We start from the raw sequence: 56334 nt of genomic DNA, 5'->3' as shown, positions 1-56334 counted from the left end.
TCCTCACGCACGTCGATCAGGCCGATCTCGCGCCGGGCCAGCAAAGTGCTGCGGATTTGCGACGGCGAAACGCTCATGCCCGGATCACTCCATTCCAGAGGTTGGGCAGGACCTCGTTGGCATAGCCCGAGATGAAGGGGCGCTCCTCGCCGTTGTCGCGGTAGGTCGCGCGTTCCACTGCGCCGATATTGGCACCGTAGACGTGGATCGAGATCGAGGTGCGGTCGGCAAAGGCATTGGCGACGCGGTGGATGTCCCCCGCCCGGGGATCGATCGGATCGACATCGCCCGGCCGCAGGTCTTCGGTCGCGCCTTGCTGCACGAGCGATCCGTCGCTGCGGCGGCGATAGCTCTGCACTTTCTCCGCCCCCCGCAACACACCGACAAGGCCCCAGACACGGTGATCGTGGATCGGCGTCGCCTGCCCCGGTCCCCAGACGAAGGAGACGACGCTGAAGCGTTCCGCACTGTCGCAGTGGAGCAGGTATTGCTGGTAGCGTTCGGGGTGCGGCTCGGCGAATTCATCGGGAAGCCAGTCGTCCTGCGAAACGAGCCGGGCCAGCAGATTGCTGCCGTGTTCGAGGATCGCGGGCTGCCCCGCGCCGCTGTCGAGGATCGCGGCAAATCCGGTCACGAAACGGCGCAGCGGCGTAACATCGAGCTTTGGAACGACAAGCGAAACCGGCGCGTTCATGCCAGCGCCCCGGCGTGAAGGGCGATGATTTCAGCGGCGGACGGTCCTTCCGAGACCTGCCCTCCGAGCGCCCCCAGCAGGCGGCTGCGCAAGACGCGCGCGACCTGACCGCGCTCGCCGCGCGGGGCCTCGATGCGCTCCTGCAGGACGATGCGGCCTTGATCGAGCAGGACCACACGGTCGGCCAGGGCAATGGCCTCGTCCACGTCGTGGGTGACCATCATCACTGCCGGGCGATGGCGGGTCCAGAGCGAAAGCACCAGTTCGTGCATGCGCAGACGGGTCAGCGCATCGAGGGCGGCGAAAGGCTCGTCCAGCAGCAGCAGGCTGGGTTCGCGCACCAATGCACGGGCAAGGGCCACGCGCTGCGCCTCGCCGCCGGAGAGCGTCAGAGGCCAGGCGTCGAGCCGGTGGCCGAGACCTACCTCGCGCAGGGCATCCTCCGCCCGCTGGCGTACGTCGCCCTGCCGGAGACCGAGCGCGACATTGCGCCAGACTTTCTTCCACGGCAGCAACCGCGCATCCTGGAACACGACGGCGCGGGAATCCGGCACGATCACGTCCTGCCCCGGCGTGGGATCAAGCCCGGCAAGCGTGCGCAAAAGCGTGGTCTTGCCCGATCCCGAGCGGCCGAGCAGGATCACGAACTCGCCAGGGGCGATGTCGAGATCGAGGCCGGAGATGATCGTGTTGTCACCGAAGTTGCGGGTGAAATCGCGCAGGCGAACGACAGGATCGAACTGCGGGCCGGTCACGCGGGAAAAGCCGGTCGGGCGAGCGTCCATGGCATTGTTCTCCGTTGAAAAGGCAACTGGGAAAGTCATTGGGCGACGATGCTGGGGCGCCAGACAAGCGCACGGTTCTCGATCGCCCGCACCAGCGCGTCGGCGGCCAAGCCCAATACGGCGTAGATCATCAGGCAAACGACGATGATGTCGGTGCGCATGAAGTCGCGGGCATTGTTGATGAGATAGCCGAGGCCGGCCGAGGCGTTGATCTGTTCGGCCACGACCAGCACGAGGATCGCCACCGACAGCGAATAACGCAGCCCGACCAGCAGCGACGGCAGTGCGCCGGGCAGGATCACATGGACGATCTGTTCCACGCGGCTGAGACCGAAGCTGCGCGCGCCTTCCAGCAGGCGCAGATCCACGCCGCGAATGCCGCTGTAGAGGTTGAGATAGACCGGAAAGATCGAGGCGAAGGCGATCAGCGCGATCTTCGGCGTCTCGCCGATGCCGAACCAGACGATGAACAGCGGCGTCAATGCCAGCGTCGGAATGGTTCGCTTGATCTGCATGAGTGGGTCCACCACCACTTCGCCCTGCCGCGAAAGTCCGGCGACCAGCGCCAGCACCACGCCGACACTCACGCCGATCGCCAGGCCGACGGCGATGCGCAAGAACGAGACCCAGAGGTTGTCCGCAAGCTCGCCCGAAACGGCCATGTCCAGCAGGGTCGACAGCACTTTGGAAGGCGCCGCGAGGGTGCGTTCGGGGATCAGCCCCGAGCGGGAACCGGCCTCCCAGGCAAACAGGAACAGCAACGGCGAAAGCCAGCGTGCGCTTCCCAGCGAGGCGGATATGCGGTGCGAAATGGCCATTGTCTTTCTCGTCCAGGATGGAACCGGACAAGACTACGCATTCTCAACCAATTCAATTGAGTTTTGCGACGACGACCTATCAGCATTGCTCATAGTGACGCAAAATCGTGCCTCGCGCCCGCCCAACCGTGGCGTGTTCGGGGTGAAAACCATCTCCTGGACGGCATGGGCCTATTGGAAACTCTCAAGTCATTTGCCGATCTTCTCGTTATCCAGACCCATCTCTTCATGGCTAGGCTCCGCGCCGTGACAAGCAGGAGCAAGACCATGGGCAAGACCCTCAAGGATCGTTTCAACGAACTTCAGGCGGAACGCGAACGCACCTGGAGTGCCGAACAACTGGCCCGCAATGCCGGGCAGCGCCGGTTGCTCGCCGAACGGCACGATCCCGCGAAACTGCCGCAAGTCGGCGACGAAATTCCGCCTTTCACGCTGATCGACGCAGAAGGCCGGGACCTTACGCGGGATGCGCTTGTCGCCCTAGGTCCGGCAGTGCTGGTCTTCTTCCGCTTCGGCGGCTGTCCAGCCTGCAATATCGCACTGCCCTACTACGATGAGACGCTCCGCCCCGAGCTGGAAGCACGCGGCATTCCCCTCGTCGCCGTGAGCGCGCAGACGCCGGTCGATCCGGCGCTCATCCGGCGTCACGATCTGGCCTTCCCGGTGGCAAGCGATCCCGGCTATGCTCTCGCCCGCAGCCTCGGGATCACCTTCTTCCCTGAGGATCAGCCCGAAGTCGCACCGGGCCAGGACTGGATCGGCGCGACGCTCGGCACGTTCAGCTACGAGATCGACCAGCCCGCCGTCCTCGTGCTCGGCCCGGACGGAAAGATTCTTTTGCTGGATGTCAGCCCGGACTGGCTCGACAGGACGGATAGCGAAACGATCCTGGCAGCGCTGACAGAAAAGGTTCCGACATCATCGACCCGCCGCGCAACCGCTTGAACAGAAGAGCTACCGCTTCCCCGCTCCGGGGGGCGGTCGCAGGCGCTTTCCATTTATCGTCACGCGATCGAACAGGATATCGTGCACGCCTTCCAGTTTCAGGCTGGCGTCGCCGACCTGCAAGTCGAAATCCCGCAGGAGCACATCGCCGATCTCGGTCTGGCCGGGATTGGGGCGTATCGTTCCCAGCGCTCCGAACCGCCCGCTGATACCCGAAAACGACAGTCCCCGCACCCGCGACATCGGCGGTTTCATGCCCTTAAGATCGGTATACTGGCTCCACGGCTCGACAGCCATGACCGTGCCTTCCCTGCTGTCGAGCGCGATGTTGCGGAAGCGGATGTTCTCGTAACTCTGCGGAGTGTCGGCCCGCAGTTTCAGCCGGGCCAGAACCATCGGACCTGTCACCCGGCAATCCTCCACGGTGACATCGCGCACCACCGTCGCCTCGCTGCCGCAGGCGAACGCATGGTGCCCGCGCCGGAAGTGGCAGCGGCGCACTGTCAGGCTTTCGACCGGGGGGCTATCCTGGTCCTCCAGCGCCAGCGGCCCCTTCGATCCCTTGGCGACGATGCAATCGTCGGTAACCGAGAAAAAGCAGTCCTCCACCGTGACGCGCCGACTGCTGTCCACGTCGATCCCATCGCTGCTCGGTGCCTGATGGTAGTCGTCCGGTACTTCGAAACGGGCATTACGGACCAGAACATCCTCGCATCTGTAGAGGTGCAGGTTCCAGAACTGCGAGTCCCTGAAGGTGACGCCGTCGATCACGACGCCTTTCGAATTCTCGATCAACGCCAGGCGGGCACGCGGCAGGCCGAGGTTGGGGAATTCGTTCGGATCGGGCGCCGCATTCCGCAGCTTCCAGAACATATCCCAGATCGGCCGTCCCGCCCCGTCGAGCGTACCGGCTCCGGTGATCCGCAATCCGTCGCAGCCGTCGGCATTGAGGAGCGCTGGGGTGAAGCTCGGCTCGAAATGGCCCTCGATCCGGGTTCGGCGGGGCGGGAAATGCTCCATCCGCGTCGTGCATCGCAGGACCGCACCGGTCGCGAGATGGAGATTCACACCCGGCTTCAGGAACAGCGCACCACTGGCGAAAATACCCGCCGGAATGACAACGGTCCCGCCGCCCCGGCCGGCCAGCCGATCTATCGCGGACTGTATCGCCTGCGTGTTGATCGTGGCCCCATCGGGAACCGCTCCGAACTCGGAAATCGACACGCTCTTGCCGGAAAGTTCTTCCGCGCCTCCGCTTGTGGCGCACAAGGGCAAAGTCAACAGGGGTAGCGCCAGCAGAGGCAGTGCGACCGCCCGGCGATCGCAGCGGAAGGGAGATGCTTGCGATGCAGATGTTTCGATCGCCGTTTTCCCAAGCCCCATTCGCCTCGTCCCATATTGTGCCCTTTGGGTTCATCTTACATGACGCGCAGGGTAAGGGAAGGTCGAGAAATGGCTCGCTACTTGTCCTGCTGCTCGGGAGCCTGCGTGCGGAGATAGGCGATCAGGTCGGCCCGATCGAGCGCGTCCGGCACGCCGCCGAACTGCATCGTCGTGCCCGGCACCACCGAAGCGGGCGCGGCGATCCAGGCATTCAGCGTTCGCTCGTCCCAGGTGCCGCCCGCACGGGTGAGCGCCGCCGTATAGCCGTAGCGCGAACTGTTGGTTCCGAACCTCTTGCCGAAGACGCCGAAGAGGTTCGGCCCGCCCCGGTCCATCGCGCCCTCAAGCATGCTGTGACAGGCTGCACATTGGCGGAACTTGCGCTTGCCCGCTTTCGCACTGGCCACTTTCATCAGCGCCTCCAGCGAAGGATTCGGGCCGGCGGCCGTCAGCCGCTCTTCCCGGCGGTCGTCGCCGCAGCCGCCGAGCACAAGCACGCTTCCCGAAAGCAGCACCAAAAGGGTTTGCCGGATACCTGCCATGAACTTCCTGCCCGTCAACGGCAACACAACCACCTTCGATCCGGGACGACAACGCGCGCCTTTGCTATCGGGGGAGATCCCTATTCACGGCTTTCCCGGAAGGCAATGCCAGCAAAGTGCACGAAGCGGTGCTAAGGGTAGACGGATGCGCGCCATCCATCACATCGCCATCATCGGTTCGGACTACGACCGCTCCCGCCGCTTCTATCACGAAGTGCTCGAACTGCCGATCATCCGCGAGATCTACCGCGAAGAACGCGATTCGTGGAAATGCGATCTCGATGCCGGGAATGCCCAGATCGAGTTGTTCTCCTTTCCCGCGCCGCCGCCACGCCCCTCGCACCCCGAAGCCTGCGGACTGCGCCACCTTTCCTTCGCCGTCGACGACCTCGACGCGGAAGTGGCCCGGCTCGGTGCGATCGGGGTCGAATGCGAACCGGTCCGCGTCGATCCCTACACGGACAGGCGGTTCACCTTCTTCGCCGATCCCGACGGGTTGCCGCTGGAACTTTACGAAAGCGCCTGAGCAGGCAAAAGCGCGCCATTCCAGATGTATAAGGCATTCCGGTCTTGCTGCCCGGCGCACACGGGTTAAGAAAGGGGCGGCTCCATTACAGGGAAGATCGGATGCGCCTCGCTATCGGACTGTCGCTCTGCCTGACCGCGACTCTTTTTGGAACTCCGGCTTCGGCGGCGGATAAAGTGATCCGGACCATGGACCTCTCGGCGCCGTTCCATACGCGCTCGCCCTGGCAATTCATCGCGACGCAGGGTGCCGAGGAGGAAGACCCGAGCGGCGACACGGCACCCGGAGCCATCACCCCCTGTATCACCCGTGACAAGGGCGCGAACTGCAACCCTGCCGCGACCGAAGCCTTGCGCCTGCCGGGGGCGGATGACGTGTTTTCCGTCCCGCATTTCATCAGCCGGTTGGAAGTGGTCCATCCTCAGGCCGCTCGCCCGCTTCTGCTGCTGCAACTCGCCAGTTTCCAGGCCGGTAACGGAGACCGGCGCGTGGCGCTGCAACTCTACGCCTACGACCGCGCAAAGGACGATTTCACCGCCGTCTTCACCCACCGCACCGGACGCAACAACAACCAGGAACTGCGCTATGTCGAAAATGGACCGCTGCGCGGCGACGTGATCACGGCGGAACCGACAGCCGAAGCGCCCTATGGCTACTGGATCACCGTCCACAGGCCCTCGGCCTCGGGACAATACGCGCAGGCCCTGCGCTTCCGCAGTGCCACGGCCTATGGCGACGGCAACCCACTGGCCGTGATCGATTCGGAAATGCCGAATATTCTCAAGAGACTGGGCCTGTGGCGCGCAGGAATGCCGCTGCCCTTGCCTGCCGGTGAATGCCCCCGTCCGCATCTGGTGGGCATGGCGCTCTGGTGCCGCTGAAGCCAACGCGGATTTCCTTCTCCCCGGCTGGCATGACGCGCCGGTTTCTATATGGAGTGCGCCCATGCGCTACCTCACTCTTCCCGCTTTCGCTCTTGCCGCCACGCTCGGCGCCGCTTCCCCCGCCCAGGCCTGGGGACCGATCGGCCACCGCATCACCGGCGCCATCGCCGACGAAAACCTGAGTGGCGTCGCCCGCGCCCAGGTCCGCCTGCTGCTCGGCAACGAAGACCTCGCCGAAGCGGCGACCTGGCCTGACGACATGAAGTCTGACCCGGCCGAGTTCTGGCAGAAGCGGGCCAGCCCCTGGCACTACGTAACCGTGCGCGAGGGCGACGCCTACAAGCCCTCCGATGCACCGCCCGAAGGCGATGCGCTCAGCGCCCTGACCCGCTTCACCGCCACCTTGCGCGATCCCAAGGCCTCGATCGAGGACAAGCGCCTGGCGCTGCGCTTCATCGTCCACATCATCGGCGACCTGCACCAGCCGCTCCATGTCGGCGGCGGCAACGACCGTGGCGGCAACGACGTCAAGGTGACGTGGTTCGGCAAGGAGACCAACCTGCACTCGGTATGGGACTCCGGACTGATCGAGCAGCGTTCGCTGTCCTACTCGGAATATACCCGCTGGCTCCTGCGCAAGATCACGCCCGAAGACGTGGTAGCCTGGAACGTGCGCGATCCGCTCGTCTGGACTTCCGAGAGCATTGCCCTGCGCAAGACGATCTACCCGACGAACCCGAACATCTCATGGGACTATGCCTACCAGCATCGCGGCGAGATCGACGACCGGCTCGAACACGCCGGGGTTCGTATCGCCGCCTACCTCAACTGGATCTTCGATCAGGAAGCGCCCAAGACCAAAAGCGCCCGCCCATGAGCTTCTGCGACACGATCTGGGACGAGATCGCTCCCCTGCGCCGGGCGATCCTGGCGCAGCCTTTCCTGAGCGAACTGGCGGACGGTTCGCTGGCTCCGGAAAGCTTCCGACACTACATCGTGCAGGACAGCCTCTACCTCGCCGAATATGCCCGCGCGCTCGCTATTGCCGCCGCCCGCGCGCCGACCGCGGCGGGGCGGCTGGAGTTCTCCGACGGCGCCAAAGTGGCGGTGCAGGTCGAGGAAGCGCTGCATCAGGCCTTCTTCGCGCAGTTCGGCGTAACCGCGCAAATAGCGCAGGACAGCGAGGCCAGCCCGGCCTGCCTCGGCTATACCAGCTACCTCGCCAGCCTTGCCGCAACGCGCAGCTATGAGGAACTTATCGCCGGAATCCTGCCCTGCTTCTGGGTCTATTGGGAAGTCGGCTGCGCCATCAAGCCGCGCGCAGCCTCACCCAATCCTTACGCGGCCTGGATCGACACTTACGCCGCCCCCGCGTTCGGCGAGGCGACTGACCGCGTGCGCGCGCTCGTCGACGAAGCCGCCGCGAATGCGACCCCGGCGACCCGCGCCGCCATGACCACGGCCTTCCGCAACGCCGCGCGCTACGAGTGGATGTTCTGGGATTCCGCCTATCGCCGGGAGCAATGGCCGATCTGACCGGTCACTGAAACGCGGAGGATCAGACCTGATCCTCCGCGATCCACTCGCCGAGGTCCGCCGACTGCCCGATCAGCGCGAGACCATGGGCGATCGAGGTCAATTCGTTGCCGGTGGCGATCCGCTCCTCGCCGAATCGCTGCTCGAACAGGCCGCGCACGGCGGGGATCAGCGAGGAACCACCGGTCAGGAAGACGTGGTCGATCTCGTCGGCGCGCAGGCCCGACTGCGCCAGCGCGCCGTCCACGGTCTCGCCGATGCGCTGGAGATCGGGCGCGATCCATGTTTCGAAATCGGCGCGGCTGACTTCGGCTTCGATGGTCAGGGCATCGCTCTCGAAGCGGAAGGCGCCATGTTCGGTACCTGAAAGCGCGCGCTTCAATCCGCCCACCGCTTCGTAGAGTCCGAAGCCGAGTTCATGCTCCACGACCGCGATCATCCGGGCGATCGCCGCAGGATCGGTGGCACCATGCTTCAGCTTGGCAAGCTGTTCCAGAGTGCGGCGGTTGCGCATCATGGCAAGGCGCGACCAGTCGCCGAAGTCCGCGAAGTGCCCGGCGGGGATTTCCAGAACCTTGTCGAAGGAACGATAAGTGCCGCCCTTGCCCAGCAGCGGCAGCACCAGATTATCCATGATGCGGTAGTCGAAGCGGTCGCCCGCAATGCCGATACCCGCCGAACCGAGCGGCTCGCAGCGGCGCGCCGAACCGGGCGCGTTGACCCGCACGATCGAGAAGTCGCTGGTGCCGCCGCCGAAGTCGGCGACCAGCAGGGTCGCAGGCTCGGTCAGCCGGGAAGCGAAGCTGAAGGCCGCGCCAATCGGCTCGTAGACGTAGTGGACCGGACGGCCGAGCATCGCGAACATGGCATCATAACGGGTGCGCGCCAGTTCGACATCGGGACGCGATCCAACGTAGCGCACCGGCCTGCCGACGACGATACTCTCGGGAAGATCCGCCAGCGCCCCGCCGGTATGCTCCACCAGATGTTCGAGGAACACCTGCCCCAGTTCCTCGAAGCGCAGCCGCTTTTCGAACAGCGTCGCCTGCTCGAAAGCGGGATTGGCCGCGACCGACTTGAACGATTGCAGGAAGCGCGAACCCTGCGGGAATTCAAGGAATTCCGAAATCGCCCATGGCCCCGCCTCATGGGCGAGACCACCGCGCACGCCTTCTTCCTGCCAGAAGCACAGGGCCGAGCGGAACACCGAACTCGTCCCGCCGGGCGCGGCAAAATCGACCAGATCGGCATCGCCGCCCTGCCCCAAAGCAATGACGGAATTTGTCGTACCGAAGTCGATACCGACCGAGCGGGGTGAGACCATGCTGGTCGGCATGTCGGAAATCCTTGCGAGAATCGGGAAGCGAGGCGCCTATCGCAGCGCGCTTCCTCTCGCGCAACCCGCTGCGTGGACTACTTCGTCAGCGTACGCCGCACCGCATCGTGCCAGCCGTCGATGAGCTGCTTGCGGGTCTCGCCGTTCATCTTCGGCGTAAACAGGCTGCCTTGCGTCCAGGTGGCGGCGAGCGCGGCGAGATCGGGCCAGATTCCGGTCGCCAGACCGGCATGGAAGGCCGCCCCGAGCGCCGTCGTTTCGAGATGGACGGGCCGCTCCACCGGCGCTTCCAGCATGTCGGCAAGGAACTGGCAGAGCCAGTCGTTCGCCGCCATGCCACCATCGACGCGCAGCTTGGCCAATTCCTCGCCGCCGTCGGAAACCATCGCCCGGGCGAGGTCCATGGTCTGGTAGGACACCGCTTCCAGCGCCGCCCGCGCAAGGTGCGCCTGGGTGGCGCCCAGCGTCAGACCGAAGATCGCGCCGCGCGCCTCGGGGTCCCAGTGCGGCGCGCCGAGGCCGACGAAGGCCGGGACCATGTAGACGCCGTGGTTGTTCGGCACCTTCGTCGCCATGTCGTTGGTCTCGCGGGCATGGGTGATGACGCCGATGCCGTCGCGCAGCCACTTCACCGCCGCCCCCGCCACGAAGATCGAGCCCTCGAGCGCATACGTCATCTTGCCGCCGAGCCGGTAGGCCGGGGTCGTCAGCAGACGGTTTTCCGAAGCGATCGCTTCCGATCCGGTGTTGAGCAGCATGAAGCAGCCGGTGCCGTAGGTCGACTTGGCCATGCCGGCCTCGAAGCAGGCCTGCCCGAACAAAGCGGCCTGCTGGTCTCCGGCGACGCCCGCCAGCGGAATTTCCGCACCGAACAGGCTCTTGTCGGTCATGCCGAAGAGATGGGCATTGTCGTGGACTTCGGGCAGCATCTGCATCGGCACGCGGAACAGGCGACAGAGTTCCTCGTCCCAGCGCTGTTCGCGGATATTGTAGAGCAGCGTGCGCCCGGCATTGGTCACGTCCGTGGCGTGGACCTTGCCGCCGGTCAGGCGCCAGAGCAGGAAGCTGTCGATCGTGCCGAACGCCAGTTCGCCGCGCTCCGCCCTCGCGCGGGCATCGCCTACGTTGTCGAGAATCCAGGCGAGCTTGGTGGCTGAGAAATAGGGGTCGATAAGCAGGCCGGTGCGCGCGCGAACGTCCGGCTCGGCGCCCTCCGCCTTAAGATCGGCGCAGAGCCGTGCGGTGCGCCGGTCCTGCCAGACGATCGCCCGGTGGATCGGCCTACCGCTCTCGCGCTCCCAGACCACCACGGTCTCGCGCTGGTTGGTGATGCCGATACCGGCGATGCCTGCCGCGCCCAGCCCGCTCCCCTCGATCGCCTCGCGCGCCACTTTCACCGTGTCGCGCCAGATATCCTCCGCATCGTGCTCGACCCAGCCGAGGTCGGGATAGTGCTGCTCGAACTCGCACTGCGCGGTGGCGACAGGACGGGCGGCATCGTCGAAGACGATCGCGCGGGTCGAAGTGGTGCCCTGGTCGATGGCGAGAACGTGGCGGGGCTGGGTCATGAAACTCTCCGAGAATATCTTGTCGTCTTAGTCAAGCGCGGCGTCCGACTTCGGTTTGCGACCCGCGGGCAGGTAAGGCTTGATCGCGATCTGGTAGAGCCCGGCTCCCGCCACGCCGCCGAGCAGCGGCCCGGCGATCGGAACCCACCAGTAGTTGCCGGGACTCGGGAAAGCCGAGGCATCCCAACCGGCGAAATATGCAAAGAGGCGCGGCCCGAAATCGCGCGCGGGATTGATCGCCCAGGCCTCCAGATAGCCGCCCGAGGCGCCGATCATCGCCACCAACAGGCCGATCATAAGCGCACCGGAATTGGCGCGCGGGGCCACGTCGTTGAACTCGTCGGTAATCGCGAAGATGCCGAGGACCAGCATGCCGGTCAGGATCACCTGGTCCCAGAAGGCATGGATCGGGGTGATATGCGCGCCGGGGTGCGTGAAGAACACGCCAGCCGCGCCGCCGCTGGCGCGGGTGAAGCCGTGGGCGGCATTATAGGCGTCGATCACCGGATGGTAGAGTTGCAAAACCAGCGCCGCGCCGATCACTCCGCCGAGCACTTGCGCGCCCCAATAGGGCAGCACCTTGTGCTTGGGAAAGCCGCGAAACAGCATGAGCGCAAGAGTAACCGCGGGATTGGCATGGGTGCCCGAAACCGAGCCGGTCACGTAGATCGCCATGGTCACGGCAAGGCCCCAGGCAATGCAGACGCCCCAATAGGCCTGAGCATAAGGACTGGGATCGTAAAGCGTGATCATCGCCGCAGCCGAATCGCCTATCGTGATGATGATGGCCACTGCCAGCATTTCCGAAATCAGTTCGCCGCGCAGCGCCCGCAGGTTTTCCGTCACTTCCGATCCTCTCGCCATCAGACTTTCGCTTGACGCGAAAGCTTTCTGAACATGCGTTCGAACGAACGTCAATAGTTTCGTTTGCATTTTCGTTTTCGCGGATATATTTTCGAAGAACGAAAACCAAGCATCCATGAGAGAACCGACATGACGCCCCCCGCCCCCACCTCGCAGGACGAAACCTACGATCTCCTGATCGTCGGCGGCGGCGTGAACGGTGCGGGCATTGCCCGCGATGCCGCCGGGCGCGGTCTTTCGGTGCTGCTGGTAGAGCAGGACGATCTCGCCAGTCACACATCCTCGGCCTCGACCAAGCTGATCCACGGCGGCCTGCGCTATCTCGAATATTACGAGTTCCGCCTTGTCCGCGAAGCCCTGATCGAGCGCGAGCGGCTACTGGGCATGGCGCCGCACATTATCTGGCCGCTGCGCTTCGTCCTGCCGCAATCGCTTTCGCCGCGCCCCGCCTGGATGGTCCGCCTCGGCCTGTTCCTCTACGACCACCTCGGCGGCCGCAAGACGCTGCCGGGCACGGAGACGCTCGATCTCGACCGCAACCCGCGAGGGAACGGCCTGAAAACGCAAAATTCGAAAAAAAAAGGAAAGGCCTTCGCCTATTCCGACTGCTGGGTCGAGGACAGCCGCCTCGTCGTGCTCAATGCCATGGACGCCGCCGCGCGCGGCGCCCGGATCGAGACCCGCACCCGCCTGACCGATGCGGTCAGCGAGAACGGCGGCTGGGTCGCCACGATCGAGGGCGAACAGGGTACGCGCCAGGTCCGCGCCCGGATGCTGGTCAATGCCGCCGGTCCCTGGGTCGATGCCCTGCTGCGCCAGATCGGCCGCGCAAGGGACGATCGCGGGGTCCGGCTCGTCAAGGGCAGCCACATCGTCGTCCCGCGCCTCTATGAAGGCGAGCATGCCTTCATGCTCCAGAACCCCGACCGCCGCATCGTCTTCGCGATCCCCTACGAGCGCGAGTTCACGCTGATCGGCACGACCGACGAACCCTGGACCGAAGCGCCCGGCAAGGCGACGATCAGCCCGGGCGAGATCGACTACTTGTGCGAAACCGCCAATCGCTATTTCGAGCGGCAGGTCAGCCCGCAGGATATCGTCTGGAGCTATGCCGGTATTCGCCCGCTCTACGACGATCACGCCGCGAACGCCTCGGCGGTGACGCGCGACTATGTGCTCGATTTCGACAAGGGGGATGCGCGGCAGGCGCCGATGCTGTCGATCTTCGGCGGCAAGATCACGACCTTCCGCAAGCTCGCGGAACACGCGATGGAGCATATCGCGCAGCTCTTCCCGCAAGTCGCGATGCCCTGGACCGCCGGTGCAGCACTCCCCGGCGGCGACATCGCAGACGGAGACTTCGAGCGCTTCCTAACCGATCTGATCGCGCGCTATCCGCAAATGCCGCGCGATCTGCTGCGCCGCCTCGCCCGCGCCTACGGCACCCGCGCGCCGGAAATCCTCGGTCAGGCGCGTACCCCGGACGATCTCGGGCGAGACTTCGGCGGCGGCCTCCATGCCCGCGAGATCGACTACCTCGTCGAAGCCGAATGGGCGCGCACCGCCGAGGATATCCTGTTCCGCCGCAGCAAGCTCGGTCTACACGTTCCGCCCGGCGCTGCCGAAGCGATCGATGCCTGGCTAGGCCGCGCCGCCGAGGCGCGCTAAGGGTCTGCCCGGAAGGCGACGAGACGGGGAAACATGATCGAGACCACTGCGGACATCAACGGCGATATCGTGGCCCAGCGCCGCGCCCATATCCTGACCATCGCGCGCGGCGCGGGCAGCGTGAGCGTAGACGATCTAGCCGAGCGCCTTGGCGTGACCCCCCAGACGATCCGCAAGGACCTGAACGTGCTGGCGGGGCAATCGCTGCTCTCGCGCGTGCACGGCGGTGCGCTCATCACCTCGGGCGTGGACAATCTCGCCTACGACAAGCGCCGCGACGTCGCCTCGGACGCGAAAGCGCGGATCGGTGCCGCCGCCGCCGCGCTGATCCCGGACGGAGCCTCGCTCTTCGTCAATATCGGCACGACCACCGAGGCCGTCGCCGCCAATTTCACGCATCATCGCAACCTGATGGTGATCTCCAACAACCTCAACGTCATCGATACCCTGTCGAGCCACCCCTCGCTCGATCTCGTCAGCGTCGGCGGCAAAGTGCGCACCGGCGACCGCGCCGTGGTGGGGGCGCTCGCCATGCGCTTCATCGAGAACTTCCGCGTGGACTATGCGCTGATCGGCATTTCCGCACTCGACAGCGACGGCAGCCTGCTGGACTTCGCGATCGACGAAGTGGAAGTCTCGCAGACGATCATCCGCAATGCCCGCAAGGTGATCCTGGTAGCCGATTCCTCGAAAGTCGGCCGCTCGGCGCCGGTTCGGGTCTGCGGCATGGACGCCATCGACTTCTTCGTCTGCGACCGTCTAAGCGATCCCGACTTGCGCGGCGCTTGCGAGAGAAACGGCGTCAACCTGATCGAAACGCGGCACTACGACGACTGAGGCGCCCGATCGAGCGCCAGCAGGGCGAAAGTCGCCAACCAGTGCTCGCCCATGTAATCGCCCGCGAGGTGGGGCAACGCGGCTTCGAGGTGGCGCTCGGCGATCTCTTCCCCGGCGCGGCGGACGAAGTGCGCTTCCGGCAGGCGCGCCGCGATCTGGCGCCAGCACCAAGCGCGGCTGAGGTTGAGTCCGTCGAGATGGGCGATCTTGCCGTCGCTCCGGTCCGAGACGAAAGCCGGCACCAGCAGGGTCTCGGGACGTCCTTCGGCAATGTCGGGAAGGAAGGCGTCGAACCAGTTCGCGAACGCTAGGGGAGAGAGCACCCGGCTCATCGCCAGAGCTTCCGTCAGGGTGGGTGAGAGGAACTCGTCGCCGGACGGCTCCCAGGCTTGCGCGGCGCGGTCTCCGGCGAACCAGTCGCGCAGGCGGCTCTCGATCAGGGCGGCAAGGCTGCTGCGTCGATCCGTCGCCCATTCGTGCGCGAGCACGAGCGCGAAGGCCGAATTGCTGTGGATGCCGTGGCGGATCGGGTACGTCAGCTTGGGGAGGTGTTCCTCGAAGCGCTGCGCGAATATCTCCGCCAGCGGCGCGAGGGCCTCGGCCCAGTCCTGTCCCTCGTGGAGGGCGAGTTCGTGGTGGAGCGCCAGCAGCCAGCCCCAGCCGTAAGGGCGCTCGAAGCCCAGCGACAGCGGGCGAGCGAGATAGGCGATCTCCCCGGCGATCTTCTCCGGCACGAGTATGGCATCGGCGCGTGCCCGAATGGCCTCGGCTTCCGGGATACCGGGGAACAGGCGGAGCAGGCGCATGACCTGCCACCAGCCATGGACGCAGCTGTGCCAGTCGAAACTGCCGTAGAACACCGGATGGAGCGCGGAAGGCGTCTGCGCGTCGTCCGGACCATTCAGCATATGGTCGAGCTTGTTGGGATATTCGCGGCCTAGGTGGCCGAGAGTGAGCTGCGCGAAATGCGAGGCATGCGCCGCCGTCAGGATCGTGGTCATCGGGAGAACCCCAGGAAATAGAGGAGAAGGATATTGGCCGCCAGCATGGCGAGCGCCGTCGGCGCCTGGGCGCGAATGACGCCGTATGGATCGCGCAAGTTCAGCAAGGCCGCCGGGACCAGGTTGAAGTTGGCCGCCATCGGCGTGAGCAGCGTACCGCAGAAGCCCGCGAGCATCCCGATCGCCGCTACGGCCGCGGGGTCGCCATGCTGCACGGTCACGAGCAGCGGCGCACCCATCGCCGCGAACATCACGGGGAACGCGGCAAGGGCATTGCCCATCAGCACCGTCAGCAGCGCCATGCCCGTGCAATAAAGCGCCACTTGCGCGAAAAGACTGTCGCCGGTGTCGACATGGTCGAGCAGGCTGCCGACCGCCGTACCCATCCCGGCCGCCGCATAGATGATGCCGAGGCTGGCCAGAAGCTGGGGCATCAAGATCGCCCAGCCGAGACCGTCGGCCAGCCGCACGCCCTCGCGCAAGGGCGCCTCGGCGCTGGTGCGGAACCAAACCATGCAGATCACCGTCGAGGCCAGCGCGCCCAGCCCCAGCGAGACGAGCGTGGCGTCGGAAGCCTTGACGATCCCCGGCACCGACTTGAACAGCACCGTCCCGGCCAGCGCGATCGCCGGGATCGCCAGTGCGGGCAGGAACAGGCGATTTCCGTAGCGCGAGGCGGCTGCTTCCTGTCCGCCCTCACCCGAAGCCGGAGCCGGAGCCGCGCCGGTGCGGCCAGACGACGCGACCGCTACGATGACGATCGCCAGCACACCGTTGGCCATATCGCCGATATGATCCCCGAGCAGGAAACTCAGCGCGATCAGACCCCAGAGCAGCGCCGTGGCGCGGCCCTTGCGGTCCCTCCGGTGAAGCGCCGTGACCAGCGCGAAACCGAGGAACATCGCGCCCGCCAGCGCATAGACAAGCTCAAGCCCGATCACGCGGTTTCACCCAAGGAAGCCTTGCGCCTGCGGTCCAGCAGCAGGACGCGCCCGCCATGGATCAGCAGGGCAGCGATCGCGGTCGGCACCGCCCACATCGACAGCGTGAACGGCTCGGCCTTCATGCCGTAGCCCTCCATCACTCCTTTCATCAGCAGGATCGAGCCAATCGCCAGGAAGATGTCCTCGCCGAAGAACAGGCCGATATTGTCGGTCGCCGCTGCCAGCGCTTTGGCGCGGTCCGCATCGACCTGCGCACCGTCCTGCTCCGCCGCCGCTTCCGCCATTGGCCCGAGCATCGGCCGGACCATCGTGACCTGCCCGCCAAGCTGGGTGAGGCCCACGGCGGACGTCAGCTGGCGGGCCAGCAGATAGGCGAACAGCAGCCGCCCCAGCGTGATGGCGCGCAGCCCCCGCATCAACTGCCTGGCGCGTTCCTGCAAGCCGTGGCGTTCGAGCAGCCCGATCGTCGGAATGACGAGGAAGACCGCCGTGACGAACTTGTTGGCATTGAACGCCGCCCCGAACCGCGCGAGCAATTCGGGAAGCGGCAATCCCGCCGCCAGCCCGGCGGTCGCCGCCGAAGCCAGCACGACCGCCAGCGGATTGATCCGGGCCACCAGCCCGGCGACGAGAACGACGACGGCTAACAGAACCAGCATCTCGTGCTTCCCCCCATATCAGCTTCAGTCAGCGGTTTCGGCATCGGACGGTATGCCGAAGCCGCCACCGCCCGGCGTTTCTATGACGATGGCATCGCCGATGGCCAGAGGCACTTCCGCCGTGCCGCCCAGATCGACCCGCGATCCGCCCGCGCGCTCGACCCATTGCCGCCCGGCCTGTCCTGCCGCGCCGCCCTGAAGGCCGAACGGACCTTCGCTGCGCCGCGACGAGACGATGGTCGCGGTCAGCGGCTCCAGTGCCATGACCCGGCGCACCACGCCGTCGCCGCCGCGATGGTGCCCCGCGCCGCCCGATCCCTTGCGGATCGCGAAGCGTTCAAGCCGCACCGGATAGCGCATTTCCAGCACTTCGGGATCGGTGATGCGGGTGTTCGTCATGTGGGTATGGACCGCTGAGGCGCCGTCCGCCCGCGCGCTGGCCCCGGCGCCGCCGCAGATCGTCTCGTAATACTGGACGCGCTCATTGCCGAACAGGAAGTTGTTCATCGTCGCCTGTGCGCTCGCCGTAGCGCCGAGCGCGCCGAGCAGGGCATTGCAGACGGCCTGGCTGACTTCGGTATTGCCCGCCACAACCGCCGCACCGGGATGGGGCGAGAGGAACGTGCCTACCGGCACGACGATATCGAGCGGAACCAGGCACCCCTCATTGAGCGGCAGATCGGCATCGACCAGACAGCGGAAGGCATAGAGCACCGACGCCCGCGTGACCGCCGGAGGCGCGTTGAAATTGCCCGGACGCTGGGGGTCGGTGCCGGTGAAGTCGATCGTCGCGCTGCGGCGCGCGCGGTCCACGCTCACTTTGACCCGCAGCCGTGCACCATCGTCCATACGGTAGTCGAAAGCGCCGTCGCCGATGCGGTCGATCACCCGGCGCAGGCTCTCCTCGGCATTGGCCATCATGTGGCCGACGTAAGTGGAGACCATGGACCAGCCATAGCGGCGCAGCAGCGCCATGATCTCGCGAATGCCAGTCTCGTTGGCCGCGACCTGGGCCTTGAGATCGGCCACGTTCATGTCGGGATTGCGCGCCGGATAGCGCGCTGCGGCAAGCAGGTCGCGCAAGGGCTGTTCGCGGAACGCACCGCCTTCGAGCAGCAGGAAATCGTCGATGACGACGCCTTCCTGCTCAAGACTGGTCGAGACCGCCGGGGTCGAACCCGGCGCGATGCCGCCGATATCGGCATGATGGCCGCGATTGGCGACGAAGAAGCGGATCTGCTCTCCCGCCTCGTCGAAGACCGGGGCCACCACGGTCACGTCGGGCAAGTGCGTGCCGCCGCGATAGGGATCGTTGAGCGCGACCATGTCGCCCGGCTTGAGGCTGCCGCCGCGCGCCGCCAAGACCGCGCGCACGCTCTCACCCATGGCGCCGAGATGGACCGGCACATGCGGCGCGTTGGCGATCAGCTTGCCCTTGGCATCGAACAGCGCGCAAGAGAAATCGAGGCGTTCCTTGATGTTGACGCTGGTGGAGGTATGCCGCAGCACCGCGCCCATCTGTTCGGCCACGGCCATGAACATGTTGTTGAACAGTTCAAGCATCATCGGATCGGCGACTTCGCCTTCACGCCCCGTCAGCGCAGCCGAGGCACCTTCGTGTCGCAGGACCAGATTGCCCCAGTCGTCCATCGTTGCCGCCCAGCCCGGTTCGACCACGGTGGTCGCCAGCGGTTCGCGGATGAGCGCGGGGCCGATCACGCGGTCCCCGGCCAGCAATGCTGCACGGTCATAGACGGAAGCCTCGGTTTTCGCCCCTTCCGCCCAGAGCGCCATATGCGTGAGAACCGGCAACGCCTCGCCTTCCGGTCGCCGCGCCAGCCGGGGCATCGCGACGGCCTCGCCCGGCAGGATGACTTCGACCTCGATACTGTCGACTACCAGCGCACGGCCGGGCGTGGAGAACCCAAAGCGAGCGACATGGGCCTTGTCGAAGGCCTCGGCCATCGCCTCGGCGTGGTCCAGCGTCACCGCGATTCCGGTGTCGGTGCCCTGATAGCGCAAGTGCACGCGGACTTCGGTGCGCAGCGCAGCGTTTTCCCCGCCCGTCGCGATCGTTTCGGCCAATTGCGCCCCGATCCCCTCGGCATCCGCGCGCAGGTCCGCAACCGTTCCGGCATCGAGCGGCCGCTCTATCGCCACCCGGCGCACGTCGCTGCGATCGGCCAGCCCCATGCCATAAGCCGAAAGCACCCCGGCGAAGGGATGGATGAAGACGGTGGAAATGCCCAGTTCCGCAGCTACCATGCAGGCATGCTGCCCGCCTGCGCCGCCGAAGCACTGCAAGGTGAAATCGGCGGCATCGTGGCCGCGCTCGGTGGAGACTTCCTTGATCGCCCGCGCCATTGCGGCAACGGCTACGCGCACGAAGCTTTCGGCCACCTCGCGCGGATCGGTGGTGCGTCCGGTCGCCGTCTCCACCTCCTGCGCAAGCGCGGCGAAGCGCTGCGCGACCACGTCCCGGTCGAGCGGCAGGTCTCCGTCCGGCCCGAAGATCGCCGGGAAGAACGCAGGCGCGATCCGCCCCAGCATGACGTTCGCATCTGTCACCGTCAGCGGCCCACCCCGGCGGTAGCACGCGGGGCCGGGATCGGCCCCCGCGCTGTCCGGCCCGACGCGGTAGCGCGCGCCGTCGAAGTGCAGGATCGAGCCGCCGCCCGCCGCCACCGTATTGATCGCGATCATAGGCACGCGCACTTTCGCGCCCGCCACTTCGGCATCGACTACCCGCTCCAGCGCGCCTGCATAGAGCGCGACGTCGGTGGACGTGCCGCCCATGTCGAAGCCGATGATCCGCTGGAAGCCCGCCGCCTGCGCCGTCCGCGCCGCGCCGATGACGCCGCCCGCCGGGCCGGACAGGATCGCGTCCTTGCCCTGGAAGGTGGCGTGCTCGGTCAGCCCGCCGCTCGACTGCATGAAGTAGAGCGGCACATCGCCCAGCCGGTCGACGACGCGGCCGACATAATCGCTCAGAACCGGCGAGAGATAGGCATCGACGACCGTGGTCGAGGCGCGCGGCACCAAACCGAGCAGGGCGCTGGTGCCGTGGCTGGTCGAGACTTGCGTGAACCCTGCCTGCCGGGCCAGTTCCGCCAGCCGCCGCTCCACCTCGGGGTATTTCCAGCCGTGGACCAGGGCGATGGCGCAGGCCGCGATTCCTTCAGCGCGATGCCGCGCGAACATCCGCGCCGCGGCCTCCTCATCGAGCCGCGAAATCGGATTGCCGTCGACATCGCAGCGTCCGCCGACTTCCTCGACCGCGCTGTAGAGCTGCCGCGGCAGCCGGATATCGAGCGCGAAAAGATCGGGGCGGCTCTGGTCGCCGATTTCCAGAAGGTCGCCGAAACCCTCGTTCACCACCAGCAGCAGCGGCGCGCCCTGCCGTTCGAGCAGGGCATTGGTGGCGACCGTCGTTCCCATCTTCACCCCGGCCACGAGTCCGTTCGGCAGCGGCGCATCGAAGTGGAGGCCGAGCAGGCTGCGGATCCCGGCCGTGGCGGCATCGCGATAGCGCTGGGGGTTTTCGCTGAGCAATTTGGTCGAGACGAAAGTGCCGTCCGGGCGGCGGCCGACGATATCCGTGAAGGTGCCGCCACGATCGATCCAGAACTGCCAACCCGACGCCATCACACACCCCGACGATTTACCGATAAATTGTCAATGAACAGCGTCTCGCATTACCTGTCAAGCGCACAGGCATGCTCTGGCCGGAGCATTGACAAGCCTTCCCCCTCGATTTCATACGATCGCATGAGCGCCAATGAACCCGGTCCGATCATCTCTTCCGCGCATCTTGCCGACGGTGCTTCCCCTGCCCTGTCTGAGCTGGAATTCAGCCTGACCCTGGCCGCCAATGCCTATCAGAAATGGATCGTGCGCTGCGCCGCCGCTGCCGGGCAGCAACTCAGCCCGCTGGAAGTGCTGGTGCTTCACTCCGTCCGCCATCGCGACCGGCCCAAGCGCTTCATGGACCTCATGCTGGTGCTTCATGTCGAGGACGCGCATCTGGTCAACTACGCCGTCCGCAAGCTTTCGAACGCAGGGCTGGTCGAGACGAGCCGCGTCGGCAAGGAGAAGGTCATCGCCGTGACTCAGGCGGGAATCGCCTTCTGCGACGCCTACCGCGCCATTCGCGAGAAAGTGCTGGTAGGCGACGTCAAGGCGTCGCTTAGCGAGGACACGCTCTCGCAGACGGCGGAAAAGCTGCGGATGCTCTCGGGAGACTATAATCAAGCCGCCCGCGCCGCAGCCACTCTATGAGCACAGGGCGTCCGATTTTCCGGATCGCCCAGATCTCCCGACAGTCGGAAATTCTCAGCGGTTCTCGTGCGCGAGTAGGTTCAGGCGCTTGCCGGTCACCAGCGTCTGGATCACGAAGAGCGCCATCAGGATCACGCCTACCGTACCAACGAACAGGTCGAAGCCGGATACCACGCCGAACAGGCCGCGCCCGCTGCCCAGCACCATCATCATCGCGGTGAGGCCAATCAGCATGAAGCGCAGTTCGGTCGGTCCTGCCTGAAGGTAGGATAGCTTGAATTCGCCCAGCACGCGGGCAGCGAGATAGGCATGGATCGACAGCAGCAGATATCCGACCAGCGCCACCATCGCCACATCCATGGTGACGTAAGGGCTGGTGCCGATGCCCCAGACGATCAGCGCCGTCGTCAAACCGTCGCAGCTGTGGTCGATGAAATAGCCGTAGGACGGCCGCTCGATCTTGCGGAAGCGGGCGAGGCTGCCGTCCATGGAATCGCCGAACCACTGCACCACGTAACCGGCCATCGCCAGCCAGAGCCAGTCGGCGGAGAGATTGCTGGCCGCATAGCCGCCGAAGGTCATGAACGCGCCGACTAGGCCCGTAGCGGTCAGCAGGTCCGGCGTCACCCAGCGCGGCATCCGGGCGCAGAGCCATTGCAGGAGCTGTCGCTCGCGCCGCGCCAGCAGGTTTTCCTGGATGCGGGTGGGCGGGGCGGGATGGGCTTCGGTCTTGGCGGTCATGCTGGTCGTCCGGAATTTCTGGCGTTGAGGGGCGTGTCGATCAGGACAGGCCACGGCCAGCCGCTTCCCACGCGCGCGGCTCGCGGGAATTGAATCGAAAAGGATTTGCAGAGTTCCATCGTGGGCTCCTTTATGCGGGAGCGCGTTGGTCTCTCAGTCGCCGGCGCGCAAATTCTGTCGGCGATCCGGCCTCCATAGCGGACCATGTGCCGATTGGCCAGTTGGGCGGGTACAGCCGCCCCGCACCACGATCACTTCACCGATTTAAAGGCGCGAAAACAGCGGGATCGGAGAAAACATCAGCGAAACGAGACCGCCCAGGCTAAGCGCCACGAGAATGGCGCCGGTAAGTTCCATCAACCGGCGCGGCGATATGCGCCGCGTCAGCAGCGCCCCGAACGGCGCGGCGACCACGCCGCCCACCAGCAGTCCCGACGCCGCGATCGTGAAGGATTGCAGGCCCAGCTTTCCGATAAAGGCGGTCAGCACGGTGACGGTGACGAAGAACTCGGCGGCATTGGCCGTGCCGATCGCCATGCGCGGGGTCATGCCCTGCGCCATCAGGTTGCCCGTCACCATCGGCCCCCAGCCGCCGCCCGAAGCATCGAGGAAGCCCGCGATCAGCCCGAGCGGGCCGACCAGCTTCATGCGGCGATAGGATTGCGGGCGCCGCGGCCCCCGCCAGATGAGGTAGAGCCCGACGGCGGCGAGATAGACCAGCACTGCCGGGCGCAGGATCGCCATGTTCACGCTCGTCAGCAACCAGACGCCCAGCAACCCGCCGACAATGCCGGGCATGACCAGCCGGGCGAACAGCGGCCAGTCGACATTGCGCTGCAAGGCATGAGCAATGCCCGAGGCGCCGCTGGTGAAGCTCTCGACCCGGTGGGTCACCGCAGAGGCGGCACCGGGCGGCAAGCCCAGCAGCACCAGTAGTGAGTTGGAAAGCACGCCGAAGCCCATGCCGAGACCGCCGTCCACCAGCTGCGCGAGGAACCCGGCGAGAATGAAAGGTGCAAGGTCGGCCCAGGGAATGGCGGAAATGTCGATCATCCGACCACTTTCCGGCGCAGTGAGGAAGCCGAACGCCCGATCCGGCCCGCCGGGGCCGTCGTCATGAACACCAGCGGGAAACAGAGCGCGATCATCGAGAGCAATACGCCGGGCACCACTGCAACGCCCGCCAGCCAAGGCAGCACCGCCGCCCAGATCGCCGCGACGAGCACGATCATCAGCGTCCTCTCCTGCTCGTGATCGTTGAGCGCCGAAAGATCGGCGTTCACCCGGCCGTCGAACAGGGTTCTGAGGCCCCGGCCGACCCGGCTCTTGTGATCGGTCAGGACGGGGGGAAGCCCGGCATGGGCGAGGCAGCTCAGCCCGGCACCGATCATACGAACGCCGACCGCGCTGGCGAAGCGGCGATAATCGGGATTGCGGTCGCTGAGCGCTCTCAGCCCCGCACGCCCCCCGAAGGCCAGATCTGCCAGGGCGTTGCTTTCCGCCGCCGGAGCGACGACCGGCGCGGCCTCCTCCTGCGTCGAGACCACCCATTCGAGAATGGCCGAAGGCACGTCATAGCCGGTCGCCCGCTCCAGGCCCTGGAAACCGGGGGCCGAGTTCGCCTCGCAGATGCGGTAGCCGTCCTCGTCGAAGAGAATGTCGATGCCGGTCACGTCAAGTTCCAGCACATCGGCGGCCTGAACCGCCAGCTCCGCCATTTCCGGCGGCGGGTTATAGGCGATGCCCACCCCGCCGAGCGAGACGTTGGACTTGAATCCGCCGGTCAACGAACGTCGCTCCATCGCCGCGATCACGCGCCCGCCCACCACCAGCACGCGCACATCGCGGCCATGGCTGGCGCGCACATAGTGTTGAAGGATGAAATCGGCCTGAGCATCGGCGCTTTCGAGCAATCCGGCAAGATCCTCGAACTGGCTGCGATCCTCGCACTTGAGCACGCCCGCACCGCGCGTGCCCTTCAGCGTCTTGACGATGACGGGGAAGCCGAGTTCGCGCTCGACCAGATCCACGTCCATCGGGAAGGTGCCAAGGATCGTGCGCGGCACCGGCAGTCCGGCGCGGTTGAGGCTTTGCAGGGTGTGGAGCTTGTCAGCCACCTGTTCGATGGTTGCCGGGCCGTTGACCAGCCGCACGCCGCGCCGCTCCAGATGGCGCAACAGGGCGAGCGTGAAATAGTCCGTCTCCGCACCCGTGCGACAGATCACGAAGTCCGGGCGCTCCACCAGGCGGCCCTGATAGGTCGTGTTCCAGCCCTCCTCGGCGCCGACCACGAGATCGAACTTGTGCGGATGAAGCACCGAGAGTTCGATGCCCATGATGCTCGCCGCCTCCTGAAAACGGAGGACTTCCGGCACTTCGGAGTTCGCGGGATCGAGTTCGCGATGAAAGAGTATCCAGCCACGCAAGGCGTCAAGTCCCCCAGGGTAGACAGCAACGGACCATTCCGCCTTGCCGTGTGTGACATGTCAATTGATTAAAAACAAAGCACATTAAGCATCATAACGCGCGAGTGGGGCCTTGGTGCCATGTGTCGGTGTTTCCGCCAACGATCTTTGTGCGCCTGTCACACATCGTTGCGATTCCCGGTTCCCTCGCCCGTCCAAGGCTTTATGCACGGGCAAACGAAGCGCGCGTTACGGCGCGAGAAGGAGAGTAAGATGATCCGCCACCTGCCATGGCTTCTCACCGGCCTCGTCGGCGCCGTTTCGCTCGGGGTCGTCGCGGTCTCGCGCGGAGAAACCGTGAACGCGCTGTGGATCGTAGTGGCGGCAGTCTGCTGCTTCCTCGTCGCCTATCGCTATTATGCGCTGTTCATTGCCCGTCACGTCATGAAGCTGGACCCGTCGCGGCCCACTCCGGCCATCCGCCGCGCCGACGGGCTGGACTATGTGGCGACCGACCGCACCGTGCTGTTCGGCCATCACTTCGCGGCGATCGCCGGAGCCGGGCCGCTGGTGGGGCCGGTGCTCGCCGCGCAGATGGGCTATCTGCCGGGCACGCTCTGGATCATCGGCGGCGTCGTTCTGGCAGGCGCCGTGCAGGATTTCATGGTCCTATTCATCTCGATGCGGCGCGACGGGCGCTCGCTGGGCGAGCTGATCCGGATGGAGATGGGCCAGATGGCGGGGACCATCGCCCTGTTCGGCGCCTTCATGATCATGGTCATCATCCTGGCCGTACTGGCGCTGATCGTCGTGAAAGCGCTCGCGGAAAGTCCCTGGGGCATGTTCACCGTGGCGGCAACGGTGCCGCTGGCGATGGTCATGGGCGCCTATACCCGCTGGATCAGACCGGGACGGATCGGCGAAGTCTCGATCCTCGGACTGGTCGGCCTGCTCGCCGCCATCGTCTACGGACAGGCGGTGGCGCAGTCGCCGGTATGGGGACCGCTGTTCACGTTCACGCCGGTTCAGCTGTGCTGGATCCTGATCGGCTACGGCGCGGTCGCCTCGGTGCTGCCGGTCTGGCTCCTGCTGGCCCCGCGCGACTACCTTTCGACGTTCCTCAAGATCGGCGCCATTGCCGCGCTGGCCATCGGCATCGTCATCATGGCCCCGCCGCTGCGGATGCCCGCACTCACCGCATTTGCGAGCGGCGGCGGCCCGGTGTTCTCCGGCGGGCTGTTCCCCTTCCTGTTCATCACCATCGCTTGCGGTGCGGTCTCCGGCTTCCACGCGCTGATCGCCAGCGGCACCACGCCCAAGCTGATCGCCAGCGAGACCGACGCCCCGCTGATCGGCTACGGCGCGATGCTGATGGAAGCCTTCGTGGCGATCATGGCGCTGGTGGGCGCGGCGATCCTCGATCCCGGCATCTACTTCACGATGAACAGCCCTGCCGCGCTGATCGGCACCGACGCCGCCAGCGCCGCCCATGCAGTGAGCGCGATGGGCTTCGCGATCTCGCCCGAGACCATCGCCCAGACCGCGCGGGACGTGGGTGAGCATACCATCATCTCGCGTGCTGGCGGCGCTCCGACGCTGGCGGTGGCCATGGCGGAAATCTTCTCCCACGTCGTTGGCGGACCGGCGATGAAGGCGTTCTGGTATCACTTCGCGATCCTGTTCGAGGCGCTGTTCATTCTCACCGCCGTCGATGCGGGCACTCGCGCCGGGCGCTTCATGTTGCAGGACCTGATGGCGCTTGCCGTGCCGCGCCTGAACGAGAGCAAGAGCCAGATCCCCGGCTTCGTCGCCACCGCGCTCTGCGTCGCCGCCTGGGGCTTCTTCCTCCACCAGGGCGTCACCGACCCGCTCGGCGGGGTGAACACGCTCTGGCCGGTCTTCGGCATCTCCAACCAGATGCTCGCCGCCATCGCGTTGATGCTGGCCACCGCCGTGCTGTTCCGCATGAAGCGCGACCGTTACGCCTGGGTCACTCTGCTGCCGACGGCGTGGCTCCTGGTCTGCACGCTTTCGGCAGGCTGGCTCAAGCTGTTCTCCGCCGATCCCGCCGTCGGTTTCCTGGCGCATGGCGCGAAGTTCTCCGCCGCGCTGGAAAAGGGCGAGGTTCTCGCACCTGCCAAGTCGTTGGAGCAGATGGAGCGGATCGTCTTCAACGACCGGGTCGATGCCGCACTGGTGGCGGTTTTCCTGGCGGTGGTGGTCTCGCTGATGGTCTTCACCTTCCGCACCTGCATGGCCTCGCGCCGCAGCGCCGTGGCGACCGTGAACGAGCTTCCTGCGCATCCGGTGACGGCATGAGCCTGATCGCAACCTTGCGCCGCATGGCCCGGCTGATGGTCGGGGTGCCGGACTACGACGACTATGTCCGGCATATGGCCGCGCACCACCCGGAGCGCCCGGTCATGGACCGCAAGGCGTTCTTCCGGGACCGCCAGGAGGCGCGGTACGGCGGCAAGAACGGCGGGCGGTGCTGCTGATGAAACTCCCATGCGTCATCCCAGCGAAAGCTGGGATCGCTGTGACCATGATGTAAGGTTGCGTCAGGGCCGATAGCTGTCCCAGCTTTCGCTGGGATGACGGCTTTCAGCTTTCGGCCAACGGGTTTGCGGCCTAGTGCCGCCGAATCACCAGCTTGGTCTCGCCGCAGAGGCTGCACTCGTCCTTGCTGCGTACGAAGCCGTTCGTTCCCACCAGCTCGCGGGTCTGGACATCGGCGTGGTGAAGCACGCTGAGGCCCAGCCTCTGCGTGATGCAATCGTCGCAGACCGGCTCTGGCGCGAGCCGGGCGACGAGTTTCTCGATGTCTTGCAGGATAGTCATGTGCATTGCCCTCGCCTTGCCCGTGCCAGCTTGGCGCGTCCTCGGCAATGGCAATTACGATAGCCACGGTTTCGCTTCGGTAAACTCACAGTGAAGTCGGTCCGCCAGGCAGGCCCCGAAGGCAAGCGCTGCCGCGGATTTGCCGGGCGCGGCAGCGGGATCGCAAACGAATTGATAGGCGCCGTCGAACGGATGCTCGATTTCCGGCAGCCGCACCAGCCGTACGGCCGCCAGCGCCTCGCGCGCAATGACCTTGCGCACCAGGGCAACGCCGTGTCCCGCAGCCGTAGCTTCCAGCAGGGGACCTGCTTCGTCGTAAGGTAGCGAGTCGCTCGGCTCCGCCCGGACTGACATCCAGCCGGGGATCGAGCGCAATGGCGATATCGGGATGCGTTTCGTGAAATTCGGCCTGCCGCGACACCACCCAGTGCACGGCACCAGCGCCAATTATCCCGGTTGCCCATGCTTCATGTTAGCGCTATCTTCAGCGACAGAACGTTAAACCGACCGGGAGATAGATGTGTCGAGGCGAATTTACGCAGCCCTTGCGGCAACCGCTTTCTGCGGCCTGATGGCAGCCTGTAACGGAACCGGCGGAGCGCCGGAAGCCACCGCTTCGGCGGATGCCAAGTCGGAAGCGGCTTCGGACAAGAAGTACCTTTCGCAGCCGCTGGTCAGCGAAATCTACACCGCCGACCCTTCCGCCCATGTCTGGAACGGCAAGTTCTACATCTACCCCAGCCATGACATCGACGGCCCGACGCCCGAGGACGACCTCGGCAGCCACTTCGAGATGCGCGACTACCGCGTGCTGTCGATGGACAAAGTGGGCGGCAAGGTCACCATCGGCCCGGTCGCGCTCGACGTGAAGCAGGTGCCTTGGGCCGACAAGCAGATGTGGGCGCCGGACGCAGCCTTCAAGAACGGCACCTACTACCTCTACTTCCCGGCCAAGGACAAGCAAGGCGCCTTCCGCATCGGCGTGGCCACCTCGAAGGACCCGATGGGTCCGTTCAAGCCGCAGGCCGAGCCGATCAAGGGCAGCTACTCGATCGACCCCGCCGTCTTCACCGACGACGACGGCCAGAGCTACATGTACTTCGGCGGCATCTGGGGCGGCCAGCTCCAGCGCAACACGGGCGGCAAGTACGACCCGAACGGTTCGAAGACAGACCTCCAGGCCGACGACAAGCCCGCCCTGCTGCCGCGCGTGGCGCGCATGAGCGGCGACATGCTGGAATTCGCCGAGGCCCCGCGCGAAGTGAAGATCGTCGACGAGAAGGGCAAGCCCCTGCTCGGCGGCGACCATGACCGCCGCTTCTTCGAAGCCGCGTGGATGCACAAGTACAAGGGCAAGTATTACTTCAGCTACTCGACCGGCGATACGCACTACCTGGCCTATGGCATCGGCGATTCCCCCTACGGTCCCTTCACGTACAAGGGCCGCATCCTGGAGCCGGTGGAAGGCTGGACCACCCACCACTCGATCGTCGAGAAGGACGGCAAGTGGTGGCTGTTCTATGCCGACAGCCAGCTTTCCGGACAGACCCGCCTGCGCAACGTGAAAGTCACCGAACTGCACTATAACGAGGACGGCACGATCAGGACGATCAATCCCTTCGTTCGCTGAAAATGGAAGGGCGGTGAAACACCTTCGCTTGCTGGCGACAGCTCTGCTCGCCGCCCTTCCCCTCCCCGCCTTCGCGGCACCGGCTCCGCAGATCGCCTTGACGTTCGACGATCTGCCTTCGCACCCGCCCTATCCGGCGGGTGCGACACCGATGTCGGTCGTGGAGGCGATAGTGACCGCGCTGAAGCAGGCCCGCGCGCCTGCCTTCGGCTTCGCCAATGCGGGCAAGGGTCTGCCGGACGAGCGCGGCACTGTACTCGCCCATTGGCGCGCAGCCGGATTTGCTATCGGCAATCACGGCTACAACCATCTCAATCTCGACAAAGTCGGCGCTACCGAGTTCGTGGCGGAGATCGACCGCAACCGGATGGCGCTCGCATCCTACGGAATGAAGCCGCTGTTGCGCTATCCTTTCCTCGCCGAGGGCAAGGATCCCGCCGTCCGCGACGCAGTGCGCAAGGCGCTGGCGGAGCGGGGCTATCGCATAGCCGGGGTTAGTCTGTCCTTCGACGACTGGGCCTGGAACGCGCCTTATGCCCGCTGCGCCGCGCAAGGCAACGCGGCGGCGATAGCCGATCTGGAAACCCGCTATCTCCAAGCAGCCCGCACCGATGCCGAAGCGGCGCGGGCGGCATCGAAGGCGCGGTTCGGGCGCGATGTGCCTTACGTCCTGCTGCTCCACGTCGGCGCTTTCGACGCCCGGATGCTGCCGCGACTGCTGGCGCTCTACCGCGAGATGGGGTTCCGCTTCATCCCGCTGGAGCAGGCGCAGCGGGATAAGTTCTACGCTGCGACCGATCCGGCGAAACCGGGGCCGACGCCTGCCTTGCTCAGGACCACGCAGCTATCGCGGCCAGACGATGAGGTCTGCCCCGCACCACAACGCCCCTGACGTCGCCTCACCCACCCCGCTCATCCTGAGCGTGTCGAAGGATATGAGGCATAGCACAGCGCCCCGCCGCAGGGGGCTTCGACAAGCTCAGCCTGAGCGGGTTTGGACAGGTCGGGCTATCGCCTGAGCGAGCTGGTACTATCGCAGCAGCTCCAACGGAATCGCCTCACCCATCGCCTTGTACCCGGCCGGATTGGGATGCAGCGCATCGCCCACGTCGTAGGCCGGGTTCAGCCGGTCAGGCCGCGCGGGGTCGCGCATGACCTTGTCGAAGTCGATCACCCCGTCGAAGTTTCCGGGCTTGCGGATCCAGGCATTGACCGCCTGCCGGTCCGCTTCGTTGGCCGCATCGGGGTGATAATATTCGGTCCCCATGTCGGGCAGGATCGTCGCGCCATAGACCTTGATGCCGTGCGCGTGGGCGCGGGCGACGATCTGGGCATAGGCGCCGGTGATCTGCTCGACCATGGCCGCGTGTTCCTCAGCACTCACCGGCTTGAGACGCGTCAGGTTGCCGAGGTCGTTGATCCCTTCGAGCACGATCAGGTGCGTGACACCGGGCAGCGCCAGCACGTCGCGGTCGAGTCGGGCCAGGGCATTGGGGCCGAGGCCGTCCAGCAGCACCCGGTTGCCGCCGATCCCCTGATTGATGACGGCTCTCTTGCCACCGAGACGCCGCGCGAGAACGTCGGTCCAGCGGTCGTTGCCGTTGGTGGTGGTGCCGCGCCCGTCGGTTATGGAATCGCCCAGCGCCACGACGGCGCCGCCCCCACAGGCGCGCGCCTCGATCCCGGAAAGCATGTACCAGTGATCTACGGTGCTGGCCGAGGCCAGATCGCTGTCGGCAACGTGATCGCCCGCCAGCCAGTAGGACGTCGCGCGCGATCCGGGATGCGAGGTCTGGCGCTGCGGCACGGCCTGGAGATGGATCGAGACGGCAAGGTCCTCGAAAGCCTTCAACGGCAAATCGACGGGATCGGATAGCCAGTCGGCTCCGGGCGGGATTACCGCGCGGGCCTTGCCGGAAAAGCGCAAGGGCGTGATCGACGCAGCATTCACGGTAGCCTTGTCCGACTGCACCGCGCGCGCCAGCGTCGCCGCCTCGATCACCAGCGGCGTATCGCCGAAGGCATTGGAAAAGCGCACTCGCAGTCCACTGCCGCCGATCGAGGGCCGCACGATCTGCCGCAGTGTCACGTCGCGCAGGGCCTCGGCGGGCAGCGCGTTGTCGGCGCCCGGCTCCATTTGCGAGGAACCCCAGGCGGCCACCCATGGGCAGGCGGCCCAGGACGGCGCAGCCCATCCGCTCGCCAGCAGCGCGGCAGTCAGGGCAAAAGGACGAAATTTCGGCGACATCGCATGACCCTCAAAAGAAATGAGCCGACGACCGTGGGTCGCCGGCTCGCAGTTTTCAGGGAGGAGGAGTTCCCTGCAAGAACAATCAGAAGTTGGCGCGCAGGCCCACCAGCACCTGACGGCCCGGATAGTAGACCGAATAGGCCGCGTTCGAATATTCGAAGGTGGTGCGGAGCGGCTCATTGGTGATGTTCAGCACGTCGAGCGTCAGGCGCACGCCGTTGTCGAGGAACGGCAGCTGGTAACCGGCCGAAAGGTCGAGCTGGCCGCGGGCGTCGGAACGCAACGCCGCACCCGGGATATTGTTCTGCGGACCGTTCACCGCAATCGACTTGTCGTTCCAGACGTAGTTCAGGCTGACCGACAAACCGTGGTTCTCGTAGAAACCCTGAAGGTTGTACGAGTACTTCGAGACGCCGGTGGCGACGAGACCCGAAGACGACGACTGGTCCAGATAGGTGCCGTTGGCCGAGAAGCCGAGACCCTTGACGAGGAAGTCGAGCGGCTGGACCCAGGTCGCCTCGATGCCCTTGATCCTGAGGTCGGACAGGTTGACCGGACGGTTCACCGTGATCGGCAGGTCGCTGATCGCGAGGCCGGATGCCGCAGCGCGGTTGCGCAGGGCATCCTGCTGGGTCGAGAGCAGGCTGTCGAACGGAATGTTCAGCGAACCGAAGCTGGCGCTGGTCACCTGCGTTTCGGTGAAGCCCTGGATGTTCTTCACGAAGGCCGAGAGACCGACATAACCGATACCGCCGGTGTAGATTTCACCGCCAATATCGTAGTTGTCCGAGGTATAGGGCGTCAGGTCCGGGTTACCCGCAGTCGCCACTAGCGCCGAGGGGTCGGAGAAGGTGATGCCCGGCAGGATCTGGCCCGCATCCGGACGGGTCATGGTCCGCGATGCCGAAGCGCGCAGCTTGACGTTGTCCAGAAGGTCGTAGGTCAGGTTGATGGAGGGCAGGAAGTTGTCGTAGTTCGACTTGGCGGTGATGTCGACGATGGTGGAGCCGACCTGGCTCGGACCGATAACGACCTGACGGGTGTGGGCATAGCGCATGCCCGCATTCACATGGAGATCGCGGCCGAACAACTGGGTTACACCATTGAGTTCGAAGTAAGCGCCCCAGACCGTCTCGTCCATGTCACCGGTCGCACCGCCGGTCACCGCACCGCGTGCTTCCGGCGCACTGTCGCGGTAGCTGGCATAGTTGGTGGCGGCCTTCAGCGCGTCGAAGTCCGGCACCACGAAGGCGTTGTAGCCGACGCTACCGCTGGCGAGGTGGCCGAAGTTGTTGACCGGGAACTGCTTCAGGTACTGCGCGATGGCCGTCGTCGGAACCGAGCCGGTGGCGCCGGTGCAACCGGTGCCGCAGACCGACTGCTGGTAGGCGATGGAGTTGTCATAGGCACGGATCGAACGCTGGGCGCGGTCGTAGGCGCCACCGACCTTGATGCTGAACTGATCGTCACCGATCGTGGTATCGAGATGCGCGCCCTTGGTCTCGGTGCTGCGGCGCACGAGTTGGATGTTCTGGCGATACCACTGCCAGCCGAGGTTCGGATCGTTGAGATCGACGTTCGTGGTAATAAGTGGGCGGTTCGAAGCGCCAGTGTTGTCGTAATAGACATCGACGCCCGAGTTCGGCGCGGTCTGGAACGCAAACGTCGGCTGTTCGCGGAAGAACTTGCTCTTCGACCAGTTGGCGCTCGCCTCGACCTTCACGGTATCGGAAGGCTGCCAGGTCACGCTCGGGTTGATGTTCCAGAACTTGGTGGTCTGCTTGAACTGGCTCGCTTCGAGGAAGAACGAGGAGTTCGCGAACGTGCCGCTGGTGACGACGTTGTTTTCGTCCACGGTAAGACCGATCGGAACCATGCCGCCGGTCGCCTGAGCGCCGGTGCCCGGACCCGAGTTGCGGACCTGCCAGTTCATGTTGACCTTGTTGTAGTCACGCTTGGACTTGGCCCAGATGCCATCGAGAGCGAAGTGCAGCTCGTCGCTGGGGCGCCATTCGAGCGAGGCCAGCGCCGAGATGCGCGAGCGGTCGCCGCTGGTCAGGCTGTTGCGGCCGAGGCGCGGCAGCAGCGCCGTGCTGAGCTGGCTGCGCGTCAGGCCCGATGTGGCGACGACATCGACCGGCTGACCGGCGACGAGGCCGTGACCGGCATTCGCCGGAACCACCGAAGCCCAGTTCCAGTTGTTGTTGCCCGGATCGGTGCAGCCGGTGCCGCAGGACAGGTTGCCGTCGCCCCAGCCCACGGTCTCGAAGCCGTCGACGCGGGTCTTGGTCTTCACACCTGCGACGCCGACAAGGATGCCGAAAGTATCGGTCGTATGGCTGGCAACGAGCGCGCCGCGCGGGCTGACCTTGCCGTTGCTGTCGGTGTACTGGCCCTGCGCCACGGCAGTGACATGCGTGCCTTCCTTGTCGAAGGGACGCGCGTTACGCAGATTGACCGTGCCGGCGATGCCGCCTTCGAGAGTCGAAGGGGTCGGGCTCTTGGCGAGGTCGAGGCGGGTGAAGAGTTCCGAAGGGAAGAAGTCGAGATCGACTTCGCGGTTGGCGCTGCCGCCGTTGGTGCCGCCGTCCGACGCCACCTGAAGCTGCGAGCCGTTCAGCAGGACACGGGTAAAGCTGGGGCCAAGGCCGCGAATGGCAACCTGGGTACCTTCGCCGTTGATGTCGCGGTTGAGGCGCACGCCGGGCATGCGGTTCAAGGTTTCGGCAAGGTTGGTGGCGGGCAGCTTGCCGATGTCCTCGGCGAAAATGGAGTCGCCGAACGTCACTGCTTCGCGCTTGGCGTTGGTGGCGCTGGCCAGCGAGGCTCGGATGCCGGTGACGATGATGTCCTCGGTCGTCGGCTCGTCCTGCGGCGCAGGTGCGGCTTCGTCGGTCGCCGTGGTAGCCGGAGCGGTGTCCTGCGCATAGGCGGCGGGAACGACGAAGCCCTGGAGCGCGGCGGCACTCAGGAGAACGGCTCGAACGGAAATAAGGTTGGATCGCATTGGATATCCCCTCCCATGTAACGGTGCGTCCACCTCATGGCGGATCGCGGCTTGCGCCACTGCTGGTAGCGCTATCATTGTTCCTTACATATTCCCGGTGCAGTGGCGCGTCAACAGTTATGTTAGCGGTATCTTTTATCTGTAGCCATAGAGCTTTACCCGCTGGATCTGCCATTTTCCGGCTTCCAGCCGGATATGCCGGCCCTGATGAGTCTGGTCTCCGTTGAGCAACCTGCCGGGCACCCACTTGCCAGTCTGGTCGAATTTGCCCTCAAACGCCGAATCGATCCCGGCCAGAGCAGCGACCGCATCCGTCTTGGGCTTGAAGGTCACGGTGATCCCCTGCCCGGCGATGAGGTACTCCTCCGGACCGATCTGGATAATCATGCCGCCCGCCGCCGCGATCGCCGCCGTCGTGCCCGGCTGCGAGGCGTCAGCTCCGGGGTTGGCCACCGGCTTCTGGATATCGGCATAGGCGATGGTGAAGCGATAGGGGCCAACGTCGCGCACTTCAGGCTCGTAGACGAGCGTCTCGTCATAGAGCTGGCGCGGCTTGAAGCCGGCCATCCGGTCCGTACCCTGTGCGTCGAGGATATAGGGTCTGAGCTGCTGGAGCACGCCGTAGGCATCCTTGAGCGCACCGGGTTCCTCGTCCACCGAATCGATCGAGAACGGGCCGAAACCGATCGCGTCGAGCTGGCCGATGGCATAGAAGGCGTTGGCAGGCGCGGTCGGGTTGTTGGCGTTATGCGCCTCGGGAATGAACAGCACGTTGTCCGGCCGCTTGTAGCCGTTCACGATGTCCACGAAGTTCGGGAAGTAGATGTCGGGCGCCAGGAAATCGAGGTGCGGGCCGCCCGCCTTCCAGACGTCGAGCAGATGCGGCAGCGGGCCGCCGCTGGGATACTCGCCGGGGATGCGGCCGGGACGGTTGAGCGCCACGTTGACATACATCGGCAGCGGATAGGCCGCCTTGCCCGCCGCCGCGAGCCGGTCGGCAAAGCGGGCATAGTGCCAGGCGGCGAAGACTTCCGCGGAAGCGTCGCCGCCACCGAACAGGTCCTCCCACGAACCGCTGGTCCGCGCACCGCGATCGAGCCACATCCTGCGCATGCCCGGAACCAGTGTGTCCTTGTGGGCAACGAGGTAGTTCACCAGTTCGGTCGGGACGGGCTCGCGATAGGCGGCATTGGCGGCGGCGCTGTAGTCGCGCGCGACCGGCAGCATGCCGATCTCGTTCTCCACCTGCACCATGACGACGGTGTTGCCCTTGGAATCCACCGCCTTCAGATGCGCGAGAAGCGCGGCATAAGCGCGTTCGTCGGCCTTGAGCGTTTCGGTGCCGAAGGTGGAGAGGATTTCCACGCTCTGTCCGTTGGGCAGCGCCGCGCGCGGGAAGCGCTGCTGATCGCGCTTCACCCAGGCGGGCACGTAAGTGGACATGGAGTTCTTCCAGGCGCCGAACCACAGGATCACCAGCTTGAGATCGTTCGCCCGCGCGGCCTTGAGCTGCGAGTCCACCGAGGACCAGTCGAACGTGCCTTCGACAGGCTCGATCAGTTCCCACGACACCGGCGTCAGCACGGTGTTTAGGTTCATGTCCTTCAGCCGCTTCCAGTGCGGCTCCATGTACGTCGCGCTGGAGGAGGCGGAATTGCTGAGTTCGCCGGCGATCATCAGCATGGGCTTGCCGTTCACGATCAGCTGCTGCGTATCGCCCTTGACCTCCAGGCGCGGTGCGTCGGCGAGCGCGGGGGCGGCAAGACACAGGCTGGCGGAAAGGGCCGAGACTGCCATGAGGGCAGTGCGGAAAGTCATGCGTTCTCTCCCAGGAAGGCAGCGATCACGGCGCGGGCACCGGTCTCTTCGAGACGGCTCAGATGCGCGGTCACCGCATCGAGCACGGCCGTATCGGGGGTGTAGCCGAGGACGCCCAGCGCTGCGACCACGCGCGCGCGCGGGCTTTCGGCATCGCGCAGGGCATCGGCCAACGCGGCGGCGGCGGGATCGTCGACGGTGAATGTCTCACCGGCATCGGTCGTTCCCGCCTGCCAGCGCACCCACGCCGCGACGGCAAGCGCGATGGCATTGAAGGAGCCGCCCTGCCCGCGCACCGCGTCGAGCGGAGCGAGCAGGCGCTGCGGCAGCTTTTGCGAACCGTCCATGGCGATCTGGCGCGTACGGTGCTGGAGCGCGCTGTTGGCGAAGCGGGCCATCAGTTCGCGGCGATAGGCGGGGATGTCGAGCCCGGCGGGCGGGTCCAGCGTGGGCACGACTTCGTCCCACAGCCGCTCGACGAAGAGCAGGCCCTGCGCAATACCGACGAACTCGTGGACAAACTGGTCTCCGGCCAGACCGCCGAGATAGGCGATGCCCGAATGCGCGCCGTTGAGCAGGCGCAGCTTGGCTTCCTCCCACGGGGCGACGGCATCGGTCAGCTGGACGCCGTAAGCTGCAAAGTCGGGCCGCTCGCCCGCGAAACTGTCTTCGATCACCCATTGCAGGAAGGGTTCGGCCTTGACCATGGCCCTGTCCTCAAGACCGATCAGCGCGGTGAGACCGGCGATGTCCTCGTCGGTGGTGGCGGGAACGATGCGGTCGATCATGGTGGCGGGAAACGTGCAGTTTTCCGGGATCCAGGCGGCCAACACGGGATCATGCGCCTCGGCCATGGCGAGCACGGCGCCCTTCAGCAAGGCGCCGTTGTGCGGCAGGTTGTCGCAGGAGAGGATCGAGAGCGGCGCCAGCCCCTGCGTGCGCCGACGCGCGAGCGCGGCGACGAGGAAGCCCGCCGCCGTGCGCGGACGCTCCAGCCCGGCGAGATCGGCCGCGACATCCGCATCGTCGGCCATGAGCTTGCCGGTCTTGCGATCGAGGCAATAGCCCTTCTCGGTGACGGTCAGGGTGACGAGGTGCGTATCGGGCGAGGCCAGCGCGGCGATCACCGCTTCCGGGTCTTCCGGCGCGACCAGCACCCGCTGCACCGCGCCCATGATCTGCGGTGTCTGCTCGTCGCCTTCGCGCACGAGCAGGGTGTAAAGCCCGTCCTGCGGGTTCATCTGATCCCGCACCGAGGCCGAGCGCAGCGAGACGCCGATCACGCCCCAGCGCAAGTCGCCGGACGCCAGCGCCGCCTCGAAAATGGCAGCCTGATGGGCACGGTGGAAGGCGCCGATGCCGAAGTGGACGACGCCCGCCTTGACCGCCGCGCGGTCATAGGCGGGGCGAGCGACGGCAGCCGGAACCTGGCCGAGGGTCTCGTTCGAAAGCCTCACAGCTTGTACGCCGCCTTGACGAGATCGTAGGCGAGCGCGCGCGCCACTTCGTGGGCCTCGTCCTCTGGCAGGCGGTGTTCGGCGACGAGCTGCGCCAGCCAGGCGCAGTCCATGCGGCGGGCCACGTCATGCCGCGCCGGGATCGAGAGGAAAGCGCGGGTATCGTCGTTGAAGCCGACGGTGTTGTAGAAGCCGCCGGTCTCGGTCGCGCGTTCGCGGAAGCGGCGCATACCTTCGGGGGAATCGTGGAACCACCACGGCGGACCGAGCCGCAACGAGGGATAGTGCCCAGCCAGCGGCGCCAGTTCGCGCGAGTAGACATCCTCGTCGAGCGTGAAGAGGATCAAGGTCAGGCGCGGGTCGTTGCCGTAGCGGTCGAGCAGCGGCTTCAGCGCCTGCACGAACTCGCCCGCCATCGGAATGTCGCCGCCCTTGTCGCGCCCGAAGCGATCGAGCACGGCCTGGTTGTGGCTGCGATGGACGGCGGGGTGAAGCTGCATGACCATGCCGTCCTCCACGCTCATCCCCGCCATTTCGGTCAGGATCTGGGCGCGGAACAGTTCGGCATCTTCCTTGCTCGCCCCCGCCAGCACGCGCTGGTAGAGCGCCTCGCAATCCTCCGGCGAAAGGTCGGCGGTCAGGGAGCTGGGGTGGCCGTGGTCGGTCGAGGTCGCCCCGGCCTCGCGGAAACGGGCGCGGTGGAAGCGGTGCGCGGCGAGGTAGCCCGCATACGTCGAGACATCCTCGCCCGCCATCTCGCCGAACTTCGCGACTTTTCCGGCGAAGCCCGGCGTTTCGGGATCGACGACCGGATCGGGGCGATAGGCGGTGACGACGCGGCCGCTCCAGCCGCTTTCCCGGATCGCACGGTGATGGGCGAGCGGGTCGAGCGGGCCTTCGGTGGTGGCGATCGCCTCGATACCGAAGCGCTCGAACAGCGCGCGGGGGCGGAAGGCCGGAGTCTTGAGCGCGGCGTCGATCACTTCGTAGTAATGGTCCGCCGTGGTCTCGTCGAGCAGCACGTCGAGGCCGAAGACTTCGGCAAAGACCCAGTCCAGCCACATGCGCGAGGGCGTGCCCCGGAACAGGTGGTAGTGCTGCGCGAAAAGGTTCCAGATCTTGCGCGGGTCCTGCTCCACCGGGCTGCCGTCGACGCTCGGCACGCCCAGCGATTCCAGCGGCACGCCCTGCGAATAGAGCATGCGGAACACGTAGTGGTCCGGCACGATCAACAGCGAGGCGGGGTTGGGGAACGGCTCGTCATAGGCGAACCACACCGGATCGGTGTGGCCGTGCGGGCTGACGATCGGCAGGTCCTTCACGCGCTCGTAGAGCGCGCGGGCGATGGCGCGGGTGCCGGGATCGGCGGGAAACAGGCGGTCGGGATGGAGAGCGAGAGGGCGGGTCATGCTGTGACTTTCTCAGCGTCCGGATCGGCGATCTGGTAACGGGGAAGGATAAGGTGAATGACGGCGAGCGCCACGAGATAGGCGCAGGAGGCGACCACGAAGATCGGCTCGTAACTGCCCACGCTTTCGAGGATGGCACCGGCGAACTTGGCCATGAGCATGCCGCCGACGGCACCAGCAAGGCCGCCGAGACCGACGACAGATCCGGTCATCCAGCGCGGCATCGTGTCACCCGGCAGCGCGTAGAGATTCGCGGAAAAGCCCTGATGGCCGGCGCAGGCAAGACCCACCAGCGCAACCGCCGTCCAGAGGCCCGGCGCGTGCGGCGCCATGGCGATCGGCACGGCGCAGAGCGCGGCGAGGAACATCGCCGTCTTGCGCGAGCGGTTGACGCTCCAGCCCCTGCCGATGAAGCGCGAGGAAGCCCAGCCGCCCAGCACCGACCCGACGTCCGCCAGCAGGTAGACGGCGATCAGCGGCGGGCCGAAGTCCAGCATCTTCACGCCGAACTGCTTGTTGAAGAAATCCGGCAACCAGAACAGGAAGGTCCACCAGACCGGGTCGATCAGGAAGCGGCCCAGCATATAGGCCCAGGTCTGGCGATAGCCGAACAGCGCGCGCCACTTGACCGGGCGCGGTTTCTCCACTGGATCGGCTTCGATCCAGGCCAGTTCCTCCGCGCTGAGGCTCTTCTTCTCGCGCGGGCGGCGATAGAAGCCGAGCCAGGCCGCCAGCCAGAGGACCGTCAGCAGGCCGGTGAGGATGAAGGCCCAGCGCCAGCCGAGCGTCAGGGCGATCACCGGCACCACCAGCGGCGTCAGGATCGCGCCGACGTTGGAACCGGCGTTGAAGATGCCGATGGCGAAGGCGCGCTCGCGCTTGGGGAACCATTCGTTGGTGGCGGCGATGGCGGCAGGGAACGTCCCCGCCTCGCCGATGGCCAGCGGAATGCGGGCGAGCAGCATGCCGCTGGTGGAGGTGAACAGCGCATGCGCCATGTGGCCCACGGTCCAGAGCGTCACTGCCAGCGCATAGCCCGCGCGCGCGCCGAGCCGGTCGATCAGGCGGCCGAAGAACACATAGGCAATGCCGTAGCCCGCCTGGAACCAGATCGCGAGGTCGGCATAGCCGCTCTCGCTCCAGCCGTAGCGCGCCTGAAGCTCGGGCTTGAGCGTGGGCAGGACCAGCCGGTCCACATAGCTCAGGACCACCGCCGCAAAGAGCAGCGCGCAGACGATCCAGCGGATCCGGCCCGAGGGTTTCCTCGGGCCGGTCGCGGTTTCCATGGAAGGCGTCACGCCGTGCACCACGCTCACCAGTTGTACATCGTGCCGTCTTCGAGGCGGTTCACCGGCAGGAAGGCGCGGCTGTATTCGTAGCCGGCGGCCAGTTCCTCATCGATGTCCACGCCCAGCCCCGGCGCGTCGCCGGGATGCATCATGCCGTTCTCGAACGTGTAGGCATGGGGGAAGACCGCGTCGGTCTCGGGCGTGTGGCGCATGTATTCCTGCACGCCGAAGTTCGGCACCGAGAGGTCGAAGTGCAGCGCGGCGGCCATGCAGACCGGCGAGAGGTCGGTGGCGCCGTGGCAGCCGGTACGGATCTGGTAGAGATCGGCCAGCGCGGCAATGCGGCGCAAGTGGGTGATGCCGCCCGCGTGGACCACGGTGGCGCGGATATAGTCGATCAGTTGGTTCTGGATCAGGTCCTTGCAGTCCCAGATCGAGTTGAAGATCTCGCCCACGGCCAGCGGCGCGGTGGTGTGCTGGCGGATCAGCTTGAACGCTTCCTGGTTTTCGGCAGGGGTCGCGTCTTCCAGCCAGAACGGGCGGTAGGGCTCGAGATCCTTGCCGAGACGGCCCGCCTCGATCGGGGTGAGGCGGTGATGGATGTCGTGCAGCAGGTGCACGTCCCAGCCCAGCGCCTCGCGCGCGGCCTTGAACAGTTCGGGCACCACCCGCAGGTACTTCGCGGTGTTCCAGACGTTCTCGGTGGGCAGGTCGGCGTCGGCGGGCTCGTAGAAGTACTTGTCCTTGGAGACGCCGTAAGTCGAGGCCATACCGGGCACGCCGCACTGGAGGCGGATCGCCTTGTAGCCCTGCGCCTGGTAATCGAGCGCAACGTTGATGGTGTCCTCGATCGTCGTGCCGTTGGCATGGCCATAGACCATCACGCCCTCACGGCTCGCACCGCCGAGCAGCTGATACACCGGCAGACCGGCGATCTTGCCCTTGATGTCCCACAGCGCCATGTCGACGGCGGCGATCGCGGTCATCGTCACCGGGCCGCGGCGCCAGTAGGCGCCCTTGTAGAGGTACTGCCAGACGTCCTCGATCCGGTGCGCGTCGCGGCCGATCAGGCAGGGGATCACGTGGTCGGTCAGGTAGCTGGCAACCGACAGCTCGCGGCCGTTGAGCGTGGCGTCCCCGACGCCGGTGGTGCCGTCGTCGCAAGTGATCTTGAGCGTGACGAAATTGCGTCCCGGCGAGGTGATGATGACTTTGGCATCGACAATCTTGGGCATTGCAGGAATCCTCAGGCAATTTCGAGGGTTGTGGTCTTGAGATCGGCGCTGCTGGCGCCGACCATGATGTCGAACAGGCCCGGTTCGACGACTTCGCGCATGGCCTCGTTCCAGAGGCTGAAATCGTCGGGACCAAGGGTAAACTCGATCCGGCGCGTCTCGCCGGGCTTCAATGTCACGCGGCGGAAACCGCGCAGTTCCATGACCGGGCGGGTGACGGATGCGGCCTGGTCGTGGACGTAGAGCTGCACCACTTCATCGCCCGCGCGCTGTCCGGTATTGATCACATCGACAGAAACGGAGACGGTACCCGCCGTGCCGATGCGCGTCGCTGAAAGGCTGGGCTCGCCGATGCGGAACGTGGTGTAGCTGAGCCCGAAACCGAACGGATAGAGCGGCGCGGTTTCGGTGAAGAGATAGCCGCGCTTGGCCGAAGGCTTGTGGTTGTAGAAGAAGGGCACCTGCCCGACGTCCTTGACCACGGTGACCGGCAGCTTAGCGCCCGGATTGACGTCTCCGAACAGTGCCTCGGCCATGGCGGTGCCGCCTTCCTGCCCGAGATACCAGCATTCGAGGATCGCATCGGCCTGCTCGGCCACGGTCGGCCAAGAGGGCGGGCGGCCGTTGAGCGCGACGACGATCACCGGCTTGCCGGTGGCCTTGAGCGCGCGGAACAGTTCGTTCTGCTCGCCCACGAGGTCGAGGTCCGTGCGGTCGCCGAGGTGGTTCCTGGCGTAGCCTTCGCGGCTGGTCTGCTCGGTATCGCCGATGGCGAGCACGATCACGTCGCTGCCCTTGGCGACCTCGACCGCCTCCGCGATCAGCGCGCGATTCTTCGCGGGATCTGCCAGCAGGACTTCATTGGCCGAGCGATCCTCGCTCTGGGTGATGAACACGCCCTGCGCGAAGATGACTTTGGCCTTGCCCGCGACGCGCGTCTTGATACCTTCGACGAGGTTCACGCTCGAACGCGGCTCGGACGAATAGCCGCCGAGACGGGTGACATTGGCGTTCGGCCCGATCACCGCGATGCGCTTCTGCGCGCCCGTCGTCAGCGGCAGGACGCCGCTGTTCTTGAGCAGGCAGATCGACTTGCGCGCCGCTTCCAGTGCCAGCGCGCGAGCTTCGGCATTGGCGGTGAGCTTCGCAGAGGCCTTGGGATCGACCGGCCCCGCCTCGAACATGCCGCCGCGGAACTTCAGCGTCAGCATGTGGCGGCAGGCAGCATCGACCGCCGACAGCGGCACCAGACCCTTGCGCACCTGATCGGCCAGCGTGCGATAGGCCTCGCCGTCCGGCAGGTCGCAATCGACGCCCGCATGCAGGGCGAGGCGCGCCGCGCCCTCGATATCACCGGCAAGGTGGTGGAAGCTCGCCAGTTCGCCGATCGCCGCATAGTCGCTGACCACGGCGCCGTCGAAGCCCCATTCGCCGCGCAGCACGTCGTTCAGCAACCAGCGGTTGGCGTGGCTGGGGATGCCGTCGATCTCGTTGTAGGACGGCATGACGGCGGCGATGCCGGTGCGGCGCACCACTTCGCGGAACGGCGGGAAGAACGAATCGTAAAGCTCGCGCTTGCCGAGCGGGGCCGGGGCGACATTGTTGCCCGCCTCCGGCTGGCCGTGCCCGGTCATGTGCTTGAGCGTGGCGAAGACCTTGCCCTCGCCCAGTTCCTTGCCCGGTCCCTGAAGCCCGCGCACGGCGGCGACGCCCATTTCTCCACAGAGATAGGGGTCTTCGCCGAAGGTTTCCTCGATACGGCCCCAGCGCGGGTCGCGGGCGATGTCCACTACCGGCGAAAGTGCCAGGGTGGAGCCATGGGCACGGACTTCGCGGCCGATCACCGACTGCACGCGCTCCACCAGATCGGTGTCGAAGCTCCCCGCCATGGCGATGGCCTGCGGGAAGCTGGTCGCCTCGGGCGCCATGTAGCCGTGGAGCGATTCCTCATGGAACAGCACCGGAATGCCAAGACGGGTCTGCTCGCGCGCCCACTTCTGCGCGGCGTTGACGAAAGCGATCGTCTCGGCGGGCTTGCGCCAGCGGCCGGTGACTTCGGTGCCGGTGTTGTTGGCCGTGGCCGCGCCGCCGCGGTCGGAGGGGCGGGCAATCTGGCCGATGCCTTCGGGATGGGCCTTGCTGGCGCGGACCGGATCGAAGGCCTGCGAATCGTCCATGATCTCGCGCTTGCGGGTAGAGAGCGTGACGAGCTGGGCCACTTTCTCGTCCAGCGTCATGCGCGCCATCAGATCCTTCACGCGCAAGTCCACCGGAACCTTGGGGTCCTTGTAGAGCGGCGTCGCGGCGCGCGCGGAGACCGGCAGGAAGGCCAGCATCGAGGCGCCAGCGCCCCAGCGCAGCAGTTCGCGGCGCTTGACGGAGGCGGCGATCATGCGCGCACCGCCAAGGATGAAAGGCGCGATCCCGCAAGCGACAGACAAACCGGAAAAATCATCTTCCTCCCCTGCATCCCCGGCCGTTGTTCGGCCCATTTCCCGATCGGGCGGCAAAGTATGTTGCCTGCCTCGAACTATGTGTGTTAGCGGTATCATGCGCGACAACAAACGAGCTTGTCAATGGCATCGACGCGCTAATTGCCTTCGGCCACCGGCCGTCATTATGGGACACAGGGGAGGATGATGAAGAAGCGGCTTCTGACGATCGGCGTATGCGTAACGGCCCTGGGATTCGCGACCGCACCGGCCCTTGCCAACGATGGCTACGACCTCTGGCTGGCTCCTGCGAGCAGCCCTTCCGCCAGCGAAATCCGCGTGATCGGCCAGTCCGAAACGCTGGATCGCGCCGCCGATGAGTTGCGCCGCGATCTCGCCGCCTCGCCGCTTCCGGTGGTTCTGGCCAAGTCGGGCGATACGGCTATCGCCGCACTCCGCCTGCCCACCACCGCGCTGGGCGAGGAAGGCTATCTGGTGCGCGCCGCCACGCTCGATGGCCGCAGGACGCTGATCGTCACCGGCAAGACCGACCGCGCCGTGCTCTACGGCGCCTTCGCGCTGATCCGCGCGCAGAAGACCGGCGCCGATCTGGCATCGATAGACATCCAGTCCACCCCGAAGATCGGCCTGCGCGTGCTCAACCACTGGGACAATCTCGACGGCTCGGTGGAGCGCGGCTACGCGGGACAGTCCTTGTGGGACTGGTGGACCCTGCCGGACTTCAAGGACCCGCGCTACACGGACTATGCCCGCGCCAACGCCGCGCTGGGCATCAACGGGATCGTCCTCAACAACGTCAACGCCAAGCCCGAAAGCCTGACCGCGCCCTATATCGCCAAGGCCAAGGCGCTGGCCGAAGTGTTCCGCCCCTGGGGCATCAAGGTCTATCTCTCCGCCCGCTTCTCAGCCCCGATCGAGATCGGCCACCTCAAGAGCGCCGACCCGCTCGACCCCGAGGTAGCGGCATGGTGGAAGGCCAAGAGCGACGAGATCTACCGCGAAATTCCCGATTTCGGCGGTTTCCTGGTCAAGGCCAACAGCGAAGGCCAGCCCGGCCCGCGCGACTATCACCGCAGTCATGCGGAAGGCGCCAACATGCTGGCCGCCGCCGTCGCGCCGCATAACGGCATCGTCATGTGGCGCGCCTTCGTCTATGCCGAGACCGATCCGGACGACCGCGCCAAGCAGGCCTATACCGAGTTCAAGCCGCTCGACGGCAAGTTCGCCGACAACGTGCTGGTGCAGGTCAAGAACGGCGCCATCGACTTCCAGCCGCGCGAGCCGTTCCATCCGCTGTTCGGCGCCATGCCGAAGACGCCGATGATGCTGGAACTCCAGATCACCAAGGAATACCTCGGCTTCGCCACCCACCTCGCCTATCTCGGCACCATGTTCGAGGAAGTGCTGGAGGCCGACACCCGCGCCAAGGGCAAGGGATCGACGGTGGCCAAAGTGGTGGACGGCTCGCTCTACGGCCATAAGCTCAGCGGCATTGCCGGTGTCGCCAATGTCGGGCGCGACCGGGATTGGTCGGGTTCGACTTTCAATCAGGCCAACTGGTATGCCTTCGGCCGCCTCGCCTGGGATCCGACGCTCTCGGCTGATGTCATCGCCCGCGAATGGGCGCAGCAGACCTTCGGCAACGATCCGCGCGTAACCGATACGGCAGTGAAGATGATGATGGCCTCTCGCGAGGCGGTGGTCGATTATACCGGGCCGTTCGGGCTCGCCCATCTCATGGGCACCGGCCACCATTACGGCCCCGGTCCGTGGATCAGCGATCTCGCCCGTCCGGAATGGAACCCGGTCTACTACCACAAGGCGGACCGGAACGGCATCGGCTTCGACCGCACGAAGACCGGCAGCAACGCCGTCGCCCAATACGAACCCGCCGTCGCGAAGATGCTGGCCGATCCGCGCACGACGCCGGAAAGCGAACTGTTGTGGTTCCATCACCTGCCGTGGGACTGGAAGATGAAATCCGGCCATACGCTCTGGCAGGACATGGTCGCGCATTACGACCGCGGCGTGGCCACAGTCGCGCAGATGCAGGCGGAATGGCAGGGCGTGAAAAGCCTCGTCGATGCCGAGCGCTGGCAGAAGACTGCCAGCTACCTCCAGATCCAGCACAACGAAGCCAAGTGGTGGCGTGATGCCAGCCTGGCCTACTGGATGTCGGTCAACGGCCTGCCTTTGCCCGTGGGCGTAGCCGCGCCCGAGCATGATCTGGCCTGGTACAAGGCCCAGGACTTCCCGCTTGCCCCCGGACATCCGCACTGATCAGCGTTCGATGGTTGCGCTATCACCTGAAATTGTGGTGTTAGCGTATATTCCCCGGCGCTCCGTGCGAGCGCCGGGACTCCATTGGGGGACGAGATGAGCAGCCAGACCAGAGTTCCGCGCAAGCAGCGCGCCAGCGCCAAGATCGACGACGTCGCGCGTCTGGCCGGTGTCTCGCCGATGACGGTCAGCCGTGTCATCAACAAGGGCGCTAATGTCCGCGAGGAGACCCGCCGCAAGGTGGAAGCCGCCATCGCGGAACTGAACTACGCGCCCAGCAACGCCGCGCGTATTCTGGCAGGCGGCGAGGACATCAGGATCGGCCTGCTTCACTCGAACCCGAGTTTCGCCTACCTCAGCGAATTCCTCGTCGGCGCACTGGAGGAAACCAGCACGGCGAATGCCCAGCTTCTGGTCAAGCCCTGCAACGAGGAAGGCGGCGAGGCCAAGGCGGTGGAGAAGCTGCTGCGCACCCGCATCGACGGCGTGATCCTGCCGCCGCCGCTCAGCGATTCTCCCGCCGTGCTGGAAGCCCTGCGCCATGCCGACGTTCCGGTGGTCGCCGTCGCCACGGGCCGCGCGCCGGAATGGGCGCTCTCGGTGAGCATCGACGACCGCGAGGCGGCTTTCACGATGACCCATCACCTGGCCGCACTCGGTCATTGCCGGATCGGCTTCATCACCGGTCATCCCAACCAGACCGCCAGCGCCGAGCGACTCGACGGCTACCGCGAGGCACTTGCGGCGCTGCATCTGCCGTTCGACCCGGCGCTGGTGGCGCAGGGCTACTTCACCTATCGCTCCGGGCTGGAAGCGGCGACGCAACTGCTTGACCTCGCCGTGCCGCCAACCGCGATCTTCGCCTCCAACGACGACATGGCGGCGGCCACCGTGACCGTGGCCCACCGCCGGGGCCTGGACGTGCCGCGCCAGCTCACGGTCTGCGGCTACGACGATACCGCGCTGGCCGTCTCGGTCTGGCCCGAACTGACGACGATCCGCCAGCCCACCACCGATATGGCGCGCCGCGCCGTACGCCTGCTGATCGCCGAAATCCGCTCGCGCAATGCCGGAACATCGGCAGGCCAGCATCCGCACGTCGTCGCGGAATTCAAGCTGATCCGCCGGGATTCGGACGCCGGTCCCGCCGCCTGATGCTTGCTCCAGCGGCATGAAAAACGCCCCTTGCGACGGATCGCAAGGGGCGTTTTTAGTTCGACTTGACGATGCAGGAGACCCGCAGGCCTCCCACGATCGCTTCAACCTTCCATTTCTTCCAGCTCGCGGCCCTTGGTTTCGTTGACCATGGCACGCACGAAGAAGAACGAGACCGCCGCGAAGAACGCATAACCGGTGTAGGTCACGGCAAGGCCGGGGCTGACGGCCAGCGCCGGGAAGCTCACCGAGACCGCCGCATTGGCGATCCACTGCGCGAAGCCCGCAACCGCGAGGCCGGAGCCGCGGATCTGGTTGGGGAACATCTCGCCGAGCATGACCCACATGATCGGGCCCCAGCTCATATTGAAGAAGATCACGTAGAGATTGGCGGCGACCAGCGCGATCACGCCGTTGTTGCCGGGCAGCGAGACCGCGCCGTCGGCGCCGGTCACGGCGGTGGAAAAGGCATAGGCTACGGTCGCCAGAGTTACGGCCATGCCCGCCGAGCCGATCAGCAGCAGCGGCTTGCGGCCGATCCGGTCCACCAGCGCGATCGTCGCGAGGCAGGCGCCGATCGAGAGAACGCCGGAGAGGATATTGGTCTGCAGCGCATAGTCTTCCGAGAAGCCGACCGCTTCCCACAGAGTTGCACCGTAGTAGAACACCACGTTGATGCCGACGAGCTGCTGGAACACAGCGAGGCCGATGCCCGCCCAGACGATCGGGCGAATGCGGCCGCTGGCCTTGTCGATCAGGTCCGAGAGCTTCGGCTTGTGGTGATCGGCGGCGAGGCTCGCCCGGATTTCGGCGACCTTGCGGTCGGCCTCTTCGGTGCCGAACAGCTTGGTCAGCACGGCGTGAGCGCGTGGTTCCTGCCCCTTGACCACCAGGTAGCGCGGGCTTTCGGGGATGATGAGCAGCGCGAAGAAGTAGATCGCGGCGGGGATCGACTGGAGCCAGAACATCCAGCGCCATGCCGGAAGGTCGAGCCACAGCGCTTCGGTGGAGCCACCGGCGAAGCGCGCGAGCACGAAGTTCGCGACGAAGGCGCCGGTCAGACCGGTGATGATCATCACCTGCTGCACGCTCGACAGACGGCCGCGAATGGCGGCGGGCGTCACTTCCGAGATATAGACCGGCGAGATGACGCTGGCCGCGCCGACGCCAAGGCCGCCGACGATGCGCGCAAGGATGAAGATGACCGAGGAACCGGCCGCGCCGGCCACCAGCGCGCTGACGAAGAACAGCACGGCAGAGAGCATCATCACGCCGCGGCGGCCGATGACGTCGGCCATGCGACCGGCAGCGAAGGCGCCGATCGACGAGCCGACCAGGATCGCACCGACATTGAAGCCGATGCCGAGCTTGCCGAGATCGAAGGCAGCCTCAAGCCCCTTCTGGGTGCCGTTGATAACACCGGAATCGTAGCCGAACATGAATCCGCCGATCGTGGCGACGGCCACGATGGCGATGATGAACGCCATGTTGATCCGGCTTTCCGAACCAATCGCTGGCCCAGTCTGCGCCGCAGTCATTCCTCTTTCCCCTTCATCGAGATGCGCGATATTATTTTTGGCGCCCGAAATCAGTTGCCGGGACTTAGCTGTTGGCGGGGGACACCGGCAAGCCGGAAACGCCCGGATCGAAAGCAAAAACATCGCCCGCGAGCGGTTGCTGTTCCAGCTCCGCTGCGGAAAGCCCCTTGCGCGCCGTGGTGGCATAGGCCGTGCCGAGGTCCGGACCGCCGAAAGCGATCTTCGTGATATTGGCGACCGGGAACTTCACGGTTGCCATCAGCTTGCCCGCCGGGTCGTAGCGACGCACGCCCCAGCCGCCGAACAGGCCGGTCCAGAGGCAGCCCTCGGCATCGATCACGCAGCCGTCGGGCCAGCCCGCGCCGTCCTCGATGGTGACGAACAGCTCGGGCTTGCCGAGCGTGCCGTCCTCATCGGCGGCGACGCGCCAGATCGTCTTGCCCAGCGTGTCGGTGTGCCAGAGCGTCCGCCCGTCGGCGCTGATCGCGGGACCATTGGTGATGACCACTTCGGGCAGCCCGGCATGGGTGCAATGCCCCTTGTCGAGCCGGTAAAGCGCGCCCGAAGCCTCGGTCTCGTCGTCGTGCATCGAGCCCAGCCAGATGCGGCCCGCAGGATCGGTGGCGGCATCGTTCAGCCGGTTGTCCGGACGGGTCGGCTCCGGGTCGTGCAGCAGCGAGAAGGTGCCGGTTTCCGGGCTGAAGCGATGCAGCCCGGTCTTGACCCCGGCGATCATGTCGCCGCGCTCGGTCGGCAGCGCCCAGCCGATCTGGTCGGGCGCATGCCACATGTCGAGCATGCCCGTCGCCGGATCGTGCCGGTAGAGCCGGTGCTCCTTGATGTCGACGAACCACAGGCGGTCGCCGGTCCAGACCGGCCCCTCGCCCAGCGTGGCGCCGATGGAGAGGACGGATTCCGGCTTCATCTCAACGCCACCCGGCATCGACGAAGTAGTCGTGGCCAGTGCACATGGCGCCGTCGTCCGAGGCCAGGAACAGGCAGAGCGCGGCGACGTCGGCAGGCTGGATGCGCGCCTTCAGGCACTGCGCGGCCATGATCTCGGCCTCGCCCTCGGGCGTGTACCACTGCTTCTGGCGAGGGGTGTCGACATTGCCCGGAACGATCGTGTTGACGCGGATATTGTCCGCGCCCAGATCGCGCGCCATCGCGCGGGTCATACCCTCGATGGCCGCCTTGGCTGTCTGGTAGAGCACGAGGTCGGGCAGGCCGAGGTGCCAGCTGATCGAACCGAAGTTCAGGATCACGCCCGAGCCTTGCGCCTTCATGCCGGGCAGCACCGCCTGGGCGACGAAGAACTGGTGCCGCAGGTTGGTGGCCATGCGATCGTCCCAATAGGCGGGCGTCACGTCGTCGATCGTGTGGCGATCGTCGTTGGCGGCATTGTTGAGCAGCACGTCGACGCCGCCCAGCAGGCCCGAAAGCTCGGCCATGGTCGCGGCGGTGGCGTCAAGGTCGCGAAGGTCGCAGGCGCGGAAATGCGTGCCCGGCAGCGAGGCCGAAAGCGCCTCGCCGGCGGCAGCATTGATGTCCACGAAAGCGATCTGGGCGCCTTGCGCGGCGAAAGCCTCGACAAGGCCCGCACCGATGCCGGTGCCGCCGCCCGTGATGACCACGCGCTTGCCCTTGAGGCTGGGATAGATGGCGGAATGTTTGGTCATGGATGGGCCTTCATCAAGCCTTGAGCAGGCCGCGCGAGAGCAGGTTGGCATAGAGCGCGGTAATGCCGGTGCGCCAGGACGCCGCATCGCGCGAGGTAACGACACGGTTCCGGAGCTGGCCCAGCTTGTCGCTCTCGATGGTGACGACGTCGCCCACCTTGTGGGTGAAGCCGCGGCCTTCCTCGTCGCGGTCCTGCACGGGCGCGAAGAGCGTGCCGAGGAACAGCACGAAACCGTCGGGGTACTGATGTTCACTCAGCGTCTGGCGCACGAGGTCCAGCGGATCACGGCTGATCTCGGCCATGTTGCTGGTGCCGCGCAGCACGAACTGGTCCTCGCCGGTGATCGAGAGGCGCACTTCGGCGACGCGCACGTCGTCTATTGTGAAGCTCTCGTCGAAGATGCGGACGAGCGGACCAAGCGAGCAGGAGGCGTTGTTGTCCTTGGCCTTGCCCAGCAGCAGGGCCGAGCGACCCTCGAAATCGCGCAAGTTGACGTCGTTGCCGAGCGTGGCGCCGACCGCCTTGCCGTCGCTGCCGACCAGCAGGGCGATTTCGGGTTCGGGGTTGTTCCAGCTCGAATCCGAGCGCACGCCGATCTCGGCACCGACGCCGACGGTGGAGAGCACCGGCGACTTGGTGAAGACTTCCGCGTCGGGACCGATCGCGACTTCGAGGTACTGCGACCAGAGGCCGTCCTCGATCAGCGCGGCCTTGAGCGCGGCGGCAGCTTCGGAGCCGGGCACGACCGAGCGGATCTGGCCGCCGATGCGCGCTTCCAGACGCTCGCGAATGGCGGCGGCGGCGCTCCAGTCACCACGGGCGCGCTCTTCGATCACGCGCTCGATGGCGGAGGTGGCGAACGTGACGCCGCAGGCCTTCACGCACTGAAGGTCGACCGGGCTGAGCAGGTTCACGGCCTCGGGATCGAAAGCGCCGAGGTTCTTGCCGCCGGTGCCGGAGAAGTCACCCGCCTCGACCAGCGCCGAGACAGTCGGCACCACGGCGGACATGTCGATCAGCTCGCCGCGAACGACGAGAATCGGGCTAGGCCCTTCGCCGAAATCGGCGCGCCCCAGAAAAATACCGGAAGTCCAGTCGGCAGGCATCAACGACATGCAGTATCGGGATTCGCCACGGATTCCCCCTCCCATGTTTCTTTGAGTGATAGCGCTACCAATTGTCGGATCGGGGGGTTTTGTCAAGACCGATCGAGCAGGCGCGAAACAGACGGGCGGGAAGCCCTCCGCAACATTTCAGAATACGGGGCAAAATCGGCGGCGGAATGCCGGGTTCAGAGGAAAGAGGGGGGCGACCCCGCTCCTGCCCTGCGAGGGTGCCGATCCGGTTCGGCGAGGCCGCCGCCCGGCAACCGCTCAGACCCGCGCCGCCGTGAAGCCAGCCGTTGAAGCGCTCTCGTGGAAATCACCCGGATGCCGCCTTCGGAGATGGCGCACCACTTGCCGTGCTCGGCCAGTTCGGCATCGAGGTCGAAACCATCGGGAACCACGGCATCGGCCAGGACGATCGCATTGGAGATCTTCACCGCCCGCCCGATCCTGGCACCCGGCAGCAGCACGACATTGCGCAAGATCGATCCGAAGCCGATCGCACGACGGTCTCCCAGTCCGTGGAGGACAGGATGTTCGAGCGGCCATGTGGGATCGAGCGGCAGCGAGCCGTCGAGCAATTGCCGCTGCACGCCGTGATAGGCATCGAGCGTGCCGAGATCCCGCCACAGCGGCTCCCGCCCCTGGCGTCCGGGCAAGGCATAGGCGAAGGCGGTACCGCAGGAAACGAGTGCCGGAACGATGTGCCTGCCGAAGTCGAGATCGGCCACGGTGCCTTCGATCTCCTTCAGCAAATCGCGCAGGAGCGGCCATGCGAAAACGTAGATGCCCATGGAAGCGAGGGCGAAGCCCGGCCGGTCGGGCGCTGGCGGGGCAATGAACGGCTTCTCGACGAAAGCGGTAATGCGATAGGCGGAATCGACTTCGAGCACGCCCAGCCCGGTCGCCTGGTCCTGCGGGACATGGACCACGCCCAGCGTCACTTCGGCGCCGGTGGCGATATGACGGTCCACGAAGGGTCGGTAGTCCATCTGGTAGAGATGGTCCCCGGCCAGGATCACCACATGGCGCGGCGCGATCAGATCGATCTCGTCAATAACGCAGGAAACGGCGGCCGCGGTGCCTTCGTAAGGGCCATAGTCCGCGCCGTCGAGGATTGAAATATCCGCCTGCGCGGCTTCGGCCTGCCAGCTTTCCAGCAGATGGCGATGAAGCGTATCGGGCTGGTACTGGGTCAGCACCATAGCCTCGCCGAAGCCGGAATTGACCACGTTGGCGAGAGTGAAGTCGATCAGCCGCGCATGGGGACCAATCGGCAGCGCCGGTTTCGCCTCGTGATCGGTCAGATCGTGGAGACGACTTCCCCGGCCGCCCGCCAGAACGATCGCGAGAACATTTCCGTTACGGTCTTCAGAACTGGCACGGCCCATTCGCCCCTCTTCGCAGCAGCATTCCTGCGCTGCCTAATTCCTGAGGAAAGGCCCCGGTTCCGCCACATCGCGCACGGTTCGTCGCATTCGCGGTACTCCGTTCAGGCGCCCCTGAACTGCGATTTTTGGATGTGCGTGATGCGGCAGGCGAGATCGGCCTCCCCCGAGGCGACGATATAGTGGTCTCCAGCGTCAGCGATTCCCGTCGTGAAAACAACATCGTGAAGGTACATCTGCGCCGCCAGCGACTGGGTGAGTGCCGGATTCGCCTCGATCAGCGACCCGTTTCCGGTGCGCAGGACGCAGGAAGGGTCGTCGCGGTCGAGGATCGACCAGTAGGTGCGATAGATGCCGACGATTTCCTTCGGCTCCACCCCGTGCCAGAGCGTCAGCCAACCCTCGTCAGTAAGGATCGGCGGCGCGCCCCCACCCATGCGCGCGGTGGCCGGCATATCCGAACGCGGCCGGATGCCGGGCTTGCGGCAGGGCTTCCAGAACCTGGCGTCCGGCGAATGAGCGAGGTTGATCGACGGCCCCGCGTGCCATTCGCTGCCGGGCGGATAGGCGAAGTAGAGGTCGCCCAAGGGCCGCGTCTGCGCCCAGTAATGCCCGCCAATCAGGCCCTCGAAGATCAGCATGTCCTTGTTCTGGTGATCAAGCACGATATCCTCGAAGCGCCAGTCCAGCCCGTTTTCGGAAGTATAGAGCGTCGTCGACTGGCGCTCCGGACTGACCGAGCAGGTCGTCATCAACCAGCTTTCGCCCACCTTGCTGATCCGCGCATCCTCCACGCCGTAGCATTGCAGGCTGCTGCGCGGCGCCACGGCACGGTCGTAATGGACGGCGATCACTCGCAGTCCCTCGGCATCGAGTTCGACCGGCAGCAGCCAGGACAGCGAAGTCAGCGCCATGACCTTCCAGCCGCCGCCGCGCAGCATGAACTTGCGGGGATCGGCGGTGTCGGCATGTTCGAGCGGCCAGGCGTCGAGAACGTAGCGCCCCTCGGTTCCTTCCTCACCCTCCCAGCGGATGGCGTGGATATGGCCGTTCCGGATCGGCTCGCGCAGGGCCTCGGCCACGCGGACCATCATCAGCAGATTGCCGGAAGCGAGCCTTGTCAGGCCGGGATTGAACGCGCCCAGCACATAAGTATCTGCCTCCAGATGACCGGCCAGGGGAGAGCGAGCGAGGTCCACGTCGTCGGGTACGAAGACGAGGCGGTCGTTCGGGAAAGGGGCTGGCATCGTCGCGAACTCTCCCGAAGGCAAGCCGAAGCAAGCGGAACAGGGCTTTTCGCAAAGCTAACGCATCGGAAGGCACACGGTGCCCGCCCGGCTTCCAAACCCCCTCCTCGAAGGCAGGCCGGTTGACGTTCGAACGGGTCTGCCCCTAGTCGAAAGCAATATCTGCCGGGAACAAATTCATCGGCATGGCCATTGATCCGGCTTGCAGGATGTCCGCCCGGAAACCCGGCGCGGCATTTGTGCAAGGTCGCTTTGGCGGATCGCCCGATCGGCGGGACCATGCTCTCCACGGGCATCCCGCCGGTAGCACACCAGAACGAAGAGTACCCATGGCTGCAAGCACCCCCTCCCCCACCGGAACCCCCACGTCCCCTCCCCAGCCTGCCGCACCCGACGTGCAGGCGCAGATTCAGGATCTCACCCACTCGACGCTGGGCTGGTTCCAGACCTACTGGCTCCAGATCATCATCGCCGGAGCCATCGCCTTCGGTATCGTCACCGCGCTCTATGCCTTGCGCAGGCTCGGCGCCCGGCTTTGCCGACCCGGCCAGACGGGCGGCGCCTGGCTGACCGTGGTGGGCCGGGTGGCGGCCAAGACCACCAATTATTTCATCATCATGGTCGCCATCAAGGTCGTCGACAACTACGCCCAGACCCCGCCGATGCTGGACAATCTGGTGACGTTCCTGTTCACCGTCGCCGCCGTGCTGCAATGCGCGATCTGGGCGCGCGAGCTGATCCTCGGCGCCATCGAGCACAAGACCGCCAGCGAGCATTTCCAGGGCGAGACGATCATCAATGCCATGGGCCTGATCCGGCTGCTGGTGAGCGTGGTGGTCTTTGCGGTCGCCGCCGTGGTCCTGCTGGATAACCTCGGCGTCAACGTCACCGGTCTCGTCGCCGGTCTCGGTGTCGGCGGCATCGCCATCGGCCTCGCCGCACAGGGCATCTTCGCCGACCTTTTCGCGGCGCTGGCGATCATCTTCGACCGGCCTTTCAGCAAGGGCGACCAGATCAGCTACGGCACCAGCAGCGGCACGATCGAGGCGATCGGCCTCAAGTCCACCCGCATCCGCGCCTATACCGGCGAGCTGCGCGTGATCTCCAACAAGGCCCTGCTCGATCAGGAACTGCTGAACGTCACCAAGCGCGACCACATCCGGATGCCGTTCTCCATCGGCGTGGCCTACGAAACGCCGCCCGAAACGCTGGCACGGGTTCCCGCCATCCTCAAGGAACTGGTCGAAGCCGAGGGCGCCAAGGCCGCGCGGGCCGGATTCGAGACTTTCGGCGCCAGTTCGCTGGACTTCACTCTGCTGGTCGACGTTCCGGGCACAGACTGGTCGGTCGCCCACCCGCTGCGCGACCGCCTGCTGGTGGCGATCATGAAACGCTTCGCGGCCGAGGGGATCTCGATCCCCTATCCCACCCAGACCACTTTCACGGCGGCACCGGACGGCAGGCTCATCATGCCCTACCTGGACGGCGCGAGTACCCTGAGCGTCGAACGGACCTGAATGCACGAAAGCCCCGGCCGCTATCACGGCCGGGGCTTAGCCCAAACCTTCAAGCAGGTTCAGGTAACGGAAACGTCCTGACGGTCCATCGCCAGCGACAGCTCTCGCACGGCCGCCACTTCCACAGGATCGCCCAGTACGACGCCGACGCGCTGGTGCAGGCCGATCGCCTCGACATCGAGAATCCGATCGCGCCCGTCGGTGGCGGCACCGCCGGCCTGTTCCATCAGCATGGCCATCGGATTGGCTTCATAGAGCAGGCGCAGGCGCGCCTTGCCCGGCTTGGCATAGTCCGACGGGTAGAGGAACACGCCGCCGCGCTTGAGGATGCGGTGCACGTCCGCCACCATCGAGCCGGTCCAGCGCATGTTGTACTGGCCTGCCAGCGGCCCTTCCACACAGCCCACGCGATCGTCGATATAGCGCGTGATGCCCGGCGACCACTGGCTGCGACGCGCCATGTTGATCGCGACTTCGGGCGTGCCGGAGGTGACCTTGAGCGGCCCGTCGGTCATGCGCCAGGCACCGACTTCGCGGTCGAGCGTGAACTCGTAGACGCCGGTGCCGATAGTCAGCACCAGCAGTGTCTGCGGGCCGTAGATCGCATAACCGGCGGCG

At 65.9% G+C, this 56334-nt stretch carries 48 protein-coding genes (2 of these 48 only partly in view); 15 read left to right on the top strand and 33 right to left on the bottom strand.

Annotation, left to right across the window (positions count from 1 at the left end; translation table 11 throughout):
- The 4 genes in view from AC4D6D_RS21540 to AC4D6D_RS21525 are tightly spaced (at most 35 nt apart) and all read right to left on the bottom strand, a layout consistent with a single transcriptional unit that may run on beyond the window.
- Nucleotides 1–77, bottom strand: partial view of a rhodanese-like domain-containing protein gene (locus AC4D6D_RS21540; protein WP_491327563.1) — the beginning only. The gene continues 1156 nt to the left of window position 1, outside the view; only the first 77 of its 1233 coding nucleotides appear in the window; it begins with the start codon at nucleotides 75–77; its stop codon lies off the left edge, out of view.
- Entirely contained in the window at nucleotides 74–694 is a 621-nt protein-coding gene (locus AC4D6D_RS21535) for a cysteine dioxygenase family protein (RefSeq protein WP_491327562.1), read from the bottom strand. Before AC4D6D_RS21535 ends, AC4D6D_RS21540 begins: the two co-directional genes overlap by 4 nt.
- Nucleotides 691–1479 (bottom strand): ABC transporter ATP-binding protein, encoded by a 789-nt coding sequence (locus tag AC4D6D_RS21530; protein WP_491327561.1) that lies wholly within the window; start codon nucleotides 1477–1479, stop codon nucleotides 691–693. Before AC4D6D_RS21530 ends, AC4D6D_RS21535 begins: the two co-directional genes overlap by 4 nt.
- A 35-nt stretch (nucleotides 1480–1514) precedes the next feature.
- Complete coding sequence (locus tag AC4D6D_RS21525) at nucleotides 1515–2297, bottom strand: ABC transporter permease (RefSeq protein WP_491327560.1); 783 nt, start codon at nucleotides 2295–2297, stop codon at nucleotides 1515–1517.
- Between the two features lie 267 nt (nucleotides 2298–2564).
- Between AC4D6D_RS21525 and AC4D6D_RS21520 the strand changes: the two genes are divergently transcribed.
- Complete coding sequence (locus AC4D6D_RS21520) at nucleotides 2565–3242, top strand: peroxiredoxin-like family protein (protein ID WP_491328792.1); 678 nt, start codon at nucleotides 2565–2567, stop codon at nucleotides 3240–3242.
- Between the two features lie 9 nt (nucleotides 3243–3251).
- On the opposite strand, the gene AC4D6D_RS21515 is transcribed toward AC4D6D_RS21520, so the two are convergent.
- Nucleotides 3252–4466, bottom strand: coding sequence for a glycoside hydrolase family 28 protein (locus tag AC4D6D_RS21515; protein ID WP_491327559.1), 1215 nt, complete (start codon nucleotides 4464–4466; stop codon nucleotides 3252–3254).
- Between the two features lie 236 nt (nucleotides 4467–4702).
- On the bottom strand, nucleotides 4703–5167 hold the full coding sequence (locus AC4D6D_RS21510; RefSeq protein ID WP_491327558.1) for a c-type cytochrome: 465 nt from the start codon (nucleotides 5165–5167) through the stop codon (nucleotides 4703–4705).
- Between the two features lie 145 nt (nucleotides 5168–5312).
- On the opposite strand from AC4D6D_RS21510, the gene gloA2 reads away from it, so the two are divergent.
- The 4 genes from gloA2 (at nucleotide 5313) to tenA (ending at nucleotide 8113) form a co-directional block, all read left to right on the top strand.
- On the top strand, nucleotides 5313–5693 hold the full coding sequence (gene gloA2 / locus AC4D6D_RS21505) for an SMU1112c/YaeR family gloxylase I-like metalloprotein (RefSeq protein ID WP_491327557.1): 381 nt from the start codon (nucleotides 5313–5315) through the stop codon (nucleotides 5691–5693).
- Between the two features lie 101 nt (nucleotides 5694–5794).
- Nucleotides 5795–6574: a hypothetical protein gene (locus AC4D6D_RS21500; RefSeq protein ID WP_491327556.1), complete on the top strand. Its 780-nt coding sequence runs from the start codon at nucleotides 5795–5797 to the stop codon at nucleotides 6572–6574.
- A gap of 64 nt (nucleotides 6575–6638) precedes the next feature.
- Complete coding sequence (locus tag AC4D6D_RS21495; RefSeq protein WP_491327555.1) at nucleotides 6639–7454, top strand: S1/P1 nuclease; 816 nt, start codon at nucleotides 6639–6641, stop codon at nucleotides 7452–7454.
- Entirely contained in the window at nucleotides 7451–8113 is a 663-nt protein-coding gene (tenA, locus tag AC4D6D_RS21490; RefSeq protein ID WP_491327554.1) for a thiaminase II, read from the top strand. Before AC4D6D_RS21495 ends, tenA begins: the two co-directional genes overlap by 4 nt.
- A 22-nt stretch (nucleotides 8114–8135) precedes the next feature.
- Here the strand turns inward: tenA and AC4D6D_RS21485 are convergent, their stop codons facing one another.
- The 3 genes from AC4D6D_RS21485 to AC4D6D_RS21475 form a co-directional block, all read right to left on the bottom strand.
- On the bottom strand, nucleotides 8136–9449 hold the full coding sequence (locus tag AC4D6D_RS21485) for an Hsp70 family protein (protein ID WP_491327553.1): 1314 nt from the start codon (nucleotides 9447–9449) through the stop codon (nucleotides 8136–8138).
- Nucleotides 9450–9526: 77 nt separating this feature from the next.
- Complete coding sequence (glpK, locus tag AC4D6D_RS21480) at nucleotides 9527–11017, bottom strand: glycerol kinase GlpK (RefSeq protein WP_491327552.1); 1491 nt, start codon at nucleotides 11015–11017, stop codon at nucleotides 9527–9529.
- 27 nt (nucleotides 11018–11044) lie between these two features.
- Complete coding sequence (locus AC4D6D_RS21475; protein WP_491327551.1) at nucleotides 11045–11881, bottom strand: MIP/aquaporin family protein; 837 nt, start codon at nucleotides 11879–11881, stop codon at nucleotides 11045–11047.
- Between the two features lie 129 nt (nucleotides 11882–12010).
- Between AC4D6D_RS21475 and AC4D6D_RS21470 the strand changes: the two genes are divergently transcribed.
- Both AC4D6D_RS21470 and AC4D6D_RS21465 read left to right on the top strand, forming a co-directional pair.
- Nucleotides 12011–13549, top strand: a complete 1539-nt coding sequence (locus tag AC4D6D_RS21470) for a glycerol-3-phosphate dehydrogenase (RefSeq protein ID WP_491327550.1) — start codon at nucleotides 12011–12013, stop codon at nucleotides 13547–13549.
- A 33-nt stretch (nucleotides 13550–13582) separates the two neighbouring features.
- Nucleotides 13583–14386 (top strand): DeoR/GlpR family DNA-binding transcription regulator, encoded by an 804-nt coding sequence (locus tag AC4D6D_RS21465; RefSeq protein WP_491327549.1) that lies wholly within the window; start codon nucleotides 13583–13585, stop codon nucleotides 14384–14386.
- On the opposite strand, the gene AC4D6D_RS21460 is transcribed toward AC4D6D_RS21465, so the two are convergent.
- Genes AC4D6D_RS21460 through AC4D6D_RS21445 form a run of 4 tightly spaced genes read right to left on the bottom strand, consistent with a single transcriptional unit; the run spans nucleotide 14374 to nucleotide 20635 of the window.
- On the bottom strand, nucleotides 14374–15387 hold the full coding sequence (locus AC4D6D_RS21460; RefSeq protein WP_491327548.1) for a DUF2891 domain-containing protein: 1014 nt from the start codon (nucleotides 15385–15387) through the stop codon (nucleotides 14374–14376). The genes AC4D6D_RS21465 and AC4D6D_RS21460 overlap by 13 nt on opposite strands.
- Nucleotides 15384–16328, bottom strand: coding sequence for a 5-oxoproline transporter, DUF979 family subunit (locus AC4D6D_RS21455; protein WP_491327547.1), 945 nt, complete (start codon nucleotides 16326–16328; stop codon nucleotides 15384–15386). The genes AC4D6D_RS21460 and AC4D6D_RS21455 overlap by 4 nt, the downstream gene beginning before the upstream one ends.
- Nucleotides 16325–16990, bottom strand: a complete 666-nt coding sequence (locus AC4D6D_RS21450) for a 5-oxoproline transporter, DUF969 family subunit (RefSeq protein WP_491327546.1) — start codon at nucleotides 16988–16990, stop codon at nucleotides 16325–16327. The genes AC4D6D_RS21455 and AC4D6D_RS21450 overlap by 4 nt, the downstream gene beginning before the upstream one ends.
- Nucleotides 16991–17014: 24 nt before the next feature.
- Complete coding sequence (locus tag AC4D6D_RS21445; protein ID WP_491327545.1) at nucleotides 17015–20635, bottom strand: hydantoinase B/oxoprolinase family protein; 3621 nt, start codon at nucleotides 20633–20635, stop codon at nucleotides 17015–17017.
- A 123-nt stretch (nucleotides 20636–20758) separates the two neighbouring features.
- Here AC4D6D_RS21445 and AC4D6D_RS21440 point away from each other — a divergent pair, with 123 nt between their 5' ends.
- Nucleotides 20759–21268: a winged helix DNA-binding protein gene (locus tag AC4D6D_RS21440; protein ID WP_147217362.1), complete on the top strand. Its 510-nt coding sequence runs from the start codon at nucleotides 20759–20761 to the stop codon at nucleotides 21266–21268.
- 54 nt (nucleotides 21269–21322) lie between these two features.
- Here AC4D6D_RS21440 and AC4D6D_RS21435 read toward each other — a convergent pair whose 3' ends face one another.
- From AC4D6D_RS21435 to AC4D6D_RS21425, 3 genes are all read right to left on the bottom strand, one after another.
- Nucleotides 21323–22009 carry a CDP-alcohol phosphatidyltransferase family protein gene (locus AC4D6D_RS21435; RefSeq protein WP_491327544.1) on the bottom strand — a complete coding sequence of 229 codons (687 nt, stop codon included), beginning with the start codon at nucleotides 22007–22009 and terminating at the stop codon, nucleotides 21323–21325.
- A 264-nt stretch (nucleotides 22010–22273) separates the two neighbouring features.
- Nucleotides 22274–23062: a sulfite exporter TauE/SafE family protein gene (locus tag AC4D6D_RS21430; RefSeq protein ID WP_491327543.1), complete on the bottom strand. Its 789-nt coding sequence runs from the start codon at nucleotides 23060–23062 to the stop codon at nucleotides 22274–22276.
- Nucleotides 23059–24384, bottom strand: coding sequence for an ATP-grasp domain-containing protein (locus AC4D6D_RS21425; RefSeq protein WP_491328791.1), 1326 nt, complete (start codon nucleotides 24382–24384; stop codon nucleotides 23059–23061). The genes AC4D6D_RS21430 and AC4D6D_RS21425 overlap by 4 nt, the downstream gene beginning before the upstream one ends.
- Before the next feature lie 303 nt (nucleotides 24385–24687).
- On the opposite strand from AC4D6D_RS21425, the gene AC4D6D_RS21420 reads away from it, so the two are divergent.
- The gene (locus AC4D6D_RS21420; protein WP_491327542.1) at nucleotides 24688–26733 is read left to right on the top strand and encodes a carbon starvation CstA family protein; all 2046 of its coding nucleotides are present in this window, start codon (nucleotides 24688–24690) and stop codon (nucleotides 26731–26733) included.
- Nucleotides 26730–26912 carry a YbdD/YjiX family protein gene (locus tag AC4D6D_RS21415; RefSeq protein WP_491327541.1) on the top strand — a complete coding sequence of 61 codons (183 nt, stop codon included), beginning with the start codon at nucleotides 26730–26732 and terminating at the stop codon, nucleotides 26910–26912. Before AC4D6D_RS21420 ends, AC4D6D_RS21415 begins: the two co-directional genes overlap by 4 nt.
- A 133-nt stretch (nucleotides 26913–27045) precedes the next feature.
- Here AC4D6D_RS21415 and AC4D6D_RS21410 read toward each other — a convergent pair whose 3' ends face one another.
- On the bottom strand, nucleotides 27046–27255 hold the full coding sequence (locus tag AC4D6D_RS21410; RefSeq protein WP_086492567.1) for a hypothetical protein: 210 nt from the start codon (nucleotides 27253–27255) through the stop codon (nucleotides 27046–27048).
- A 54-nt stretch (nucleotides 27256–27309) separates the two neighbouring features.
- Entirely contained in the window at nucleotides 27310–27516 is a 207-nt protein-coding gene (locus tag AC4D6D_RS21405; RefSeq protein WP_491327540.1) for a hypothetical protein, read from the bottom strand.
- 310 nt (nucleotides 27517–27826) lie between these two features.
- Between AC4D6D_RS21405 and AC4D6D_RS21400 the strand changes: the two genes are divergently transcribed.
- A complete protein-coding gene (locus AC4D6D_RS21400; protein WP_491327539.1) occupies nucleotides 27827–28885 on the top strand; it encodes a glycoside hydrolase family 43 protein in 1059 nt (352 codons plus the stop codon).
- A gap of 13 nt (nucleotides 28886–28898) precedes the next feature.
- Nucleotides 28899–29777 carry a polysaccharide deacetylase family protein gene (locus tag AC4D6D_RS21395; protein WP_491327538.1) on the top strand — a complete coding sequence of 293 codons (879 nt, stop codon included), beginning with the start codon at nucleotides 28899–28901 and terminating at the stop codon, nucleotides 29775–29777.
- 138 nt (nucleotides 29778–29915) lie between these two features.
- On the opposite strand, the gene AC4D6D_RS21390 is transcribed toward AC4D6D_RS21395, so the two are convergent.
- The 8 genes from AC4D6D_RS21390 to AC4D6D_RS21355 form a co-directional block, all read right to left on the bottom strand.
- Entirely contained in the window at nucleotides 29916–31133 is a 1218-nt protein-coding gene (locus AC4D6D_RS21390) for an SGNH/GDSL hydrolase family protein (protein ID WP_491327537.1), read from the bottom strand.
- A gap of 85 nt (nucleotides 31134–31218) precedes the next feature.
- Nucleotides 31219–34143 carry a TonB-dependent receptor gene (locus tag AC4D6D_RS21385; RefSeq protein ID WP_491327536.1) on the bottom strand — a complete coding sequence of 975 codons (2925 nt, stop codon included), beginning with the start codon at nucleotides 34141–34143 and terminating at the stop codon, nucleotides 31219–31221.
- A gap of 135 nt (nucleotides 34144–34278) precedes the next feature.
- Nucleotides 34279–35961: a GH35 family beta-galactosidase gene (locus AC4D6D_RS21380; protein ID WP_491327535.1), complete on the bottom strand. Its 1683-nt coding sequence runs from the start codon at nucleotides 35959–35961 to the stop codon at nucleotides 34279–34281.
- Complete coding sequence (locus AC4D6D_RS21375; protein WP_491327534.1) at nucleotides 35958–37418, bottom strand: mannitol dehydrogenase family protein; 1461 nt, start codon at nucleotides 37416–37418, stop codon at nucleotides 35958–35960. Before AC4D6D_RS21375 ends, AC4D6D_RS21380 begins: the two co-directional genes overlap by 4 nt.
- Nucleotides 37415–38827 carry a glucuronate isomerase gene (gene uxaC, locus AC4D6D_RS21370; RefSeq protein ID WP_491327533.1) on the bottom strand — a complete coding sequence of 471 codons (1413 nt, stop codon included), beginning with the start codon at nucleotides 38825–38827 and terminating at the stop codon, nucleotides 37415–37417. The genes AC4D6D_RS21375 and uxaC overlap by 4 nt, the downstream gene beginning before the upstream one ends.
- Nucleotides 38824–40113 (bottom strand): MFS transporter, encoded by a 1290-nt coding sequence (locus tag AC4D6D_RS21365; protein ID WP_491328790.1) that lies wholly within the window; start codon nucleotides 40111–40113, stop codon nucleotides 38824–38826. The genes uxaC and AC4D6D_RS21365 overlap by 4 nt, the downstream gene beginning before the upstream one ends.
- 26 nt (nucleotides 40114–40139) lie before the next feature.
- Nucleotides 40140–41351 carry a D-mannonate dehydratase ManD gene (gene manD, locus AC4D6D_RS21360; RefSeq protein ID WP_491327532.1) on the bottom strand — a complete coding sequence of 404 codons (1212 nt, stop codon included), beginning with the start codon at nucleotides 41349–41351 and terminating at the stop codon, nucleotides 40140–40142.
- A gap of 11 nt (nucleotides 41352–41362) precedes the next feature.
- Nucleotides 41363–43744, bottom strand: a complete 2382-nt coding sequence (locus tag AC4D6D_RS21355) for a glycoside hydrolase family 3 N-terminal domain-containing protein (protein WP_491327531.1) — start codon at nucleotides 43742–43744, stop codon at nucleotides 41363–41365.
- A 243-nt stretch (nucleotides 43745–43987) separates the two neighbouring features.
- Here AC4D6D_RS21355 and AC4D6D_RS21350 point away from each other — a divergent pair, with 243 nt between their 5' ends.
- The gene (locus tag AC4D6D_RS21350) at nucleotides 43988–46084 is read left to right on the top strand and encodes an alpha-glucuronidase family glycosyl hydrolase (RefSeq protein ID WP_491327530.1); all 2097 of its coding nucleotides are present in this window, start codon (nucleotides 43988–43990) and stop codon (nucleotides 46082–46084) included.
- Nucleotides 46085–46180: 96 nt separating this feature from the next.
- Nucleotides 46181–47239, top strand: a complete 1059-nt coding sequence (locus tag AC4D6D_RS21345; RefSeq protein ID WP_491327529.1) for a LacI family DNA-binding transcriptional regulator — start codon at nucleotides 46181–46183, stop codon at nucleotides 47237–47239.
- A gap of 104 nt (nucleotides 47240–47343) precedes the next feature.
- On the opposite strand, the gene AC4D6D_RS21340 is transcribed toward AC4D6D_RS21345, so the two are convergent.
- The 6 genes from AC4D6D_RS21340 to AC4D6D_RS21315 form a co-directional block, all read right to left on the bottom strand.
- Nucleotides 47344–48900 (bottom strand): sugar porter family MFS transporter, encoded by a 1557-nt coding sequence (locus AC4D6D_RS21340; protein ID WP_491327528.1) that lies wholly within the window; start codon nucleotides 48898–48900, stop codon nucleotides 47344–47346.
- Entirely contained in the window at nucleotides 48842–49702 is an 861-nt protein-coding gene (locus tag AC4D6D_RS21335; protein WP_491327527.1) for an SMP-30/gluconolactonase/LRE family protein, read from the bottom strand. The genes AC4D6D_RS21340 and AC4D6D_RS21335 overlap by 59 nt, the downstream gene beginning before the upstream one ends.
- Before the next feature lies 1 nt (nucleotide 49703).
- A complete protein-coding gene (gene xylB / locus AC4D6D_RS21330) occupies nucleotides 49704–50456 on the bottom strand; it encodes a D-xylose 1-dehydrogenase (RefSeq protein ID WP_334184180.1) in 753 nt (250 codons plus the stop codon).
- A gap of 13 nt (nucleotides 50457–50469) precedes the next feature.
- Entirely contained in the window at nucleotides 50470–51573 is a 1104-nt protein-coding gene (locus AC4D6D_RS21325) for a fumarylacetoacetate hydrolase family protein (protein WP_491327526.1), read from the bottom strand.
- Between the two features lie 176 nt (nucleotides 51574–51749).
- Nucleotides 51750–52955: a sugar phosphate nucleotidyltransferase gene (locus AC4D6D_RS21320; protein WP_491327525.1), complete on the bottom strand. Its 1206-nt coding sequence runs from the start codon at nucleotides 52953–52955 to the stop codon at nucleotides 51750–51752.
- 101 nt (nucleotides 52956–53056) lie between these two features.
- Nucleotides 53057–54199, bottom strand: a complete 1143-nt coding sequence (locus AC4D6D_RS21315; RefSeq protein WP_491327524.1) for a glycoside hydrolase family 130 protein — start codon at nucleotides 54197–54199, stop codon at nucleotides 53057–53059.
- Nucleotides 54200–54528: 329 nt separating this feature from the next.
- Between AC4D6D_RS21315 and AC4D6D_RS21310 the strand changes: the two genes are divergently transcribed.
- On the top strand, nucleotides 54529–55716 hold the full coding sequence (locus AC4D6D_RS21310; RefSeq protein WP_491327523.1) for a mechanosensitive ion channel family protein: 1188 nt from the start codon (nucleotides 54529–54531) through the stop codon (nucleotides 55714–55716).
- A gap of 59 nt (nucleotides 55717–55775) precedes the next feature.
- Here the strand turns inward: AC4D6D_RS21310 and AC4D6D_RS21305 are convergent, their stop codons facing one another.
- A protein-coding gene (locus tag AC4D6D_RS21305; RefSeq protein ID WP_491327522.1) for a class 1 fructose-bisphosphatase crosses the window boundary here: on the bottom strand, nucleotides 55776–56334 show its 3' portion. It continues 476 nt past the right edge of the window; 559 of the gene's 1035 nt are visible here — the last part of the coding sequence; the start codon falls outside the window, past its right edge — the gene reads right to left on this strand; the stop codon is at nucleotides 55776–55778.

The sequence above is a fragment of the Novosphingobium sp. BF6 genome (assembly GCF_058273105.1).
The sequence above is the reverse complement of the archived record's forward strand: the minus strand, read 5'-3'. Positions and strand labels throughout refer to the sequence as shown.

What these genes read in the sequence shown, in the direction of transcription:
- AC4D6D_RS21535 (WP_491327562.1), bottom strand. Translation starts at nt 694, where the DNA reads ATGAACGCGCCGGTTTCGCTTGTCGTTCCAAAGCTCGATGTTACGCCG.
- AC4D6D_RS21530 (WP_491327561.1), bottom strand. Translation starts at nt 1,479, where the DNA reads ATGGACGCTCGCCCGACCGGCTTTTCCCGCGTGACCGGCCCGCAGTTC.
- AC4D6D_RS21525 (WP_491327560.1), bottom strand. Translation starts at nt 2,297, where the DNA reads ATGGCCATTTCGCACCGCATATCCGCCTCGCTGGGAAGCGCACGCTGG.
- AC4D6D_RS21520 (WP_491328792.1), top strand. Translation starts at nt 2,565, where the DNA reads ATGGGCAAGACCCTCAAGGATCGTTTCAACGAACTTCAGGCGGAACGC.
- AC4D6D_RS21510 (WP_491327558.1), bottom strand. Translation starts at nt 5,167, where the DNA reads ATGGCAGGTATCCGGCAAACCCTTTTGGTGCTGCTTTCGGGAAGCGTG.
- gloA2 (WP_491327557.1), top strand. Translation starts at nt 5,313, where the DNA reads ATGCGCGCCATCCATCACATCGCCATCATCGGTTCGGACTACGACCGC.
- AC4D6D_RS21500 (WP_491327556.1), top strand. Translation starts at nt 5,795, where the DNA reads ATGCGCCTCGCTATCGGACTGTCGCTCTGCCTGACCGCGACTCTTTTT.
- AC4D6D_RS21495 (WP_491327555.1), top strand. Translation starts at nt 6,639, where the DNA reads ATGCGCTACCTCACTCTTCCCGCTTTCGCTCTTGCCGCCACGCTCGGC.
- tenA (WP_491327554.1), top strand. Translation starts at nt 7,451, where the DNA reads ATGAGCTTCTGCGACACGATCTGGGACGAGATCGCTCCCCTGCGCCGG.
- AC4D6D_RS21485 (WP_491327553.1), bottom strand. Translation starts at nt 9,449, where the DNA reads ATGCCGACCAGCATGGTCTCACCCCGCTCGGTCGGTATCGACTTCGGT.
- glpK (WP_491327552.1), bottom strand. Translation starts at nt 11,017, where the DNA reads ATGACCCAGCCCCGCCACGTTCTCGCCATCGACCAGGGCACCACTTCG.
- AC4D6D_RS21475 (WP_491327551.1), bottom strand. Translation starts at nt 11,881, where the DNA reads ATGGCGAGAGGATCGGAAGTGACGGAAAACCTGCGGGCGCTGCGCGGC.
- AC4D6D_RS21470 (WP_491327550.1), top strand. Translation starts at nt 12,011, where the DNA reads ATGACGCCCCCCGCCCCCACCTCGCAGGACGAAACCTACGATCTCCTG.
- AC4D6D_RS21465 (WP_491327549.1), top strand. Translation starts at nt 13,583, where the DNA reads ATGATCGAGACCACTGCGGACATCAACGGCGATATCGTGGCCCAGCGC.
- AC4D6D_RS21460 (WP_491327548.1), bottom strand. Translation starts at nt 15,387, where the DNA reads ATGACCACGATCCTGACGGCGGCGCATGCCTCGCATTTCGCGCAGCTC.
- AC4D6D_RS21450 (WP_491327546.1), bottom strand. Translation starts at nt 16,990, where the DNA reads ATGCTGGTTCTGTTAGCCGTCGTCGTTCTCGTCGCCGGGCTGGTGGCC.
- AC4D6D_RS21445 (WP_491327545.1), bottom strand. Translation starts at nt 20,635, where the DNA reads ATGGCGTCGGGTTGGCAGTTCTGGATCGATCGTGGCGGCACCTTCACG.
- AC4D6D_RS21440 (WP_147217362.1), top strand. Translation starts at nt 20,759, where the DNA reads ATGAGCGCCAATGAACCCGGTCCGATCATCTCTTCCGCGCATCTTGCC.
- AC4D6D_RS21435 (WP_491327544.1), bottom strand. Translation starts at nt 22,009, where the DNA reads ATGACCGCCAAGACCGAAGCCCATCCCGCCCCGCCCACCCGCATCCAG.
- AC4D6D_RS21430 (WP_491327543.1), bottom strand. Translation starts at nt 23,062, where the DNA reads ATGATCGACATTTCCGCCATTCCCTGGGCCGACCTTGCACCTTTCATT.
- AC4D6D_RS21420 (WP_491327542.1), top strand. Translation starts at nt 24,688, where the DNA reads ATGATCCGCCACCTGCCATGGCTTCTCACCGGCCTCGTCGGCGCCGTT.
- AC4D6D_RS21415 (WP_491327541.1), top strand. Translation starts at nt 26,730, where the DNA reads ATGAGCCTGATCGCAACCTTGCGCCGCATGGCCCGGCTGATGGTCGGG.
- AC4D6D_RS21410 (WP_086492567.1), bottom strand. Translation starts at nt 27,255, where the DNA reads ATGACTATCCTGCAAGACATCGAGAAACTCGTCGCCCGGCTCGCGCCA.
- AC4D6D_RS21400 (WP_491327539.1), top strand. Translation starts at nt 27,827, where the DNA reads ATGGCAGCCTGTAACGGAACCGGCGGAGCGCCGGAAGCCACCGCTTCG.
- AC4D6D_RS21390 (WP_491327537.1), bottom strand. Translation starts at nt 31,133, where the DNA reads ATGTCGCCGAAATTTCGTCCTTTTGCCCTGACTGCCGCGCTGCTGGCG.
- AC4D6D_RS21385 (WP_491327536.1), bottom strand. Translation starts at nt 34,143, where the DNA reads ATGCGATCCAACCTTATTTCCGTTCGAGCCGTTCTCCTGAGTGCCGCC.
- AC4D6D_RS21380 (WP_491327535.1), bottom strand. Translation starts at nt 35,961, where the DNA reads ATGACTTTCCGCACTGCCCTCATGGCAGTCTCGGCCCTTTCCGCCAGC.
- uxaC (WP_491327533.1), bottom strand. Translation starts at nt 38,827, where the DNA reads ATGACCCGCCCTCTCGCTCTCCATCCCGACCGCCTGTTTCCCGCCGAT.
- AC4D6D_RS21365 (WP_491328790.1), bottom strand. Translation starts at nt 40,113, where the DNA reads ATGGAAACCGCGACCGGCCCGAGGAAACCCTCGGGCCGGATCCGCTGG.
- manD (WP_491327532.1), bottom strand. Translation starts at nt 41,351, where the DNA reads ATGCCCAAGATTGTCGATGCCAAAGTCATCATCACCTCGCCGGGACGC.
- AC4D6D_RS21355 (WP_491327531.1), bottom strand. Translation starts at nt 43,744, where the DNA reads ATGATCGCCGCCTCCGTCAAGCGCCGCGAACTGCTGCGCTGGGGCGCT.
- AC4D6D_RS21350 (WP_491327530.1), top strand. Translation starts at nt 43,988, where the DNA reads ATGATGAAGAAGCGGCTTCTGACGATCGGCGTATGCGTAACGGCCCTG.
- AC4D6D_RS21345 (WP_491327529.1), top strand. Translation starts at nt 46,181, where the DNA reads ATGAGCAGCCAGACCAGAGTTCCGCGCAAGCAGCGCGCCAGCGCCAAG.
- AC4D6D_RS21340 (WP_491327528.1), bottom strand. Translation starts at nt 48,900, where the DNA reads ATGTTTTTGCTTTCGATCCGGGCGTTTCCGGCTTGCCGGTGTCCCCCG.
- AC4D6D_RS21335 (WP_491327527.1), bottom strand. Translation starts at nt 49,702, where the DNA reads ATGAAGCCGGAATCCGTCCTCTCCATCGGCGCCACGCTGGGCGAGGGG.
- xylB (WP_334184180.1), bottom strand. Translation starts at nt 50,456, where the DNA reads ATGACCAAACATTCCGCCATCTATCCCAGCCTCAAGGGCAAGCGCGTG.
- AC4D6D_RS21325 (WP_491327526.1), bottom strand. Translation starts at nt 51,573, where the DNA reads ATGTCGTTGATGCCTGCCGACTGGACTTCCGGTATTTTTCTGGGGCGC.
- AC4D6D_RS21320 (WP_491327525.1), bottom strand. Translation starts at nt 52,955, where the DNA reads ATGGGCCGTGCCAGTTCTGAAGACCGTAACGGAAATGTTCTCGCGATC.
- AC4D6D_RS21315 (WP_491327524.1), bottom strand. Translation starts at nt 54,199, where the DNA reads ATGCCAGCCCCTTTCCCGAACGACCGCCTCGTCTTCGTACCCGACGAC.
- AC4D6D_RS21310 (WP_491327523.1), top strand. Translation starts at nt 54,529, where the DNA reads ATGGCTGCAAGCACCCCCTCCCCCACCGGAACCCCCACGTCCCCTCCC.